This is a genomic window from uncultured Tyzzerella sp. (genome assembly GCF_963558545.1).
GTDB lineage: Bacteria > Bacillota > Clostridia > Lachnospirales > CAG-274 > Tyzzerella.
The window spans coordinates 1-41,233 of sequence record NZ_CAUWHO010000017.1 but is presented as its reverse complement, the minus strand read 5'-3'; the positions used below and the strand labels follow the sequence as shown (position 1 = coordinate 41,233).

Sequence of the window (41,233 nt, the reverse complement as noted above, 5' to 3'; positions counted from 1 at the left end):
TTTTTTTTTTTATTATTTTTTTTAATTAATATTATTATTTCTAAATATATATTTTGATTAATTTCTATAATATTTCTAAGCATTATTTTATTTTCCCTTTCTTATTTAACAATCCTGCTCTTATCAAAACTGCTCTCATTTTAGGGTCTAAATCTTCCCACTTTCTTACATGACCATGATATATACCATTTATAGTTTCATCTAATATAACTATTTCATTATTACTAATTGCTATTCTTCTTTTAGTATTATTACTTATCTCTATAGAATTATCTAAAGCATCTTGACCATCAATAGGAGCTTTACTTTTTCTATTATTATCAATTTTACCATGATAATCTGCTTTCTCATACCTACCATTTTTATATGTATAATTTTTTATATGAAAATTTATTTCAACACCACTATTGTTAGAATTTGAAAAATGTATATTATTATCTATATTACCATTAACTGCAAAACTAAGCTTTTGTTTTCCAAAATTCAATACATCTTCAAAACATTTATTAACAGAATTTGCCGTTTCTTTTAACGTATTTGTTGATACTAAATTTTTAGCTGTTTCTTGTACACCTTTTTTAGTAAATTTCCCTACAAAATTTTTAAAACCATTTTTTGCATTTTCAAAAACATCTGGTATTTTTTTTATACCTTTTACTATACTATCTCCTATTTCTTTAAATGGTATTTTTTTTACTGCCTTTATTCCATCTCCTATTAAAGGGATAAATCCTATATAATCTAATAGTAAATCCCCTGCATTACCCCATTTCCATTCCCAATTTTGTATATCATGTACTATTTTTCTTATATCTGCTGCTTGTCCTAATCCAGGTATACAACCAACAACTATTTATCCAACTATTCCTAATAATGTTGTTTCATCTCCTGCATAACTTCCTTTCCATATCTGCTTTATTGATTTATCTAAATATTTATCTGTAGCATCTAATAATTTACTTCCTTTTTTACCAAATTCCAACCCTTTGTTTAATAAATCATTAAATTTTGTGTTACCATATTTTCCTTTTCCTTATTTGTTTAATCCCTCTATAAAAATCTTTTTTAATTTTTGTATAATAGTTTTTTGTATCTATTATTACTCTTTATTTTACTATACTTTTACCCACATTTCTTTTATTTCTTACTACCCCTCAAAATGTGCTAATTCATACGGATAATAATCACATTCTTTTAATATTTCATCATCTAAATTATACATTTTTACAAGAGCTGCTGCCTCTATGCACCAATATCCTACATAGTAATCTCTTAAATGGGCATTTTTATCTAATATACATTGGTCATCTTGCATATTTAACCATTGTTTCCCTACATATTTTTTAATAGTTTTGTTGCATCTTCTTTTTCATCTATGTAATTTATTAAGGTGTCTATATATCTATCTTTTAATCCTTCTTTTCCTATTAATTTTATAAATTTTTCCACATATTCTGTTTTTATATTTAATATTATTATAAATATCAATCCTAATCTTTTATTTTAAAAGGAAAATCTCTCCCACTTACAATTTTTATATAAACCATATAATAAACTTTGCCCTATTAGCTTTAGCTCTTTTATATCTATTCCTAGAGAATACCCTGAATAAAACAATTTAAATCCTGATAAAAATATTGCATAATAATACCCAGACAATGCATCTTCTATTACATCATAAGGGTACTTATCTTTTAATTCTTCAAGCTCTTTTTCTAATTCTTCAAGTTCTTTTTTATAACTATTTAAATGAAAACTATATTTTTTTCAAAGTATTCTTCATCTTTTATTTTATCTCTCATATCTTTTATCTCCTTTTATTGCATTATTTTTTATTTTAATTTAAGTTTTTAATATCTGTTCTATTTATATTTTACTTAGTTCTCTTAATACTTATCCTCCGTAATCTTTTTCAAATTGTTCTATTGCTAATATTTCATATCAAAAATAAATTCTTTAAATACACTTAATGGTCTTGTTATTATATACAAAAAAAGCTATTAAAAATAATAGTCCTATAACAACTGATATTATCATTATATATATTTTCTTTCGCCTTTCTTCAGCTATTGCCATTTGAATTAGAACCTTTATTAAAATTTCTTTCATTTTATTTGCTAAACCTAATAATTCTTCAAACTACATTATTTTTTATCCTTTTCTATTTTTATTTTTTATTCTTCATAAATTTCTGCAAAATCATCCTAAGCTATTTCTAAAGAATCCGTTTTATTATATATCTACCAAAAAAATCTTGATACTCTTAAGCTGTTAAAATTTTAATACTAAATTTTTTATATATTCTTCATTTACTAAGTATTCTTTCCTACATTCTTTTATAAATTTATACATTTTTTATTGTAACTCAACTTGCTTCAAATTTTCTTATTATATTTCCACTACTGTGATAAGAATAAGAGTTATCTGCTATTCTTTTTCTATTATGTTGTATTTTAAATCCTGTTAAGTTTAAGTCTTCATTATAATCATAACTTTGCTCTAAACTACAATTCTTTAAATATTTAACTAAACCGTTACTATAATAGTCATATTTTTATATACTATCTCCATTATAAACCACATTTTACAACAAATCAATCTCATTGTAAGTAAACTCTACTACCTTTACTGTAACATCTATTTCTTTTGTTTTGTTTCCATTTTTGTCATATTGATAAGCTGTTAATGTTCTTCCACTAGCACTTTTAGTCGCTATTCTTCCCATTACATAATAAGGATATTTTTATTGCATACCATTTGATATAGCATTTTACAAATATACGTCTTTTTCTATTAAACATATTTCCCTATTTAATAAGTTACACTAAATAGTTGTTTTTCTACCTTAATTATCTGTTATTTCAGTAAGATTAATTGCTTTATCATAACTAAATGTAGTTTTGTTGTATACTTCAACTTTTTCAAATTATCTTTCACTTATTAAACTATCTATGCTCTCATATTATCTTATTATTTAATATCCGTTAGGTGTTTTTATTTTTTTATGTTTGCATTTTTATCATATTAATATTTTGTAATAGTATTTATTTAATTTTCAAGTAATTATAACATTTCCTTTATTACCATATTAATAGGATTTTATTTAATAAAATATACACCTATTTCAGAAAATGAAACTTTTGATTATTTAAACCCCTCATAGTTAGGAATATCTATCAACTTAATATCACTTTTAGAAAGAAAAATAGCTTTATTTTTTTCTTTAACTTTATTTTTAAATATTTTTTCTAATAGTATTATTTGATTATTATTCATATTATATTTACTTTTTAATTTACTTATAATATCGTTATAGTTAAGTAAATAATCTTTAATTAAATCTCCTCAATTAAAAAACATATCATATATCACATCATTAGAATATACTTTATTATCATCAAATTTACCCCAAAATGCACTTGTAATACAAGGGGATATCCCATAATTCGTATCATCTAATAAATATTGTAAAGTTTCTTTTTTAGCTAATTCAAATATTTCAACTTCACAATTATAGAAATATTTCTCCAAATATTAACAATTATTTATAACATCTTTCATACGATAACTTTGTTAATTTCTAAATGCCAAAACACAATAATTATTATAAAAAGTAATAGTTCCTCTTTTACCACTAATATCTTGAATATTATAATAAATTATCCCAAGAATGTTCAAAAGATAACATAGGATATTTTGCAACCATAATAGCGTGTGCTATACTAAATAAAAAACATCCTTCCATTAATTTAATTAAATCTATTTCTAATATATTATAATTTTTATTATTCATAAAATCTTCCTTTTTTATTTATTACATTTTTTTGTATTTTAATGAAGTGATAATACTTGTGCATTACTGTAACTATTTGTTCCAACTTAATTAGATATAATAAAATCATTGATTATATCTAATTTTTTCCATTTTTCTTCATTTTTTATTTATACCCAATTACTTCTTTTACAACTTTTTATCTACCTATATTTTAACACAATATTTTAATTTTTAATAAATAAAATATTTATTTTATTCATAATCTAATAAACCTTATCCAAGCTAACCCCCACATAATAATGATTTAATATATCAATATAACTCTTCCCATCTTTCGCCATAAAATTTGCTCCATATTGGCTCATACCTGCTCCGTGCCCGTATCCTTTTGTTGTAAATTCTATACCATCTTTATTTTTTTTAATTATAAAATTAGTTGACCTTAAGCCAAACATTGTCCTTATATCTCTTCCTGTTAGCTTGTTTCCTAAAATATCAACTTCTAGCACATAATCTGCACTTGAGCGTTTTGTTATATTAAAGCTATCTATTATTTTATTTTTATCTATTTTAGGAAACTTTTTTGAAATTTCACTAGCTATTTTATCTTTTGATACTTTTGTTGTATATGTAAAATTAGGGGCATTTTCATCTACCTTACTATCAACACTTTTTATGTATGGTAAATTTCTGCCCCATATATTTTCCGAAACTTCGGTAATTCCTGCGCTAGTAGAATGAAAAACAGCCTCTATTGGCTCATTATTATATGTCATAACTATTCCTTTAGTCTCATATACTGCATTTTTAACTTTATTATAATATTTATCAAAATTATTTCCCCATTTATTTTTCATTTCATCTATACTGTTATAAGCTTGTCCAATAGATTTATGGTCAATAGGTTTATTTATATCATCTATTCTTTTATATGCGTAAGTTCTAGCAGCGATAGCTTGAGCTTTTAGTGCTTCATCTTCAAAACTAATAGGCATTTCTGCTGCTACAACACCAACTATGTAGTCTTCAAATGGAATATTGGTATTTTCTATACTTTTTAATGTTTCTTCATTATCTTGTTTTTCTTCATTTTTTATTACTTCTAAGTTATCTACTAAATCTAAATTTATATTATTGTCGTCTTCTTTAGCATCTAAAATTTTACTATTTCCTTTAAAAAAATAAACAGTAAAACTTGGTATAATCATCACTATAGATAATATGTAAACAAAAAAAATAAAAATACTTTTAAACATAAAAATCACCTCAAAAAATTATATGCTTAAAAAGTATTTTTATTCATTTACTATTTAAATTTTCTAATTCTTAGTGTATTTAAAAGAACTGATATAGAGCTTAAACTCATAGCCATAGCAGCTACCATAGGATTTAATAAAGGCCCTCCGAAAATATATAGTATACCACAAGCAATTGGTATACCTATTATATTATATAGAAATGCCCAAAATAAATTTTGTTTTATATTAGTTATAGTTATTTTACTTAATTTTATTGCATTATATACGCCATTTAAATCATCTTTTATAAGAATAATATCGGCAGATTCTATAGCTATGTCTGTACCAGAACCAATTGCTATACCTAAATCTGCATTAGCTAATGCAGGAGCATCATTAATCCCATCACCTACCATAGCTACCTTTTTACCTTTATTTATAAGCTCTTTTACATAATTAGATTTATCTATTGGTAAAGCTTCAGCAAAAATATTTTTAATATTTACTTGTTTAGCTATTGCTTCTGCAGTTTTTTTATTATCTCCTGTTATCATAAAAATATTAAGACCTATATTATATAATTTTTCTATTGCATCTTTACTAGTTTCTTTTATAGGGTCTGCAACTGCTATTATACCTTTAATTTCATTATTAATAGAAACATACATAGGTGTTTTGCCTTGATTAGCTAAATATATAAATTTATTTTCTGCATCAAATAAATTTATGTTTAAGCTATCTAACAATTTTTTATTTCCTATAACGATATTTTTATTATCTATTTTAGCTTTTATACCAAGCCCTGTTTTAGATTCAAATTTTTCTATATTTTCATATAAATTTATATTTTCTTTTAAAGCTTCTTTTAATATTGCATCTCCTAAAGGATGCTCAGACATATTTTCAGCCGATGCTACTAGCTTTAATAATTCATTTTTTTCTATATTATAGGTAATAATATCTGTAACAACAGGTTTCCCCTCTGTTATAGTTCCTGTTTTATCTAATATTATAGTATCTAGTTTATAAGCCATTTCTAATGCCTCGCCACTTTTTATAAGTATTCCATTTTCTGCACCTTTTCCAGTACCTACCATTATAGCCGTAGGTGTAGCAAGGCCTAATGCACAAGGACAAGCTATAACTAAAACAGATACAAATATTTTTACTGAAAATTTTAAATCTTTATTTACAACAAACCATAAAATACTTACAACAAAAGCAATTATACAAACAACAGGCACAAAATATCCTGATACAATATCGGCTATTTTTGCTATAGGAGCTTTATTAACTTGAGCATCTTCTACAATTTTTATAATATTAGCAAGTACTGTATCTTTAGATGTTTTTGTAGCTCTAAATTTTATATACCCATTTTTATTTATAGTCCCTGCAAAAACTTGACTATCTTTAATCTTTTTAGCTGGTATACTTTCCCCTGTTAAAATAGATTCATCTATATAAGTTTCTCCTTCTATAACAATACCATCAACAGCTACTTTCTCTCCAGGTTTAAGAATAACAATATCATCTATTAAGACTTCATCTATTGGAACTTTTTCTTCTTTATTATTATTTAATATAGTTGCATATTTAGGAGAAAAAGCAATTAATTTTTTAATAGCTTCAGATGTTTTACCTTTTGATATAGCTTCTAAATACTTACCAAGTAATATTAAAACTATAATCATAGCAACTGTTTCGTAATAAAGATAATGTACAGAATTAGTGTTACCATTTATTATATTTATAGTATTATATAAACTGTATAAAAAAGCAGCAGTTGTACTTATAGCTATAAGAGAATCCATATTAGGCCTACCTTTAAAAAATAACTTAAACCCTATTATATAAAATTTATAACCTATTACCATTACTGGTATAGTCAAGATAAGCTGTATTATGGCATAGTTTAAAGGATTATTGTTCATATTTATAAAATTAGGAACTAATCTATTAAAGCCATTTATCATAGGTAACATAGATATAAATAATAAAGGAATACCAAAAATAGCAGATAATATAACCTTTTTAAGCATCATTTTTATTTCTTTTTCTTTAAAATTTTCTTTTTTTTCAATGTTTTCTTCTAGTATTTTAAATCCCATATCTTCTATTTTACTTTTTATAGTAGATAATTTTGTATTGCTATTATATAAAACTTTTGCTTTTTCTGTAGAAAAATTAACTTCTATTTTCTCTACACCCTCGATTTTTACAATCTCTTTTTCTATGCCTTTAGCACACCCAACACACGACATCCCACCTATTCCTATAATTATTTCTTTAACGTCATTTTTTACTAAATATTTAAAGCCTAATTTTTTTATAGTTATATACATATCTTCTAAGTTTAACTTTTCATTATAGCGTATATATAATGTTTCATTAGCAAAATTTACACTAACTTTTTCAATTCCTTTTAGTTTAGATATTTCATATTCCAGTCTTTTGGCACAACTGGCACAAGACATACCTTGTATAGTTATATTCTTATCCATAATACACCTCTTTATTTTATTATTTTAAAATAGTTATAACTAATTTAAAATTTACTTCTTTCAATTTTTAATTTTCTATTGATGTATACATTATCATTTTAAATAAGATATATTTAAAATCATTATTTAGTATAGAGTTTTATTAAATAAACAATAACCATATATCCTATATAAATTATAGTATAGTATATTTATTTTATCAAGTTTAAGTTTTTATTCATAATATAAAAAGATATTTATAAATAAATTAATATATATAAATATCTTTTGTTTTTATAATTATTTATTATTTTAAATTATTCTTAATATTTTTAGCTTGTTCTAACATTTCATTAGCAGATGCCAATGTAAAATCTGTTATAGTAGCACCACCTGTCATTCTAGCTATTTCGTTTACTATTTCATTATCTTTTATTCTTTCTATACTAGTCATAGTATTTTTATCATCTGATAGTTTATTTATTAAAAAGTGTTGGTCACCCATAGCAGCTATTTGTGGTAAGTGTGTAATACAAATAATTTGATTATTTTTAGATAAAAGAGACATTTTTTCTGCTACCATTTGAGCTGTCCTTCCACTAATCCCAGAATCTATTTCATCAAATATAAATGTATCTATTGTATCAACAAAAGATAAAACGGCCTTTAAAGATAGCATTACCCTACTCATCTCACCACCTGATGCTATTTTTGAAAGAGGCTTAACATCTTCTCCTAAATTTGTACATATTAAAAATTCTACCTTATCAAAACCATTTTGATTAAAAGTATCCTTTTGTTTTATATCTATTTTAAATTTAGAATTTTGCATACCTAAGTCAAATAAATGTTTTTCTATATTTTTCTCTAAATAGCTAGCTTGCTGTTTTCTAATACTACTTATATTTATACAAGATTGTTTTATCTGTTTTTCTATGCTTTCTTTTTTTTCATATAATTTTAGTATTTTTTCTTCGCTGTTTATTAAATTATCTAACTTTATTTTAGTTTCTTCTTTAAAATTTAATATTTCTTTAATACTAGAGCCATATTTTCTCTTTAATTTTTGTATTAAGTCTAGTCTATTTTCTATTTCATTAAGTCTGTATTCGTTATATTCTATACTATCATCATATTTTTTTATATCTCTTATAATTTCTTCAAGCTTTGCATATACATCTTGCAACTCATCATATATATATTTTTTTTCAATATCTATATTTATTATAGTTTGTATATTATTTAAAGCAAGGCTTATTTTATCAAGTGCGGACAAATCATCTGAGCTATATAACAAGGATATACTCTCTGTATAAAGAGATTTTAACTTTTCTGATGATGATAAAACCTTTCGTTCCTCCAAAAGTATTTCTTCTTCATTTTCAGATAATTTTGCATTTTCTATTTCTGTAATTTGATAATTAAAAAAGTCTATTAAATCTTCTCTATCTTTACCCATAGATAAATCTGATATTTGCTTTAAAACTTTTCTATATTCTTTAATATAATTGGCAAGATTTTCTTTAGGCTTTAACAAATCATTTTCACAAAATCTATCTAATAATAAAATATGTTTAGCAGGATTTAAAAGAGATTGATGTTCGTGTTGTCCGTGTATATCTATAAGTTTTTCACATATTTCTTTTATCATACCAAGCGTTGCTGGCCTACCATTAACTTTACAAATATTCCTCCCAGATTTATTAAAAGTCCTAGCTATAAGAACACAACTATCCTCATCTATATCAACACCAAGTTCTCTAATTTCATTTTTAATAGTTTCAGATTTTAAAGTTAGTAATGCTTCTACCATAGCATAATCTTCACCTTTTTTTATAAAATCTTTAGTAGCTCTAGCACCTAAAACAAATCCTAAAGAGCCTATAACTATAGATTTACCAGCACCTGTTTCTCCAGATAATATGTTAAGTCCTTTATCAAATTCTATTAATGCCTCATTTATTAAGGCTACATTTTTTATGTAAAGCTGTTGTAACAAATTGACACTTCCTTTTACATTAAGAATTAATTTTAGCTTTTAATTTTTCTACAATTTTAATAGCCTTTTCTTCTGTTTTTACAACACAAAAAATATTATCATCTCCTGCTATAGTTCCTATTATCTCATCATTATCCATAGCATCTAATGATGCCGCAACTCCCATAGCCATACCATTTAATGTTTTTATAACAATAATATTTTGGGCATAATCTATGCTTATAACACCTGTTTTAAAAACTTTTATAAATTTTTCTGTTACTTCTGTATCATCTTGAATAAAAAATTTATATTTTTGTTTTCCATCACTTGAAGATACCTTTGTTAGTTTTAAATCCCTTATATCTCTTGATACGGTTGCTTGTGTAACATCAAATCCAGATTCTTTAAGCTTTTCTGTAAGTTCTTCTTGTGTTTCAATATCAAACTGTTTTATTAATTCTATTATTTTAGAATGCCTTTGAGTTTTCATAAAAATCACTTCCTTATTTCAAACATTTTACTTCTTAGTATATCATAAAAGCTAAGCTCAGTAGTCTTTATAATATTGGTATAAAAAGAAGACTTTTTAATAAACACATCTTCACCATAACTAATAGGTATAGACTCTTGCCCGTCTAAAGATAAATAAGCTATACTATCTTTATTGGTAACATATGCTCTTATTTCGTCATTAGAGGATATTACATAAGGTCTAGAAAATAAAACATGTGGGCAAACATAAGTAATAGCCATAAGCTCTATATCAGGTTTTAATATTGGACCCCCTGCTGAAAGATTGTAGGCAGTAGAACCTGTAGGGGTAGATATAATAAGACCATCAGCACTAAAAGCCTCTGCAAATCTTCCATTTATATCTATTCCTATTTTTATCATTCTAGATACATTACCATTATTAATATTTACCTCATTTAAGCAAATATATTCTTTATTATTAATAGTAGCACTAAGCATCATACGTTTTTCTACGGTATAGTTATTATTTAAAACATTTTTAATAGCTAATGTAGCATCTTGCTTTTCTACATCTGTTAAATAACCTAAATTTCCCATATTTATACCCAAAATATTTTTATCAAATTTAGCTATTTTATTAGACCATCTAAGTATCGTTCCATCTCCACCAAGGATAATTATAAAATCGGACATTTTAAAAAGTTGTTCTTCTTCTAAAAATATAACTTTTTTGTTATTAATCATATTTTTAAAATTTTTAAATATTAATGGAGTTGTATTTTGTCCTATACAAAAATTTATTAGCTTATTTGTATATTCAAAATTTTTATCTTTATCCTCGTTTGTTATAAACCCTATATACATACTATATTCTCCTCTACTTTAATTCTTCAAAGGCTTCCAAAACTACTTTTTTAAAAGGTAAAATTTTATCATTATTTTGCTTAGTTAAACAAATAAGGTATTCTATATTACCCTTGCCACCTTTTATAGGAGAGTAAGTAATATCTTTTGTAAAAAGTCCTTGTTGCTTGCAAAAATTCCATATATCTTCTAAAACTTTTATATGTATATTTTTATTTTTTACAATACCATTTTTATTAATATTCTCTTTACCTGCCTCAAACTGAGGTTTTACTAACATTACTACAACACCTGTATCTTTTATAAGGCTATATATTTTGTAAATTATTTTTTTTAAAGATATAAAGGAAACATCAACAGATATAAAATCAAATTTTATATCTGTTTCAAAATTTCTTATGTCTAAATTTTCAATAGAGATAACTTTATTATTATTTAATACTTTATTATCTAGCTGATTAGTACCTACATCTATTGCATAAACTAAGTTAGCACCATTTTGTAACATACAATCAGAAAAACCACCAGTAGATGAACCTATATCCATACACTCTTTATCTTGTAAATATATCCCAAAACATTGTATAGCCTTTTCTAGTTTAAATCCACCTCTACTAACGTATTTTGGTAAAGCTTTTTTATCTAAAGTTAAAATATCATTTTCTAATACTTTAACTGATGGTTTCTTTACAATTTTATCATTTATAAACACATATCCCTTTAAAATAATATCTTTAGCATATTCTCTAGAGTATCCATATTTTTCTTTAATAGCTATATCAAGCCTATTTTCCATTTTCTATATTTCCTATCTTATTTTTAATAGTTTTATATATGCCTTCTGTATCTAACCCATATTTTTGATGCAATTCTTTTATTGTTGCGTGGTCTATATATTCATCTGGGAAGGATATATTGTATATTTTTTTATCAAATATTTCATTTTTTATAAGTTGAGATATAAGGTTAGAGCCAAATCCACCTTTAAATACATTATCTTCAACAGTAAATATATAATCAAAGTTATCTTTTATATTATTAATAAGCTCTTTATCTATTGGAGATATAAACCTTGCATTTATTAAAGAAATATTATATCCTTCATCTATTAATTTTTCATATGTAGGTTTTATGTTATCTATAATAGTACCAACAGATATAATAGCTATATTACCATTTTGTTTTATAACTTCACATTTATTAAAACTAATTTCTTGCTCATTTTCACTATAAGTATCATTTGCTACACCTTTAGGATATCTTATAGCTATTGGCCCATTATGTTTATTTATAGAATAATCTAGCATTTTTAAAAATTCTGTTTTATTTTTAGGTGCTAAAATAGTTAAATTAGGTATATGAGAAAGATAAGATATATCAAATATACCTTGATGAGTATCTCCATCATCTCCTACTACACCTGCCCTATCTATTGCAAACACAACGTGTAAATTTTGTATACATATATCGTGTATTATTTGGTCATATCCTCTTTGTAAAAATGTAGAGTATACTGCAAATACAGGGACAAATCCACTCATAGCAAGGCCACCAGAAAATATAACAGCGTGCTCTTCTGCTATGCCTACATCAAATAACCTCTCTGGATATAATTTTTTAAAAAATAAAAGTCCTGTACCAGAGGGCATAGCTGCTGTAATGGCTACAAGCTTTTTATTTTTATTAGCTTCTCTAACCATAAATTTACCAAAAACATCAGAATAAGTTTCCACTTTGGTAGTATTAATTGATTTTCCTGTTTCCATATTAAAAGGTGCTACACCGTGATAACTACTTGGTTCATTTTCTGCTGGAGTATATCCATACCCTTTTTTTGTTATAATATGTAGTAGAACAGGTTTATTTATATTTTTAACATTATTTATAGCCTTAATAAGTCCTGCTATATCGTGTCCATCTATTGGACCTATATATTTTATACCTAATTGTTCAAACATTACATTAGGTAAAACGGCATATTTTATACCCTCTTTTGTTTTTTCTAATATTTTATTTATTCTATCTCCAACAATATTAAATCTTTCTAAAAATTGCCTTACATCTAACTTTACCTCTATATATTCTGGTGCGGAACGTAAACTACTTAAATGTTTACTCATAGAACCAACATTTTCTGATATAGACATTTGGTTATCATTTAATATAATTAGAAGTTTTTTATTATTAGCGCCTGCGTTGTTCATAGCTTCGTAAACTAATCCACCTGTCATAGCCCCATCACCTATAACAGAAACAACATTATAATCTTTACCTAGTAAATCTCTAGCAGTAGCAAATCCAAGTATTGCTGATATAGATGTAGAGCTATGCCCTGTATTAAAATGGTCATAAATACTTTCTTTTGTTTTAGGAAAGCCACTAAGTCCATCTTTTTTTCTAAGAGTATTAAAAAGTTCTTTTCTACCTGTTAAAATTTTATGAGTATAGGCCTGATGTCCTACGTCCCATACAATTTTATCTATCGAAAAATCAAAACAGTAGTTAAGAGCAATAGTAAGCTCCACAACTCCTAAATTAGACGACAAGTGTCCACCTGTTTTAGATAAAGACTCTATTAAAAATTCTCTTATTTCCTCTGCCAAATAATCTAGCTTATCTATGCTAAGTTTTTTTAAATCAGACGGACTATTAATATTATCTAAATATGACATTTTAGCCCTCCTTTTCAATATATTTTAATAAGTTATTATAGCAACAACTATACCTAATATAGCTCCTGCAAACACTTCTACAGGGCTATGCCCTAAAAGCTCCTTTAATTTAGAGTCTATTTTTACACCGTGTTTTTCAAAATTTGCTATAAATATATTTAAAACTTCTGCCTGTTTACCAGCTGCACGCCTTACCCCAGATGCATCATACATAACAACCATACTAATAACAAAAGTAATAGCAAATAGAGTTGAACCAAAGCCTTCTGTAAAACCTGTTGCACAAGCAAGAGATGTAACAAAAGAGCTATGGGAGCTTGGCATACCTCCAGAGCTTACAATAAGAGCAGGGTTTATTGTTTTATTTTTTATACAATCTATAATTATTTTTATTATCTGTGCTATCAACCAAGATAAAACAGCAGTTTGTATTATCTTATTGTTAATAATTTGATGAAAAGCTGTCATAATATCACCTTAATTATTTTATTTTATATATTAGTTAGTTCTATTTATTAATTTTTTTATATAATGGTAAATATCTTTATTGTCAAGATGTAAATTTCTTAAATTTTCTAATACTTTAGAGGATAACTCTTTATAATCATTTTTAGACTTTTCCATACCATATATACTAACATATGTAGATTTATTATTTTTTAAATCGCTATTTAATGGTTTGCCTATTTCTTGTTGATTTCCCTCTATATCCAAAATATCATCTTGTATTTGAAAAGCTATACCAAGTTTATATGCTATATCTTCAATTATTTTTAATTGTTCTATACTAGCACCACCTATAATAGCACCACATTTTATACTAGCTAAAATAAGCTTACCTGTTTTATTTTCATATATATCAAAAAGCTCGTCTTCACTAATATTTTTACCTTCTGCATCAATGTCTAATGCTTGTCCTTTTATCATACCATTAGTACCAGATGCAATAGCTATACAATAAATAGCATCTAAATATCTTTTTTCAAAATTATTTTTAAGTTTATCTAACATTATTTCAAAAGCAATGTTTAAAAGTCCATCTCCTGCTAGTACAGCAGTTGCCTCATTAAATTTTATATGGCAAGTTGGCATACCTCTCCTAAGGTCATCATTATCCATACTAGGTAAATCGTCGTGTATTAATGAATATGTATGTATACATTCCATAGCAACAGCAAATGGCATAGCATCTTCATATTTGCCAGATAGTGCCTCACACATTAATAGCATTATCATTGGCCTAAAACGCTTGCCACCTGCTTTTAAGCTATATTCCATAGGTTTATACATTTCTTTACCAGCATATTTTCTTAAATATGTTAATATTTCATCATTTATAATATTAAGCATATCTTTTTGTCTATCTAATGTGTTCATTAATATCCCTCCATATCGTAAAAAGGATTAGTCTTAAATATTCCATTAGCATCTTTTTGTAATATAGATACCTCTTGCTCCATATCTTTTAAAAAGCTTGCACAAAACATAGCTTCTTCAACGCCCTCTTTGTAAAGATTTAAAGATTTTTCAAGGGTTGTTTCATTTTTTTCCATTTGATTTGATATTTCTTCCAATCTTTTTAAAGAGCTTTCAAAATCTTTCTTTTTAGCCATAAAAACCTCATTCTATTACTTTTGCTTTTTTATCACCATCACAAAAACTTAATGTTATCTCGTCATCTTTTTTTAACTGTTTTACAGATTTAATATTATTATCACCTTTAGATACTAGAGCATACCCATTTTTTAATATATTCATTGGAGATAAAGCCTCTATTTTATTTATATTAGATTCTAAAATAAGTTTATTTTCTTTTATTTTTAAATCTATATTTGAATTTATTTTTTCTAGTTTATTTTCTATAAATATTTGATAATCTGTTATTTTATCTAAAAAATTTACAAAGCAAGCTTTATTTATATTTACTTGAAATTTAAGCTTGTTTTCATTTATTCTTTTATTTATATTTTTATTTATACTACAAAACAAATTATAAACTTTTTCTTGTAAATCATCTGCTTTAGGTAAGCATACCTCTATTGCTGCCGATGGTGTAGGTGCTCTAAAATCTGCTACAAAATCTGCTATTGTAAAATCTATTTCGTGTCCAATACCAGTAACTATTGGTATAGATGAATAAAAGATTGCTCTTGCTAAATCTTCATTATTAAATGCCCACAAATCTTCTTTACTTCCACCACCACGAGCTAAAATAATAATATCTAAATTATTGTATTCGTTAGCTAAATTTATAGCATTTATTATACTAGCTGGTGCATCTTTTCCTTGTACCAAAGCAGGTATTAACATTATTTTTATATTAGGATTTCTCCTTTTAGAAACATTTAATATATCTCTTATAGCTGCACCTGTTTGAGATGTAATAACACCTATTGTTTTAGGTAAAGGTGGTATCTCCATTTTGTAAACTTCATCAAATAAGCCTTCCTTTTTTAGCTTTTCTTTTAAATTTTCAAAGTCTAAAAAAACATCTCCTAACCCACTGACTTTTACATTTTTTACATATAACTGATATTGGCCAGTTTTAGTATAAGATGATATATATCCAAAGCAAATTACCTTTATCCCGTTTTCAAATTCATCTTTAAAAGACAACGCATCTTGTCTGTACATAACAGCATTTATAGAGCATTCTTCATCTTTTATTGTAAAATATATATGTCCTGATGTATGCTTTTTTAGGTTAGATATTTCACCTTCTATATAAATACCATTTAATAAAACATCATCTTCTAAAACAAGTTTTATATAATTATTTACTTGTGAAACTGTATAAATATTATCTGACATAAATATTACCTAAACTTTTCCAAGAACAGCGTTTATAAATCTATAAGATTTTTCAGAACTATATTCTTTAGAAAGCTCTATTGCTTCATTTATAGCTACTTTTGTTGGTACATCATCAAACAACATTTCATATATAGCTAATCTTAATATGGCTAAATCTACTTTATCAATACGAGATATTTCCCACCCTTTAGAGCATTCTTTTATTTTTTCATCTATATTTGATAAATTATTTATTAATCCATATAATTGTTTTTCTATAATAGATTTATTTATTTTTAATGGGATAAAATTTTCATTTTCTAATTTTTCTATTTGTTCTTCTGTATCTAATATTTCATAATATTTATCCAAAATATCTTTAATATGGCTAGGTTCAAAAAATTCTAGTTGAAAAACAAGATTAAAAACGTGATTTCTTGTATTGCTTCTTGTTTCTAGCTTTTTTTTTACCGGAATATGTAAATCTTCCATTATATCACCTCTAAATTTAAAAATTCTAGTCTTCTTTTTTATCTGTATTTTTATTTTTATCTGTTTCTATAGATGCAACATTTATATTAATTTTATCTATTTCTAAACCTGTCATATTTTCTATGGCAGTTTTTACTTTATTTTGTATATTTTGTGCAACATCTAAAATTTTATAATTTTGCTTTATAGATAAATTAATATTTATAGTAAGTTTGTTTTCATCACTAAAAATATTAATTCCTTTAGAAGTTGTTTTTTTACCAAACTTTCCTATTATCTCACTAGCCAAGGTAGAATTAATAGAATGCACTCCGTCTATTTCCATAGTAGCTGTTTGAACAATAGCCACTAAAACATCATCTGATATTTGTACTATACCGTTGTTATTTGTAAAAGACATATATACCTCCAAAAATTTATATTTATAAATAATAAACATTAACAATAAATTATAACTATTATATCAAATTTTTTAAGTTTTGAAAAGATAAATATAATATATTTTACCCTAAATATGTTATATATAAAACAAATAATAATTATAAATTATTAAGATATAGTACATATTAAACAAAAAATATAAAATAACAGATTATATTATGATAAAAAGTTCAAACAGATATAAAGTCTGTTACAAATAAATATATAGTAAATATTATAAATATACAGAAATAGACAAATGTATTAAATGTTATGTTAATGACAACAAAACCTCTTAATAGAAATAATTACATCTATTAAGAGGTTTTATTAATTAAATGATATAATCTACAGTTGTTCCTTCAGGTGCTTGAGCAACTGTACCCATAGACATAATTTTCATCATATTAGATTCACTTTGGTCCATTATGTCTTTTAATAACGAAATAGAAACATCTTGCCTTACATTAGCCATACTAATTGTTGTAGAAACTGATGCAATAGTTTCAACCATACCCATTAAAATCGCCTCCTCTTATGAAGTTGGAGCTTCTTGCCCATCTTCTGGATATTTTTCCCCTAAATATGTAACTGAATTTATAATATAATTTTTAGGGTCATAATTAATTGTTGTGTCTTTTAAAATAGCTTCTGCATCACCTTGTAATAATTTTGCTTCTTTTATAGCATTTTTAACATCTTGGTCTGTTGCAAGAGTTTTATTTTTCATAGCTGCATCTGCAGCAACTTGCATACTAGCAATATAAACAGCTCTAGCAGTAGCTTTATTAGATGTTGTCCTTGCAGAATTAATATAGCCAATAGTATTAGGACCTACTATTGCTATAAGTGTAATTATTATAGTCATAACAACTATAACTTCAACTAAGGTAAAGCCTTTTTTCTCCTTAATTTTACTTTTTATTATACCTAACATAATATTCCTCCAAAAAATCCTTTTTCTATACATTATATATTATAAAAAAATTTTTTAATTGTCAAGTATTATCCATTATCTGCAAATGCCCTTTTTTCAAATTCTTCTAATGTTACTGGTTTGCAAAAATAATATCCTTGAACATTGCTACAGCCTATCTCTTTTAAATATTCCACTTCTTCTTCAATTTCTATACCTTCAGCAACAACATCTAGCTCTAGCTCTTTAGCTAACATTACTATAGATTTTATAATAGCTGCACCTTTTTTTGATTTTTCAAAATTTCTAAAGAACCCACAATCTATTTTTAAAACATCAACAGGTAAATCTTGTAACATATTTAAAGAAGAATACCCTGTTCCAAAATCGTCCATAGATATTCGTATATTTTCTTTTTTAAAATCTTGAATAACTTTTATAATTTCATCTGGTTCTTCAGCTATTAAACTTTCTGTTATTTCCAATTCTATAAACTTTGGGTCTACTTTATAACGGTTGATTATTTCCATTATATCATCTTTTAGCTCTTTTCTTCTAAAATTTAATTTGGATATATTAACAGATATAGATATATTTCTTCTACCTTTTTCTTCATTTGATTTTATAAATTTACACACTTGTTCTAATATGTACATATCTAATTTCATAATAAATCCATTTTTTTCAAAAATAGGTATAAAACTGCCTGGAAACATTAACCCTTTTTTTATATGCTCCCATCTAACTAGTGCTTCTGCTCCATTTATTTTATTAGTATATATATTATATTTAGGCTGTAAATATAACTTAAAGTCTTCATTAGCAAGAGCCTCGTCCATATCATTTTCTATTTGTTTTTCAACTAACATATTATTTTTTAATTCTTCATCATAAAAATTTATATTTTTTGTTGTATCCTTTTTAGAAATTTTATGTGCATAGTTAACTCTTTCTATAATTTCCTCTATACCTATATTTTTATCTTGTATTCTATATATACCGTATGATAATGCTATTTTTATGTTTAGTATAGTTTGGCTTATTTCATTGTCTATATCGTATAATATTTTTAATATATCTTCATCGTTTTTAGATTCACAACAAAAATAGTAAACATCAGAATAAGAATGACAACAAATACCTTTTCCAAATATAAATTTATTTATTATATGGTTTATTCTTAAAAGTATTTTATTACCTTCGTCAAATCCATACATTTCATTTACAACCTTAAAGCCATTAATATCTAACATTACCATTACAAATTTTTTATCTGGTTTGTTATTTATCAACTGTTTTACTTTAAATTTAAATATTTCTTGTTTAGATTCAAATGTAAATCTATTAGATTTAAAATCTAGCTCTGTATCATGTCCTAAAATAATTTTTACTTTATCTTCTTCATATTCTGATTCTGTTGCCATTGAAGAATATACTTCTATACCATTATTTTTAAAATAGTCATAATAAGTTTTTTTAGCTTGATACATATATTCATCAGCTTTACGAGTTAAATGCTTAATATCTAAATTTTTATCTCTCCATAAATAACCTATGGAAACACTATACTCCATTAAATCTAAGAAATATCTATTTACAGAATTAACTTTTTGACTAAATGTATCTTTTGTTATATTTTCAGATAATACAACAAATTCATCTCCACCTATCCTATAAATATCTTCTTTTCTAAAGTATTTTTTTAAAGCTTCGCTAACTTCTTTTATAGCCCTATCACCACATTCTTGTCCTTGTGTTTCATTAATTTTATTAATACCATTAATATCTACAAATGCAACACCCATAGATTTTATATTACTATATTTTATATTTTCTATATAATTAGCATACTTATTCCTATTATTAAGGCCTGTAGATGAATCTTGAAAACTCATAAATGTCAATTTTTTAGATATCTGCCTTCTTTTGAATTCATTTAGTATAAAATATAATAAAGATTTTAATAGGAGTATATCATTTTTATGTTCTTCTATATTTTCAATACACATAAAACCAACAGGTTTTTCTAAAAACTTCATAATAGCAATAACTAAATTTTTTATATCTTTTTCTTTTAGTTCTTTATACTTTTCTGGCCATACTTCTTTTAATATAGAAATATCATCTATAAATAGTATTTCTTGATTTTTATATATTTCCCCCCAATTTACTATCTCATTATTGCTAGGAATCTGACTAAATATATTATCATTTTTGGCACTATCCCATTGGTATAAATACACCATTTCTTCACCATTTGTTAGCTCTTCATTAATATAACATCTATCTGCGTTATAGTATAGTCCTATCATTTCTAATATTTCATACATAACTTTAGATAAATCTTCGTCTTTTGCTAATATTGATACACTTTTTATTAGTATATCTTTCATTTCTAAATACTTTTTATCTTTTTCAAAATCAGTATTTTTAACTTCATTGCAAACACACAGTACAACGCTTCTATCGTTATATATTGCTGGAGATTTATTTATAGTATAATTACGCCCTTCAAAATTAATAAACTTTGATTCATTACCTATCTCTTCGTTTAATGCAATTGGATTTGAAAAAAATGTATTTCCTATTATATCATTTTTTAAAGGCATATTGTTAGCTATTTTAAATATATTTTTAGCTTTATTATTCAAAAATAATACATCTAAAGTTTTATAATCATATATATATATAAGTTCATCTAATATATTAAATAAACTTATATGAAATTTATCTATTATCATTATTATCCCTTTCTAAATACTTTATAATTTTATTCAAAATTTAGTATAAATGCTGGTGGATTATCTTCTAGCTTTATCATTTGTGATAACGCTGTTTTAAAATTATCCACTTCATATATATCCATTTTGCCTTCTGCATTTGTATATAATAATACTTTTAAATTAGATTTAAATTCTATATAGGCAAAATTACCAGCTTTACAAGCATATGTTATTTCTTCCTCAGCACCTATTTGTCCACTTTGTTTTAATAAGTCTACAATATAAGATAAATCAGAAGATATATCCGTATATTTAGATATTTCATATGGTGGCAACATACTAAGGTCAAAATCTGTATAAGCATAGTTTACAAATATTTTACTATTTCTACTTTGTAAATCTTCAACTATTACACTGTATTCTCCATTTTCATCTTTTTGTAGGGCATATTGTTTTATATAAGCAGGGTCCATTTTACTAGATATTACTATTATAGCATATTTATCATCACAAGCAATATACTTAACATTTCCATTTTCTAATAACCCATCTTTTTGTACCACTGCTTTTAAAATTTGTTCATACTCTTTATCATCTTTTAAAGGAGTTCTAATTTCTCCATGATTCCAAGCACTATCCATAACAAATTGTTTATATTCTTTTTGAGTTAAAACCCCACCTTCATCAAATTTAGATGACACATACATACCTTCTTTTACAGGCAAGGCAGTATATATAGTTAATATCTCCATATCTTCATCTAATATTTTATCTTGTAAATAAGGTTTTAAATGTTTAGGTTTTGTAAAATGTATAACTATATCTTTTAATTCTTTAGGAACTTTATAATCTAAACTTTCTTCTATATCACTCAACAAAACTTCTGAACCATCATTTTTTACTAAATAACTGTAAGAAGATAAAAACTGGTTATTATCCCAAGTTTGTATATAGTAGTCATCAAGTTTTCTATTAAATTCATCTAAATCTTTTAAAATCTTTTGGTCTAATATTACCCCTTTATTTCTAGTATTATTTTTAGTTATTAAAAAATAACAACCTACAATAGCAATGACCAAAATTGCAATTATTGATACAATAATACCTTTTTTATTTTTCATTTTTATACTCTCCTTCTTTATCTTTTATAGTATTATAAACATCTTCTAACTCTTTATGATGTATATCTAAAATAGTATCTACTATATTAATTAGCTCGTTATTATTTTCTGTATATGGGATAATTATTTCCCAAGTAGGATTATATTCCTCTTCACATTCATTTATATCATATCCTTTTTCTTGAAACATACCTATATCATAATAATCATAAATAGCATTATATTCCCAATCGGATACATCATTTTCTGTTGTTAGTTTTATATTTAAAAAAATTTGACTATTTTCATCTTCTAAGGCATATATATTTAATATATATTGTTCATATTTAGAAATACTAAGGGTTTGTAACTCCTTTTCAAATAATCCTGTTTTTTTATTTTTTTGCATAATAACTATAACTGTATCCATATTTATCTCCTTTATAAATTAAGCAATCTTAACTATAATATTATAATACTAAATTTAAAAAAAGTATATAGTATTTAACCACTTTTAACAAAATATTTATTTTATTTACAATTTATCTTTAATATCATATATTTTTCTGCTATAATATAATCATTATTTTATACTAAATATATTTTATTATGCAAAATAAATAAGAGGTTATTATGAATTATGTTATTTTTAAAGTAAGTTTTTTCAATAATTATAATGGGATAGAAGATACATCATTAAATATCTATGATAGGTTTTATCAAGAAAAAAAATCAAATAATCCAGAGCAATATAATTTCCAAGATTATAATAATTTTTGTTATGGATATGCCTCTTTAAAGCCAGGTGTTGTTAATCTTTCTAATATAAACTTTACTAATGATAATTCTACACTTTTAAGAGATGCATTGGTAATATGGGTTTATGAGGATAACACTAAACATTACATAGTTGGTTGGTATAAAAATGCTAGTGTTTATAATTTTTTACAAAAGGAAATAAGCTATCCTTCGGTTGGTAGAGATTTATACTATAACGTTAAAGCAAAATCTACAAATTGTTATCTATTACCTGTAGAAAAAAGAACATTTAATATTAATATTCCTTTTAAAGATAATAACAATTTTTATATTGGCAATGAAAATGATATATTATACCAAGATATATTAAATTTTATAAATACATATAATGGTAATTTTATAAATAATATATTGTCCAGAAATATAGATGAAGTTTTAAAAGATGCTCCCAAAAATCCTACTTTACTTTATAAAAGAGGCTCTATTTATTTATATAATGAGTCTAACTTTTTAGAGGCTCTTAAATACTTTAATACAACTTTATTATTTAAAGATATGCTATCTAAAAATGAAATTACAGACGTGTATTATTCAAAGGCTATGTGTTTGCAATTTTTAAATTGCTTTGATTGTGCTTTATTTTATTTTGAAAAGGTTATAAGCAACATAGAATATGATATTAATATCTTAAAAAATATGATATATTTATGTATTTATACAAAAAAATATCATAAAGCTATAAATTATTGCGACACAATAATAACTAGTGAACAAAAGAATGAACAAAATATTATTTTTTTAGATGAAATTTCTTGTTTAAAAGTAGATTGTTATTTATCTTTAAAACAATATGACTTAGCTAAAGATTTATTAATTTCTATAAAAAACAATACCCTATCAAAAGAGCTTAGTAATTATTGCGAAAATAAATTAAAACAAATAAATCCTAGATACTAATATCTAGGATTTATTTGTTTTAATACTATTGAAATTTTACAGAAACAATTTCTGAGCCTAAACCATCTGGTTTTTCTGCAGCTTTTTCATTTTTTAATTCAATTTCGCCATTAGAAATTTTATTGTATATATCATCATATTTTTCTTGATTAAATACTTCAAATTTAGATGTTTCCATAGGTAATAAAACATCACCTGTAGTAGAATTTAATGTAACTGTACGTCCACCTACAAAAGTACCATCATAAATTTGTGCTAAAGTTTTATAAACTGCACTTTGTAAATTTTTCATAGCAGATGTAATAACTGTTTCTGATTCTACAGATTGGTCAACATCTACACCAATAACTTTTTTACCAGCAGTTTCAGCTGCTTTCATAACAGAGTTACCAACTCCACCACCACAGCCAAATATAATTTCTACGCCTTCATTGTACCAAGCAGATGCTTTAGCAGTATGTTCTGGAGAAGCATCAAAGTCACCAACATATGTATAGTTCATAGTAATTTCTCCAGGTTTAAGTCCTAATTCTTTACCAGCATATTCAGCACCTTGGATAAATCCATATCCATAACGGATAACAGCAGGTACTGCAATACCACCCATAAATCCTAAGTTTCTGTTACCATCAATAACAGCAGAATAACCAGCTAAGAAACCAGCTTGTTCTTCTGCAAAGTAGATAGATTCTGTATTTGCCCCTACTTCGTATTTTGGTTCTTTTTGATTACCATCTTGTGGTGTACCATCTATAATGATAAACTTAACATCTGGATATTTTGCTTGCATATCATATACTGGAACTTCAAATAAGTAACCAGGACAAACAACTGTTTTAGCTCCACCTTTAATAGCTAATTCTATTGCTGTAGTAATAGCTTCGTTAGATTTTTCTGCTGGTTTATAATATTTGTGAGAAATACCTTTTTCTTCAGCATATTTTACAACACCTTCCCAAGAACCTTGGTTAAAAGATTTATCATCAATAGTACCAACATCTGTAACAAGTGCAATTTCTGCACCAGAGCTACTACTTTCTTCTTTTTTTTCTTCAGCATTATTGCTTTCTACAGCTGTATTATCTGTATTTTCGTTTGATTTGCTTCCACAGGCAACCATACTAAAGGCCATAGTTGTTGCTAATATTAAACTAACTATTTTTTTCATTCTTTTTCCTCCCAAAAATTAGAATATATTATTCAATTCATATTTTACACTTAAATATTAATTTAGTCAAATATTTTTTATATATTAAAATTTTTGTAATTTATCTTTTTCAACTCTTGCAAAGACTAAAGGTATCTCTTTAGGTTTATTTTCTCTAACAATTATAGAATTTTTAACTTTATTTCTAGCATTTTCTATCCTGTTGTAATCATTAGTATATAATGTACATAAAATATCACCTTTTTTTACTTTATCCCCCACTTTTTTATTTAAAACAATTCCAGCAGAAAAGTCTATACTATCTTCTTTTGTTTCTCTCCCAGCTCCTAACATAGTAGATGCTATACCAAGTCCTTCTGTGTCCATATAATTAATATAACCTTGTACGTCTTCTTCTAATACTATATCTAAAGAATATTTAGACTTGGTAAATTTATTAGGATTTTTAATATATTGTATATCTCCACCTTGAGCCTCTACCATTTCTATAAGCTTTTTAATAGCATATCCATTTTCTATCGCTTGTTTTGCCATATTTTCACATTCTTCTATGGTTCCTTTATTAGCAAGATATAGCATATTACCTGCAAGTTTTATACATAAATCAGTTAAATCTTTAGGTCCTTTACCATTAAGAGTGTCTATAACTTCAACTATTTCTAATGAATTTCCTATATTATTACCAAGAGGAATATCCATATCTGTTATAAGAGCTACCATTTTTCTACCACAGTTTTCTCCTATAGTAACCATTTTTTGTGCAAGGCTTATAGAATCATCTAAATTTTTCATAAATGCACCGTTACCAGTCTTTACATCTAATAAAATGCAATCACTCCCAGCTGCTAATTTTTTACTCATAATAGATGAAGCTATAAGGGGTATACTTTCTACGGTTGCCGTTACATCTCTTAATGCGTAAAGTTTTTTATCTGCTGGTGCAAGATTACCAGATTGTCCTATGACACTAATGCCTGTTTTATTTACTATATCAAAAAATTCTTCCTGTGAAAAGTTTGTTCTAAGCCCTGGAATAGCTTCCATTTTATCAACAGTACCACCAGTATGGCCTAACCCTCTACCAGACATTTTAGCAACTTTAACTCCGTAGTATGCAACAATAGGTGCTATTATTAATGTTGTTTTATCTCCTACACCACCCGTAGAATGTTTGTCTACCTTTATACCCTCTATAGAAGATAAATCTACCATATCTCCAGATTTTGCCATAGCATTTGTCATAGTAGATATTTCTCTATCATTCATACCATTAAAAAATATTGCCATAAGCATTGCCGACATCTGATAATCTGGTATTTCTCCACTTACATAATGATTTATCATATATTCTATTTCTTCATTTGAAAGCTCTTCTTTATTTCTTTTTTTTTGTATAAGGTCATACATTCTCATATTATTACCTCCTTATCTAGAACCTTTGTCATAAGGTATGCCTATTGCCTTAGGCGCTTGAGAGTTTTTAGATAAAAATGTTAAAGCAATTAATGTTATAAGATATGGTAACATTTTATAAATCTCATTTGTTATAGGAAGCTCTTTAATAAATGGTATAGTAGAATGTGCACTAGATAATGTTTTCATAATACCAAAGAAAAATGCTGCAACAAATACTCTATGTGCACGCCATTGCCCAAATATTAAAACTGCTAATGCCAAAAATCCATATCCTGCAACCGTTGCATTAAAATTTGTAGATGTAGGTACAACAAATACTATTCCACCAATACCTGCTAAAACACCAGATATAAAAACACCTGCATATCTTATTTTATAAACATTAATCCCAACAGAATCTGCTGCTTGTGGATGCTCTCCACAGGCTCTTAGCCTAAGCCCAAATCTTGTTTTATTAATTACAATATAAGAAATAATAAATATTAAAATACCTATATAAGTTGTAATATATACGTTTTTAAAAAATAAATCACCTATTACTGGTATAGAAGATAAAACAGGTACTTCTTTAATAAAAAATGTATTTGTAAAAGGTATTTGTTGTGTTTGTTGTATCATTCTTGCAACAAATATTGCAAAAGCTGGTGCAAAAAGGTTAAGTGCTGTACCACTTATTGTTTGGTCTGCCTTTAGATTTATTGATGCAAAAGCGTGTAATAAAGAAAATAATCCTCCTGTAACACCAGCTATTAATAATGCTAAAAGTAATAATCCTTGCCCAGACATTGTATCTTCAAACTGATTTATAAATAGTATTCCTGAAAAAGCACCTATTATCATTATACCTTCTAAGGCGATATTTATAGTACCACTTCTCTCAGAAAACATACCGCCTATAGCTACTATTAAAAGAGGAATAGCAAAAGACATTGTTTGCTGTGTTATAAAATAAATAGTATCCATTATTTTTTATCCCCTTTCTTAAAATTTTTAATAAGTTTAGATATAATATTTTTAAATAATAAAGCAAAAGCACCAAAATATATAATAGATGCTACAATCATATCTATAATCTCTGGAGCATATCCATTTAATTGTAGGTTGATACCTCCAACGCGTATATGTGCAATAAATAAACCTGCCAAAAATACACCCATTGGATTTGACTGCCCAAATAATGCAACAGATATACCACTAAACCCTTCTGGTGCTATAATATCTAACACTTGGATATATTTACCAGAACCATAAAGGTACATTAACCCTCCACCTATGCCAGATAATAAACCTGCTATAAGCATAGCAAGTATTATATTTTTCTTTTCATTAATACCTGCATATTTACTAGCAAATTTATTTTGCCCACAGGCTTTTAGCTCGTATCCTATTGTTGTTTTTTCTAACAATATGTATATTATTACTACAAATACTAATGCTATAATTATAGAATAATTTATATTGCTATCACCAATGCCAAGTCTTGGTATAATAGCACTTGGCTCTACCTCTAAAGATTGGTTCTTTAATTGGTCAAAAACATTTTTTACAACTAGCATATTTACTAAATACATACCTATATAGTTTGTCATAATAGATGATATAACTTCATTAACATTTGCAAAAGCCTTTAAAATCCCTGGTATAGCTCCCCATAAAGCACCTGCTATACCTGCACCTATCAACGCTACAACCCAGTGTATACTAGGTGGTAAAAATGTCCATTTAACACCTATATGTACTGCAACATAAGCACCTATAATAAATTGTCCTGATGCCCCTATATTAAAAAGTCCTGTTTTAAAAGCAAATGCCACAGAAAGCCCTGTCATAATAATAGGTGTTGCAAAATATATAAGCCTAGAGAAACCTGTTAACCCATCTGTAAATCCACCTTGTAGTATAGTTAAAAATCCATTTACTGCTTCTTTAGGGTTACTTACAAAAAGAACTATAAATGCAAATATAAAACCTGCTAATATAGCAAATAAAGATGATAAAAAACTTAAAAATGCTTTATAATCTCTTTGTTTTCTTATATTATTATCCATTTTTCACACTCCTTTTTGTACCAGCCATATATAACCCTAACTCTTGTATGCTAACCTCTTTAGGATTTACATCTGCTACTATTTCTCCCTCGTACATAACTAATATTCTATCACTTAAATTCATAACCTCATCAAGCTCTAAAGAAACTAATAAAACTGCCTTACCTTTATCTCGTTGTTCAACTATTTGGTTATGTATATATTCTATTGCTCCAACATCAAGCCCCCTAACTGGCTGTACTGCTATTACAAGCTCTGGATTTCTATCTAGCTCCCTTGCTATAATAGCTTTTTGTTGGTTACCACCAGACATACCTCTAGCTATTGACGTTTCTCCTTGTCCACTTCTTATATCAAATTTTTCTATTAAATATTTAGCATAAGATTTTATTTTATTAAATTTTAAAAAACCAAATTTTTGAAAATTTTTAGTAAAATAACTTTGTAACACAAGGTTTTCTTGTAAAGTATAGTCTAACACAAGTCCGTATTTATGCCTATCTTCTGGTATATGTGCAAATCCATCTATACATTTTTTCCTAATACTTTCTTTAGTAACATCTTTGTCTTTTAGTTTAATATTACCACTTTCTATCTGCATAAGGCCTGTTATTCCATATACAAGTTCAGATTGTCCGTTTCCATCAATACCTGCTATACAAACAATCTCACCACTTCTAACCTGGAATGATACGTTTTTTACCACATGTTTATCTGTATCTTTAGATTTTATACATAAGTTTTCTACCTTTAAAATAGTTTCGCCTAATTTAGCAGGTTGTTTTTCAATATTAAGGTTAATTTTTCTACCAACCATCATTTCAGACATTTCTTCTTTAGATGTGCTAGCTACATCTACCGTACCTATATATTTTCCTTTTCTAATAACGCTACATCTATTAGCAACAGCTTTTATTTCATTTAGTTTATGTGTAATAAATATAATAGATTTTCCTTCTTCCACAAGCTTTTTCATAGTAGACATAAGTTCATCTATCTCTTGTGGAGTTAAAACAGCTGTCGGCTCATCAAATATCAATATATCATTATCACAATATAACATTTTTAAAATTTCTACTCTTTGTTGCATACCAACTGTTATATCTGATATATAAGAATCTAAGTTTATCTGAAATTTATATTTTTCTATAAGGTCTTCTACTTTTTTTCTGGCATCTTTCATTTTTAAAAAACCACTAGATGTTGTTTCTCTACCTAAAACAATACTTTCTAATACAGTAAAATTATGGACAAGTTTAAAATGTTGATGTACCATACCTATACCTAGGTTATTAGCATCGTTAGGATTATTTATTTTTACTTCTTTTCCATTTATTTTTATAGTACCTTTTTCTGGCTGATAAAGCCCAAATAAAACACTCATCAAAGTAGATTTACCTGCTCCATTTTCTCCTAAAAGAGCGTGTATTTCTCCTTTTTCTACCTTTAATGTAATGTCATCGTTTGCTTTAAAGCTACCAAATTCTTTTGTAATGTTGTCCATTTCTATTACATAAGACAAATAGAACACCTCCTAAATGATTTTATAAAACGTCTTTTGTAAAAGCAAGTGGTAATATTTCTTCTAAAGTATAAACTTTATAGTCATCTTCGCTTTTTCCTAAAATAACCTTAAACCCTTTTAATTTACAAAATTCTGCCATAACCTGTCTACAAACACCACAAGGTGCACAATATTCTCTCTCATTCTCTTTTGAATCTTTAGGGTTTCCTACAATGGCAATAGCCTCAAAATCTTTTTCTCCTTCTGATATAGCCTTAAAAAAAGCTGTTCTTTCTGCACAGTTTGTTGGAGTATATGCTGCATTTTCTATATTACACCCTGTATATATTTTACCTGTTTTGGTAAGAAGTGCTGCACCTACTTGAAAATTAGAATAAGGAGAATAAGAAAACTTTTGTGCTTCTAATGCCTTTTTTACTAATTCTTTCAAAGCTTATCTCCTTCCTACTTTAATATATCACTTAAAAAGCTTGTACCGTCTATATTACCATCTACATCAAATATGTCCAATATAGTTTTAGCTATATCGGCAAAGGAATTTCTTGTACCTAAAGATACATTTTCTTTTATATTTTTACCATAAACTAGAATTGGCACATTTTCTCTAGAGTGGTCTGTACCTTTAAACCCTGGGTCACAGCCGTGGTCTGCTGTTATCATAAGCACGTCATCATCTTTCATATTTTTCATAAAACTAGAAAGTTGATTATCAAATGTAGTAGCTGCTTTTGCATACCCCTCTATATCGTTTCTATGACCATACACCATATCAAAATCTACTAAGTTGATAAATGCAAGTCCTGTAAAATCTTTATCTTGTAAAGCAATAGTTTTTTCCATACCATCAACATTGTCTACTATACTCATAGTTTCTTTAATACCTTTACCTGCAAATATATCATATATTTTACCTATACCAATAGCATCTAAATTAGATTTTTCTAAATAATCAAGCATTGTATCTTTAGGTGGTAATAATGAATAATCGTGTCTTTTAGGTGTTCTCTTAAAAGGGTATTCTCCTTCAAAAGGACGTGCTATAACTCTACCCACACCATCTTTTCCTTTTAAAATATCTCTAGCTATATGACAATATTCGTATAATGTTTCAATAGGTACAACTTTTTCGTGTGCTGCTATTTGAAAAACACTATCTGCTGATGTATAAACTATTAAAGCACCTGTTTTTATATGCTCATCTCCATAATCTTTTATAACCTCTGTTCCAGAATATGGCTTATTACATATAACTTCTCTACCTGTTTTTTCTTTAAATTCATTAATTATATAGTCTGGAAAACCATTTGGGTATGTAGGAAGTGGACTATCTGATATAATACCTGCTATTTCCCAATGTCCTATAGTTGTATCTTTTCCCATAGATGCCTCTTCAAGCCTACCATAAGCACCTATAGGCTTTTCTACCCCCTCTTTAAAATCTATTTTATCAATATTAAAAAGGCCCATATTAGCCATATTAGGCGTGTTATATTCTTTTGAAGATGTAATTGTCTTTAAAGTATTGCTACCTTCATCACCAAAAGCTTTTGCATCTTTTGCATCTCCTATGCCGTAGCTATCTAAAACTATTAAAAATACTCTTTTTGCTTTCATTTTATTTCCTCCTTTTGTATGTTTATTTTATTATATAGTTATATTAAATATTAAATTTAATATTCTGTAACTTGTTGATTTTTTAAAATTTTACAAATAGAGCTTGTACCTAATCTTGTTGCTCCTTCTTTTATAAAACTTTCTGCATCGTCTATAGTTTTTACGCCACCTGCTGCTTTTATACCAACATCTTTAGACACATTTTCTCTCATAAGCTTAATGTCTTCTAGTGTTGCACCATTTGTACCAAAACCTGTTGACGTTTTTATAAAATCTGCTTTTGCATTACTAACTGATTTGCAAAGTGCTATTTTTTCATCATCTGTTAAATAACACGTTTCTATTATAACTTTTAAAATATTATCCCCAACTGCATTTTTTATTTCTCTTATTTCATCTTCTATTTTATCAAATAATCCTGCCTTTGCATCTCCTATGTTTATAACCATATCAATTTCTTTAGCACCATTTTGTATAGCATCTTTAGCCTCTTCTATTTTTACTTTAGTAGTATTATACCCTAAAGGAAACCCTATAACTGTACATACTGGTATTTCATTTTTTAAATAATCACTTGCTTGTTTTACATAAGCTGGTGGTATACATATAGAGGCTACCTGTAATTCTTTAGCTTCATCACATATTTTTTTAATATCTTCCCAAGTTGCTACTGCTTTTAATAATGTGTGGTCTACCTTTTCTGTTATATATTTCATATCTATTTTCTCCTTATAATTATATAATTTATATTATAACTCTTTTGCTATGTTATAAATCCAAGTGCAAAAATTTTATGTTGTTTTTTTATCTGTTTCTACCACTCTAGTGTGATAATGTTTAAATTTTTGTATACCTGTATTAGTTATACAAAATATATTATGATTAAATTTAGTATTATTTTTTATATCTTCTGCTATCTTTAATATATTATTAAATATTTTACCACTCCTTAATATACAAATAACACTAGTATTAACTTATTATTAAGCATATCATACATATAAAATTATGTAAAGTAACTTTTATATGTTATTATTACTAAAAATAATATTTATAAATTATTTCTAGCAAAATTTATATTTTTGTAGTATACTATTTATAATATTTTGAAAGAAGGTGATATTATATCTGGTTCTACATTTGGTAATATTTTTAAAATTTCTACTTGGGGAGAATCTCACGGAAAAGCAATGGGTGTTGTAATAGACGGTTGTCCAGCAGGTGTTTATATATGTGAAGATGATATACAAAAAGAACTTGATAAAAGAAAACCTAATAATAGCAAATATGCTACAAAACGTGCTGAAGAAGATAAAGTTATTATAATGTCTGGTATTTTTGAAGGTAAAACAACGGGTACACCTATATCTTTGATTGTACATAATAAAGACTATATCTCTAAAGATTATACCAATATAAAAGATATATATAGGCCTTCCCACGCAGATTTTACATATGATAGAAAATATGGATTTAGAGATTATCGTGGTGGTGGTAGAGCCTCTGCAAGAGAAACTGTTGCTCGTGTTTGTGCTGGAGCTATTGCTAAAAAGATATTAACTGACTTAGGTATAAATATTTTAGCTTACACATCTTCTGTTGGAAATATAAAATTAAAAAATATAGATTTATCATATATTAACGAAAATCCACTAAAAATGCCTTGTAAAGAAGCAGTAAAAGAAGCTACTACCTTTTTAGACAACCTTATAAAAGAACATAACTCTATTGGAGGTACAGCACACTGTGAAATAGATGGATTAAAGGCAGGAATAGGAGAACCTGTTTTTGAAAAACTAGACGCTATGTTATCTATGGCTATTATGTCTATTGGTGCTACAAAAGGTATAGAGTTTGGGTTAGGCTTTTTAGCTAGTGAAAAAAAGGCTAGCGAATATAATGATATTTTCTATAACCATAAAAATAAAATAGACAAAAAAACAAACAATTCTGGTGGTATATTAGGTGGTATATCTGATAGCTCTAAAATAACTATTAATATAGCCTTTAAGCCTACTCCATCTATATCCATACCACAAAATACTATAAATACTAATTTAGAAAATGAAAATATTGTAATAAAAGGTAGACACGACCCATTTATTGTTCCTAGAGCCATACCTATAATAGAGTCTATGGTGGCCATAACATTGTTAGATTATATATTAATAAATACAACTAAAAAAATAGAATGTATCAAATACGCCTATTTAAACTTTTAATAAAAGGAGAATTATTATGCAAAAACTAGTATCTAAAGTAACAGACAACACAAATTTTTATATGAATCACTCACCTATTGAATTAATAGAAAAGTATGGTAGTCCTTTATATGTATATAACGAAAAAATACTTCGTGAAAAAATGAGAGATATGAAAAACCTTGTTTCTTATGAAAACTTTGCTGTAAATTATTCGGCAAAAGCAAACAGTAGCTTAGCAATACTAGAAATAGCTAATGAAGAAGACTTAAATATTGATGCTATGTCCCCTGGAGAAATATATGCTGAGCTTAAAGCAGGTTTTTCTCCAGAAAAAATCTTTTATATAAGCAATAATGTTTCTAAAGAAGAAATGCAATTTGCAATAGATAATAATGTTCTATTAAGTGTAGATTCTATATCTCAATTAGACCAATTTGGACAAATAAATCCTGGTGGTAAAGTAGCTGCTCGTTTTAATGGAGGGATAGGTGCTGGACACCACGAAAAAGTTATAACTGCTGGCAAAAATACAAAATTTGGTATAGACCCAGACGAAATAGAATTATTTAACCAAACTTTAAATAAGTATAACTTAAAGCTAGTAGGTATAAATCAACATATCGGCTCTTTATTTATGGAGCCAGATAAATATATTGATGGTGTATATTCTGTTTTATCTATTGCTAAACAATTTAAAGACTTAGAGTTTATAGACTTAGGTGGAGGTTTTGGGATACCATATAACAAACTAGATGAAGACTACAAATGTTTAGATTTAAAGGCTCTTGGTAAAAAGCTAGATGAAATATTTGAAGATTTTACTAAAGAATATGGCAAAAAACTTAAATTTAAAATAGAACCAGGTAGATACATTTCTGCAGAATGTGGAGTTTTACTTGGAACAGTACACGCTATTAAAAACAACTGTGGTAATAAGTATGCTGGTACAGATATAGGCTTTAATGTTTTAGCTAGACCTGTTATGTATGACTCTCACCACGATATAGAAGTATATAGAAAATCTAATGAAAAATCAGAAAAAACAGAACCTATTACAGTTGTTGGCAATATATGTGAAACAGGAGATATTATAGCCAAAAATAGAATTTTACCTACCCTTAAAGAAGGAGATATTTTAGGTATATTAGATGCTGGTGCATACGGAAATGTTATGAGCTCAAACTACAATAACAGGTTACGTCCTGCCGAAGTTTTAATTAGAGAAAATGGAGAAGTTGTTCTTATTAGAAAAAGAGATACTTTAGATGATATTATTAAAAATTTTGTTTCTTTAAAATAGTATGTTAGTTATTAGGAGGCTTTTATATGATGCCAAAAGAAATATATAATAATATTAATGCTAAAAAAGTAATAGAAAATTTAGAAAAAAGAAATATGCAAGGTTTTTTTATAAAAACAAAAGAAGAAGCATTACAAAAAGCTTTAGAGCTTATCCCTAGCAAATCTACTATATGTTGGGGTGGTTCTCAAAGTATATTACAAATAGGGCTAATAGATGCTCTATATAAAGGAGATTACACTCTTTTTGACAGGGCTAAAGCTACTTGTCAAGATGAAATAGATGATATATATAGAAAAGCCTTTACAAGTGACTTTTATCTTGCAAGTGCTAATGCCATTACATTAGATGGAAAAATAGTAAATATTGATGGAACAGGTAACAGAGTTGCTGCTATGATATATGGACCTAAAAATGTACTTTTAATTATAGGTGTTAATAAAATATGTACAGATGAAACAACTGCTATTGATAGAGTTAAAAACTATGCTTCACCTATAAATGCTATTCGTTTAGATAGAAAAACACCTTGTTCAATAAATGGTAAATGTTATGATTGCCTATCTAATGATACTATTTGTTGTGTTACTACTGTAAATAGATATAGTAAAGTAAAAGATAGAATAAAAGTTATTTTAGTTGGAGAAGACTTAGGATTTTAATTTTGTATACTTTGTATATTTTAATTTAAGTTTTTATTTTTTATTTATATTATTTGTCAATTTAAATTTTTTTAGATTAAATATATAATTAATTAGATTAAATTTATTTTTTGGAGGAAATTTTATGAATATTTGGCACGATATTAATGCAGACAGAATTAAATCTGATGATTTTGTATGTGTTATAGAAATATCTAAAGGTAGCAAAAAGAAATATGAACTAGATAAAGAAACTGGTCTTATTATGTTAGATAGAATTTTACATTCTGCTGTACATTACCCAGCTAACTATGGTTTTATCCCTAGAACTTATGGCGATGATAAAGACCCTTTAGATGTTCTTTTATTATGTTCTGAAATTATAGAACCTTTAACTCTTGTTGAGGCATACCCTATTGGAGTTATGTATATGGTTGATGGTGGAGAAAATGACGAAAAAATTATAGCAATACCTAAAAATGACCCTGTTTATAATTCTTATAAAGATATGTCTGAGCTTCCAAAACATATATTCGATGAAATTAAGCACTTCTTTGTTACTTACAAAGACTTAGAAAACAAAAAAACTATTGTCGAAAAATTTGGCGATTCTAAAGAGGCTAAAAAAGTTATTGAAGACTGTATTAAAAATTATAACGAAACATTTAATAAATAATATAAAAAGAAGGGAAAATCCCTTCTTTTTATATTATTTATATTCTTCAATAGATATACTCTCTATTATTACATCTTCTACTGGTTTATCGTTTTCTCCTACTTCAACATCTGCTATTTTATTTACTATATCCATACCTTCATAAACTTGTCCAAATACAGTATGTCTACCATCAAGCCAAGGAGTACCTCCTACTTCAATGTACTTTTCACATACACTTAAAGGAAATACATCTTTAATTTTTATACCATTTTGCTCTTCATCTTGGTGTTTAGCAAAATATTCTAATTCTTCTTTGTTAGACTTATCTATAGCACTATTTTGAACAATAAAAAATTGACTTCCATTTGTATTAGGTCCACTATTAGCCATACTTAAAGCACCATTAAAATGTCTTAAATCTGATAAACTAATTTCATCTTCAAAAGGCTCTCCATATATACTTTCTCCACCAGTACCAGTACCATTAGGGTCTCCACCTTGTATCATAAAGTCCTTAATAACTCTATGAAATGTAAGCCCATTGTAGTACCCATCTTTAGAATGCTTTATAAAGTTTTCTACTGCTTTAGGTGCTTTATCTTTAAAAAATCTTATTTTTATATCTCCATAATTAGTTTTTAAAATAGCTATTTCTTCACCTTGTTTTATCTCAGAAAACTGTAATAATTCACTACTTTTACTATCATCTTTTTCTTGACTATTAGTTGTATCACTAGAAGTATCTTCTTTATTATTTTCCTCTATAGATTCTTTTGCTGTAGTATTAGTGTTATCTTCATTATTTTTTGTTTTCCCACAGGCTACACTGAAAGTCATACTAACTAATACCAATCCTAAGATTAATCTTTTTTTCATAAAATTATGCCTCCAATTTATATTAATTCTTTCTATTATATTTTATACCAAATTATTAATTTGTCAATAATCTTACCCTATTGTTAACAAATTATTCAAGTATACAATATTTAATATTTTAAAAGTATAATAAATGAATTGTAGTTAGTAACTTTTTATTATATTAAAGATATAATTGGCAATAAATATGTTCCCCTTTCTATTAGGGTGTATCCCATCAAAAAACCATTTAGGTTTATCTTTTGTTAAAGTATATAAATCTATTATATTTACTCCTGTTTCTACAGATATTTCCCTTATTATTGGACATATTTCATCTTTTATAACACTATTTTGTATGCTTTTATTATTTTTTACCTTTTCAAAGGCTCTTGGAGGCGTCATAATATATATTTTGGCTTTTTTATTTACTTTTTGATATATTTTTATAAGTTTTAAATACTCTTCTTTATACTTTTTCTTATTCCAATTTATTTCTTTAGAATCGTTAGAGCCTAACATTATTATTATTATATCTGCATTTTGCTTTAAAGATTTTTCTATAAAAGTTGTTTTAAAATAAGGATAGTTTCCACTACTTAAAAGTGTCCTACTGCTAGCACCATAGTTTAAAACTCTATAATTTTTACCTAATAATTTTGCAAGTATAACAGGATATGTGCTAAACCTTCTTCTAAATTCTACACCTAATCCATATGTTATACTATCTCCTATGCAAACAACCTTTACATTACCCTTACCTATTTTTTGGATAGTAGGATAAAATATTTTATAAACCTTTATACATATAATTATAAATATCAAAAAAATCTCTAATAATCTTTTATAAACTGACTTTACTTCATTTTTCATATATCATATACCTCTATATAAAATTTAATTATATTCATTTTATATTAAATAATTTTATAAAATTTGTCAATAATAATTATTACAAAATATAATAATTATATTACTTTAAAATAAAAATATACATAATAAAAAGCTTGTAATAATAATATTATTATGATATTATATCTATATAACAATATATAGTTTTAAAAACTAGATTGGAAGGTGCTTATGAATATTTTTAAATCTTGGCGAGAACCTATGAGTGCTCTTACTCATCTTATAGCATTATTATTTATATTCCCTTTTACTATATTCTTAATGTTTCTTGGATATAAACAAGGTGGCGTATATTACTTATTTTCATTCTTTATATTTGGACTTTCTATATGCTTACTATATTTATCTAGTACAATATATCATATGCTACCTGTAAAAGAACATATAATAAAAGTTTTAAAAAAAATTGACCATATGATGATATTTATTTTAATAGCAGGTACATATACTCCTGTTTGTTTAATAAAATTAAATAATAAATTTGGATATGGTATGCTTTCTTTAGTATGGTTAATAGCAGTATTAGGTATTATTTTAAAATTTTTTTGGATAAATGCACCTAGGTGGTTTTCCACATCTATTTATGTTATTATGGGTTGGATATCTGTATTTGCATTTATACCCCTTGTAAAAGCTATAGAATTAAAAGGTATTTTACTGTTATTAGCAGGAGGTATAGTATACACTATTGGTGCTATTATATACGCTACAAAATACCCTAAAATATCTTTTAAGTTTTTTGGCTTTCACGAGATATTTCATCTTTTTGTTATAGGTGGAAGTATTTGTCACATTGTATTTATGTTTAAATATGTTTTATAAATTATTAGATTATATTTTATATCTTCTCTGCATATAAATAAAACCACCTGTTAAAACAGGTGGTTTTATTTAACCCTATATATGATATTTAATTTACCTAAAGGTATTCTAATAAAATTACTATTATCAATAGCCTTTGTTATGTGGACAACCAATATTTACATATACATTCTAATAACCTTTCCCTGAAATAGACTTATTAGATAAATGATGTATTACTCTTTCAAATACATTATGTATTGTAGTTTTTCAGCAATATTAATATCATTAGTGTATGTTGTATTAGTCCTATTTAGAATTTGTTGTACCTACTATTAAAAATGGTAATATCATTTTATTAAATTTTTTCATAATAATAAATTACTTTTCTTGTTTTCTAAAAATTTTATAATAAGTATATTTTTCTCCCAATTTTAAGAAATTAAAAATATTAAACAACAGATAAAAATTAGTTATTATCTAGATATTGTGTATTTGTAAATTCAAAACGATTATCAGTATTTTTTTTACCCCATTCACACATAAGTTCTAAAATAGTCTTTAGTGAATAACCTTTATCTGTAATAGAGTATTCAACTCTAGGTGGAACTTCGGCATAAACTATTCTTTCTATTAGAGAATCTTGCTCTAGCTCTCTAAGTTGATTAGTTAATGTTCTTTGAGATATATTATTAAATTCACTCATTAATTGGCTAAATCTTTTAGTCCTATTTTTAATCAAGCTTTCCAAAATTAATAGTTTATATTTCCCACTAATCATTTTTAATGTAACTTCCATCTCACACGTAACCTTAACTTTCCCCATAAATTCCTCCAATAGTGAAATATTTTTCACTTTATAAAAAAAATGTGCCTACTTGCTAAAATAAATAAAAAAATATATATTTAATTATATTATATTTTTATAACTTTGTAAATATTTTTAGATAGGTCGGGATAAAATGATAAAATGTGTTAAGCCTCTAACAAGTGGCTCTATTTTAAAAGGAATGTTTTTTTTTACATTACCAATTTTGTTAGGTAATTTATTTCAACAATTGTACAATACGGTAGATTCTTTAATTGTTGGAAATTTTTTAGGAAGTAGTGCATTAGCTGCCGTTAGTTCATCAGGTAGTTTAATTTTTATGCTCATAGGATTTTTAAGTGGTATTTCTGCTGGTGCAGGTGTAATTGTATCTAGATTTTTTGGTGCTAATGACATTAAAAATTTACAAAACACAGTCCACACAACAGTAGCATTTGGACTAGTAGCAGGTATAATAATGACTATAATTGGTGTTTTATTTTCTCCACAAATTTTAGTTTTGATGGGTACACCTGAAAGTGTTATGTCAGATTCTGTAACTTACTTACAAATTTATTTCTCAGGTTCTATTGCCTTTGTAATGTATAATATATTTGTTGGAATTTTGCAAGCTATTGGGGACAGCCGTAATCCATTGTTCTATCTTATTATATCATCTATTGTAAATCTAGTACTAGATATTGTATTTATTGCAATATTTAAAACAGGTGTAGGTGGTGCTGCTTTAGCCACTGTAATTTCCCAAATAATAAGTGCCATATTGTGCTTCATACAATTGATAAAAACAAATGAAATATACAAATTACAAATTAAAAAAATTAGATTTAATAAAATTATATTAAAACAAATTATTAAAATTGGTCTTCCTTCTGGAGTTCAAAATTCTATTATTGCATTTGCTAATGTAATTGTTCAATCAAATGTTAATTCCTTTGGGGAAATGGCTATGGCAGGTTATGGAGCTTATACAAAAATAGAAGGATTTGGATTTTTACCAATTAATAGCTTTACAATGGCTATAACAACTTTTGTAGGGCAAAATCTTGGTGCTAGAGAATATGACAGGGCAAAAAAAGGTGCAAGATTTGGTATTTTAATTACTGTTATTTTGTCAGAATTAATTGGTATTGCAGTTTTTATTTTTGCACCGCAAATGATAGCTGCATTTGATTCTACACCAGAAGTTGTTAAATTTGGAATTGAAAAATCTCGTACAGCTGCCCTATTTTACTTTTTACTAGCATATTCTCACGCTGTTTCATCTGTTTTTCGTGGTGCTGGCAAAACTATTATTCCAATGATTATTATGGTTGTATTTTGGTGTATAGTTCGTGTTACATTTCTTACAATTACAATACCTCTTACTAATAGCATTCAAATGGTTTATTGGGTTTATCCTTTAACTTGGAGCCTTAGCTCTATTTTATTTTTATTTTATTATAAAAAAACAAATTGGATTAACACTAAAAAATTTTAAAATTAAAAATATAAACCATATAAAAATAAAAAAAATAAAGATAAGGTATAATTTACGATATCTTATCTTTATTTTTTATTTTTAATGTAATATACCCTACTTTTAAACTCCATTAGAATAATCATATTCACAAATGCT

At 26.2% G+C, this 41,233-nt stretch carries 44 protein-coding genes; 7 read left to right on the top strand and 37 right to left on the bottom strand.

The window, feature by feature from the left end; all coding sequences use genetic code 11:
- Positions 1-82 precede the first annotated feature (82 nt).
- The 26 genes from R5Z65_RS04250 to R5Z65_RS04125 form a co-directional block, all read right to left on the bottom strand.
- Positions 83-487 (bottom strand): hypothetical protein, encoded by a 405-nt coding sequence (locus tag R5Z65_RS04250; RefSeq protein ID WP_317367270.1) that lies wholly within the window; start codon positions 485-487, stop codon positions 83-85.
- A 366-nt stretch (positions 488-853) separates the two neighbouring features.
- Positions 854-982, bottom strand: coding sequence for a hypothetical protein (locus R5Z65_RS04245; RefSeq protein ID WP_317367269.1), 129 nt, complete (start codon positions 980-982; stop codon positions 854-856).
- A gap of 165 nt (positions 983-1,147) precedes the next feature.
- On the bottom strand, positions 1,148-1,315 hold the full coding sequence (locus R5Z65_RS04240; protein ID WP_317367268.1) for a PoNe immunity protein domain-containing protein: 168 nt from the start codon (positions 1,313-1,315) through the stop codon (positions 1,148-1,150).
- Between the two features lie 17 nt (positions 1,316-1,332).
- The gene (locus R5Z65_RS04235) at positions 1,333-1,488 is read right to left on the bottom strand and encodes a hypothetical protein (RefSeq protein ID WP_317367267.1); all 156 of its coding nucleotides are present in this window, start codon (positions 1,486-1,488) and stop codon (positions 1,333-1,335) included.
- Between the two features lie 1,096 nt (positions 1,489-2,584).
- Positions 2,585-2,725, bottom strand: coding sequence for a hypothetical protein (locus R5Z65_RS04230; RefSeq protein WP_317367266.1), 141 nt, complete (start codon positions 2,723-2,725; stop codon positions 2,585-2,587).
- A gap of 419 nt (positions 2,726-3,144) precedes the next feature.
- Positions 3,145-3,276, bottom strand: coding sequence for a hypothetical protein (locus tag R5Z65_RS04225; protein ID WP_317367265.1), 132 nt, complete (start codon positions 3,274-3,276; stop codon positions 3,145-3,147).
- A gap of 69 nt (positions 3,277-3,345) precedes the next feature.
- Positions 3,346-3,531, bottom strand: coding sequence for a hypothetical protein (locus R5Z65_RS04220; RefSeq protein ID WP_317367263.1), 186 nt, complete (start codon positions 3,529-3,531; stop codon positions 3,346-3,348).
- A gap of 118 nt (positions 3,532-3,649) precedes the next feature.
- Positions 3,650-3,793, bottom strand: a complete 144-nt coding sequence (locus tag R5Z65_RS04215; RefSeq protein WP_317367261.1) for a hypothetical protein — start codon at positions 3,791-3,793, stop codon at positions 3,650-3,652.
- A 245-nt stretch (positions 3,794-4,038) separates the two neighbouring features.
- Positions 4,039-5,031 carry a stage II sporulation protein D gene (spoIID, locus tag R5Z65_RS04210; RefSeq protein ID WP_317367260.1) on the bottom strand — a complete coding sequence of 331 codons (993 nt, stop codon included), beginning with the start codon at positions 5,029-5,031 and terminating at the stop codon, positions 4,039-4,041.
- A 50-nt stretch (positions 5,032-5,081) separates the two neighbouring features.
- Entirely contained in the window at positions 5,082-7,517 is a 2,436-nt protein-coding gene (locus tag R5Z65_RS04205) for a heavy metal translocating P-type ATPase (RefSeq protein WP_317367259.1), read from the bottom strand.
- Positions 7,518-7,803: 286 nt separating this feature from the next.
- Positions 7,804-9,495 (bottom strand): DNA repair protein RecN, encoded by a 1,692-nt coding sequence (recN, locus tag R5Z65_RS04200; RefSeq protein WP_317367258.1) that lies wholly within the window; start codon positions 9,493-9,495, stop codon positions 7,804-7,806.
- A 19-nt stretch (positions 9,496-9,514) separates the two neighbouring features.
- Positions 9,515-9,967 (bottom strand): arginine repressor, encoded by a 453-nt coding sequence (argR, locus tag R5Z65_RS04195; protein ID WP_317367257.1) that lies wholly within the window; start codon positions 9,965-9,967, stop codon positions 9,515-9,517.
- 5 nt (positions 9,968-9,972) lie between these two features.
- Positions 9,973-10,815, bottom strand: a complete 843-nt coding sequence (locus tag R5Z65_RS04190) for an NAD(+)/NADH kinase (RefSeq protein WP_317367256.1) — start codon at positions 10,813-10,815, stop codon at positions 9,973-9,975.
- A 13-nt stretch (positions 10,816-10,828) separates the two neighbouring features.
- A complete protein-coding gene (locus tag R5Z65_RS04185; protein ID WP_317367255.1) occupies positions 10,829-11,611 on the bottom strand; it encodes a TlyA family RNA methyltransferase in 783 nt (260 codons plus the stop codon).
- Positions 11,601-13,487 (bottom strand): 1-deoxy-D-xylulose-5-phosphate synthase, encoded by a 1,887-nt coding sequence (gene dxs / locus R5Z65_RS04180; protein WP_317367254.1) that lies wholly within the window; start codon positions 13,485-13,487, stop codon positions 11,601-11,603. Before dxs ends, R5Z65_RS04185 begins: the two co-directional genes overlap by 11 nt.
- A 24-nt stretch (positions 13,488-13,511) precedes the next feature.
- Positions 13,512-13,955 (bottom strand): divergent PAP2 family protein, encoded by a 444-nt coding sequence (locus tag R5Z65_RS04175; protein ID WP_317367253.1) that lies wholly within the window; start codon positions 13,953-13,955, stop codon positions 13,512-13,514.
- Positions 13,956-13,985: 30 nt separating this feature from the next.
- Complete coding sequence (locus R5Z65_RS04170) at positions 13,986-14,864, bottom strand: farnesyl diphosphate synthase (RefSeq protein WP_317367251.1); 879 nt, start codon at positions 14,862-14,864, stop codon at positions 13,986-13,988.
- The gene (gene xseB, locus R5Z65_RS04165; RefSeq protein WP_317367250.1) at positions 14,864-15,100 is read right to left on the bottom strand and encodes an exodeoxyribonuclease VII small subunit; all 237 of its coding nucleotides are present in this window, start codon (positions 15,098-15,100) and stop codon (positions 14,864-14,866) included. The genes R5Z65_RS04170 and xseB overlap by 1 nt, the downstream gene beginning before the upstream one ends.
- A 7-nt stretch (positions 15,101-15,107) precedes the next feature.
- The gene (gene xseA, locus R5Z65_RS04160) at positions 15,108-16,298 is read right to left on the bottom strand and encodes an exodeoxyribonuclease VII large subunit (protein ID WP_317367248.1); all 1,191 of its coding nucleotides are present in this window, start codon (positions 16,296-16,298) and stop codon (positions 15,108-15,110) included.
- Between the two features lie 9 nt (positions 16,299-16,307).
- Positions 16,308-16,772: a transcription antitermination factor NusB gene (gene nusB, locus R5Z65_RS04155; RefSeq protein WP_317367247.1), complete on the bottom strand. Its 465-nt coding sequence runs from the start codon at positions 16,770-16,772 to the stop codon at positions 16,308-16,310.
- A gap of 25 nt (positions 16,773-16,797) precedes the next feature.
- Entirely contained in the window at positions 16,798-17,172 is a 375-nt protein-coding gene (locus R5Z65_RS04150) for an Asp23/Gls24 family envelope stress response protein (protein ID WP_317367246.1), read from the bottom strand.
- 354 nt (positions 17,173-17,526) lie between these two features.
- On the bottom strand, positions 17,527-17,712 hold the full coding sequence (locus R5Z65_RS04145; RefSeq protein ID WP_317367245.1) for a YjfB family protein: 186 nt from the start codon (positions 17,710-17,712) through the stop codon (positions 17,527-17,529).
- A gap of 15 nt (positions 17,713-17,727) precedes the next feature.
- Positions 17,728-18,129 carry a type II secretion system protein gene (locus R5Z65_RS04140; RefSeq protein ID WP_317367244.1) on the bottom strand — a complete coding sequence of 134 codons (402 nt, stop codon included), beginning with the start codon at positions 18,127-18,129 and terminating at the stop codon, positions 17,728-17,730.
- 68 nt (positions 18,130-18,197) lie between these two features.
- The gene (locus tag R5Z65_RS04135; RefSeq protein WP_317367243.1) at positions 18,198-20,849 is read right to left on the bottom strand and encodes an EAL domain-containing protein; all 2,652 of its coding nucleotides are present in this window, start codon (positions 20,847-20,849) and stop codon (positions 18,198-18,200) included.
- Positions 20,850-20,878: 29 nt separating this feature from the next.
- Positions 20,879-21,952 carry a hypothetical protein gene (locus tag R5Z65_RS04130; protein ID WP_317367242.1) on the bottom strand — a complete coding sequence of 358 codons (1,074 nt, stop codon included), beginning with the start codon at positions 21,950-21,952 and terminating at the stop codon, positions 20,879-20,881.
- Positions 21,942-22,361 (bottom strand): DUF6762 family protein, encoded by a 420-nt coding sequence (locus tag R5Z65_RS04125; protein ID WP_317367241.1) that lies wholly within the window; start codon positions 22,359-22,361, stop codon positions 21,942-21,944. The genes R5Z65_RS04130 and R5Z65_RS04125 overlap by 11 nt, the downstream gene beginning before the upstream one ends.
- A 203-nt stretch (positions 22,362-22,564) precedes the next feature.
- Between R5Z65_RS04125 and R5Z65_RS04120 the strand changes: the two genes are divergently transcribed.
- Positions 22,565-23,647 carry a hypothetical protein gene (locus R5Z65_RS04120; protein ID WP_317367240.1) on the top strand — a complete coding sequence of 361 codons (1,083 nt, stop codon included), beginning with the start codon at positions 22,565-22,567 and terminating at the stop codon, positions 23,645-23,647.
- A 25-nt stretch (positions 23,648-23,672) separates the two neighbouring features.
- On the opposite strand, the gene R5Z65_RS04115 is transcribed toward R5Z65_RS04120, so the two are convergent.
- From R5Z65_RS04115 to deoC, 8 genes are all read right to left on the bottom strand, one after another.
- A complete protein-coding gene (locus tag R5Z65_RS04115; RefSeq protein WP_317367239.1) occupies positions 23,673-24,815 on the bottom strand; it encodes a BMP family ABC transporter substrate-binding protein in 1,143 nt (380 codons plus the stop codon).
- Between the two features lie 84 nt (positions 24,816-24,899).
- The gene (locus R5Z65_RS04110; protein WP_317367238.1) at positions 24,900-26,228 is read right to left on the bottom strand and encodes a pyrimidine-nucleoside phosphorylase; all 1,329 of its coding nucleotides are present in this window, start codon (positions 26,226-26,228) and stop codon (positions 24,900-24,902) included.
- A gap of 12 nt (positions 26,229-26,240) precedes the next feature.
- Positions 26,241-27,194: an ABC transporter permease gene (locus R5Z65_RS04105; RefSeq protein ID WP_317367237.1), complete on the bottom strand. Its 954-nt coding sequence runs from the start codon at positions 27,192-27,194 to the stop codon at positions 26,241-26,243.
- Positions 27,194-28,279: an ABC transporter permease gene (locus R5Z65_RS04100; protein WP_317367236.1), complete on the bottom strand. Its 1,086-nt coding sequence runs from the start codon at positions 28,277-28,279 to the stop codon at positions 27,194-27,196. Before R5Z65_RS04100 ends, R5Z65_RS04105 begins: the two co-directional genes overlap by 1 nt.
- A complete protein-coding gene (locus tag R5Z65_RS04095) occupies positions 28,272-29,801 on the bottom strand; it encodes an ABC transporter ATP-binding protein (protein ID WP_317367235.1) in 1,530 nt (509 codons plus the stop codon). The genes R5Z65_RS04100 and R5Z65_RS04095 overlap by 8 nt, the downstream gene beginning before the upstream one ends.
- A 22-nt stretch (positions 29,802-29,823) precedes the next feature.
- Complete coding sequence (gene cdd / locus R5Z65_RS04090; RefSeq protein ID WP_317367233.1) at positions 29,824-30,234, bottom strand: cytidine deaminase; 411 nt, start codon at positions 30,232-30,234, stop codon at positions 29,824-29,826.
- 14 nt (positions 30,235-30,248) lie between these two features.
- Complete coding sequence (locus R5Z65_RS04085; RefSeq protein WP_317367232.1) at positions 30,249-31,418, bottom strand: phosphopentomutase; 1,170 nt, start codon at positions 31,416-31,418, stop codon at positions 30,249-30,251.
- A gap of 56 nt (positions 31,419-31,474) precedes the next feature.
- Positions 31,475-32,134, bottom strand: a complete 660-nt coding sequence (deoC, locus tag R5Z65_RS04080) for a deoxyribose-phosphate aldolase (RefSeq protein WP_317367231.1) — start codon at positions 32,132-32,134, stop codon at positions 31,475-31,477.
- A gap of 408 nt (positions 32,135-32,542) precedes the next feature.
- Here deoC and aroC point away from each other — a divergent pair, with 408 nt between their 5' ends.
- From aroC to R5Z65_RS04060, 4 genes are all read left to right on the top strand, one after another.
- Positions 32,543-33,640 carry a chorismate synthase gene (aroC, locus tag R5Z65_RS04075; RefSeq protein ID WP_334309016.1) on the top strand — a complete coding sequence of 366 codons (1,098 nt, stop codon included), beginning with the start codon at positions 32,543-32,545 and terminating at the stop codon, positions 33,638-33,640.
- 16 nt (positions 33,641-33,656) lie between these two features.
- On the top strand, positions 33,657-34,922 hold the full coding sequence (gene lysA, locus R5Z65_RS04070) for a diaminopimelate decarboxylase (protein ID WP_317367228.1): 1,266 nt from the start codon (positions 33,657-33,659) through the stop codon (positions 34,920-34,922).
- 26 nt (positions 34,923-34,948) lie between these two features.
- On the top strand, positions 34,949-35,584 hold the full coding sequence (locus tag R5Z65_RS04065) for a lactate utilization protein (RefSeq protein WP_317367227.1): 636 nt from the start codon (positions 34,949-34,951) through the stop codon (positions 35,582-35,584).
- 124 nt (positions 35,585-35,708) lie between these two features.
- Positions 35,709-36,239: an inorganic diphosphatase gene (locus R5Z65_RS04060; RefSeq protein WP_317367226.1), complete on the top strand. Its 531-nt coding sequence runs from the start codon at positions 35,709-35,711 to the stop codon at positions 36,237-36,239.
- 33 nt (positions 36,240-36,272) lie between these two features.
- On the opposite strand, the gene R5Z65_RS04055 is transcribed toward R5Z65_RS04060, so the two are convergent.
- Positions 36,273-37,097 (bottom strand): peptidylprolyl isomerase, encoded by an 825-nt coding sequence (locus R5Z65_RS04055; protein WP_317367224.1) that lies wholly within the window; start codon positions 37,095-37,097, stop codon positions 36,273-36,275.
- Between the two features lie 144 nt (positions 37,098-37,241).
- Positions 37,242-37,949, bottom strand: a complete 708-nt coding sequence (locus R5Z65_RS04050; protein WP_317367223.1) for a GDSL-type esterase/lipase family protein — start codon at positions 37,947-37,949, stop codon at positions 37,242-37,244.
- Between the two features lie 210 nt (positions 37,950-38,159).
- Here R5Z65_RS04050 and R5Z65_RS04045 point away from each other — a divergent pair, with 210 nt between their 5' ends.
- Positions 38,160-38,810: a hemolysin III family protein gene (locus R5Z65_RS04045; RefSeq protein WP_317367222.1), complete on the top strand. Its 651-nt coding sequence runs from the start codon at positions 38,160-38,162 to the stop codon at positions 38,808-38,810.
- 448 nt (positions 38,811-39,258) lie between these two features.
- On the opposite strand, the gene R5Z65_RS04040 is transcribed toward R5Z65_RS04045, so the two are convergent.
- Positions 39,259-39,615: a helix-turn-helix domain-containing protein gene (locus R5Z65_RS04040; RefSeq protein WP_317367221.1), complete on the bottom strand. Its 357-nt coding sequence runs from the start codon at positions 39,613-39,615 to the stop codon at positions 39,259-39,261.
- Between the two features lie 136 nt (positions 39,616-39,751).
- Between R5Z65_RS04040 and R5Z65_RS04035 the strand changes: the two genes are divergently transcribed.
- Positions 39,752-41,095 (top strand): MATE family efflux transporter, encoded by a 1,344-nt coding sequence (locus R5Z65_RS04035; protein ID WP_317367220.1) that lies wholly within the window; start codon positions 39,752-39,754, stop codon positions 41,093-41,095.
- Positions 41,096-41,233 lie beyond the last annotated feature (138 nt).

What these genes read in the sequence shown, in the direction of transcription:
- R5Z65_RS04240 (WP_317367268.1), bottom strand. Translation starts at nt 1,315, where the DNA reads ATGCAAGATGACCAATGTATATTAGATAAAAATGCCCATTTAAGAGAT.
- R5Z65_RS04230 (WP_317367266.1), bottom strand. Translation starts at nt 2,725, where the DNA reads ATGGGAAGAATAGCGACTAAAAGTGCTAGTGGAAGAACATTAACAGCT.
- R5Z65_RS04225 (WP_317367265.1), bottom strand. Translation starts at nt 3,276, where the DNA reads ATGAATAATAATCAAATAATACTATTAGAAAAAATATTTAAAAATAAA.
- R5Z65_RS04215 (WP_317367261.1), bottom strand. Translation starts at nt 3,793, where the DNA reads ATGAATAATAAAAATTATAATATATTAGAAATAGATTTAATTAAATTA.
- spoIID (WP_317367260.1), bottom strand. Translation starts at nt 5,031, where the DNA reads ATGTTTAAAAGTATTTTTATTTTTTTTGTTTACATATTATCTATAGTG.
- R5Z65_RS04205 (WP_317367259.1), bottom strand. Translation starts at nt 7,517, where the DNA reads ATGGATAAGAATATAACTATACAAGGTATGTCTTGTGCCAGTTGTGCC.
- argR (WP_317367257.1), bottom strand. Translation starts at nt 9,967, where the DNA reads ATGAAAACTCAAAGGCATTCTAAAATAATAGAATTAATAAAACAGTTT.
- R5Z65_RS04190 (WP_317367256.1), bottom strand. Translation starts at nt 10,815, where the DNA reads ATGTATATAGGGTTTATAACAAACGAGGATAAAGATAAAAATTTTGAA.
- R5Z65_RS04185 (WP_317367255.1), bottom strand. Translation starts at nt 11,611, where the DNA reads ATGGAAAATAGGCTTGATATAGCTATTAAAGAAAAATATGGATACTCT.
- dxs (WP_317367254.1), bottom strand. Translation starts at nt 13,487, where the DNA reads ATGTCATATTTAGATAATATTAATAGTCCGTCTGATTTAAAAAAACTT.
- R5Z65_RS04175 (WP_317367253.1), bottom strand. Translation starts at nt 13,955, where the DNA reads ATGACAGCTTTTCATCAAATTATTAACAATAAGATAATACAAACTGCT.
- R5Z65_RS04170 (WP_317367251.1), bottom strand. Translation starts at nt 14,864, where the DNA reads ATGAACACATTAGATAGACAAAAAGATATGCTTAATATTATAAATGAT.
- xseB (WP_317367250.1), bottom strand. Translation starts at nt 15,100, where the DNA reads ATGGCTAAAAAGAAAGATTTTGAAAGCTCTTTAAAAAGATTGGAAGAA.
- xseA (WP_317367248.1), bottom strand. Translation starts at nt 16,298, where the DNA reads ATGTCAGATAATATTTATACAGTTTCACAAGTAAATAATTATATAAAA.
- nusB (WP_317367247.1), bottom strand. Translation starts at nt 16,772, where the DNA reads ATGGAAGATTTACATATTCCGGTAAAAAAAAAGCTAGAAACAAGAAGC.
- R5Z65_RS04150 (WP_317367246.1), bottom strand. Translation starts at nt 17,172, where the DNA reads ATGTCTTTTACAAATAACAACGGTATAGTACAAATATCAGATGATGTT.
- R5Z65_RS04145 (WP_317367245.1), bottom strand. Translation starts at nt 17,712, where the DNA reads ATGGGTATGGTTGAAACTATTGCATCAGTTTCTACAACAATTAGTATG.
- R5Z65_RS04140 (WP_317367244.1), bottom strand. Translation starts at nt 18,129, where the DNA reads ATGTTAGGTATAATAAAAAGTAAAATTAAGGAGAAAAAAGGCTTTACC.
- R5Z65_RS04135 (WP_317367243.1), bottom strand. Translation starts at nt 20,849, where the DNA reads ATGATAATAGATAAATTTCATATAAGTTTATTTAATATATTAGATGAA.
- R5Z65_RS04130 (WP_317367242.1), bottom strand. Translation starts at nt 21,952, where the DNA reads ATGAAAAATAAAAAAGGTATTATTGTATCAATAATTGCAATTTTGGTC.
- R5Z65_RS04125 (WP_317367241.1), bottom strand. Translation starts at nt 22,361, where the DNA reads ATGGATACAGTTATAGTTATTATGCAAAAAAATAAAAAAACAGGATTA.
- R5Z65_RS04120 (WP_317367240.1), top strand. Translation starts at nt 22,565, where the DNA reads ATGAATTATGTTATTTTTAAAGTAAGTTTTTTCAATAATTATAATGGG.
- R5Z65_RS04115 (WP_317367239.1), bottom strand. Translation starts at nt 24,815, where the DNA reads ATGAAAAAAATAGTTAGTTTAATATTAGCAACAACTATGGCCTTTAGT.
- R5Z65_RS04110 (WP_317367238.1), bottom strand. Translation starts at nt 26,228, where the DNA reads ATGAGAATGTATGACCTTATACAAAAAAAAAGAAATAAAGAAGAGCTT.
- R5Z65_RS04105 (WP_317367237.1), bottom strand. Translation starts at nt 27,194, where the DNA reads ATGGATACTATTTATTTTATAACACAGCAAACAATGTCTTTTGCTATT.
- R5Z65_RS04100 (WP_317367236.1), bottom strand. Translation starts at nt 28,279, where the DNA reads ATGGATAATAATATAAGAAAACAAAGAGATTATAAAGCATTTTTAAGT.
- R5Z65_RS04085 (WP_317367232.1), bottom strand. Translation starts at nt 31,418, where the DNA reads ATGAAAGCAAAAAGAGTATTTTTAATAGTTTTAGATAGCTACGGCATA.
- deoC (WP_317367231.1), bottom strand. Translation starts at nt 32,134, where the DNA reads ATGAAATATATAACAGAAAAGGTAGACCACACATTATTAAAAGCAGTA.
- lysA (WP_317367228.1), top strand. Translation starts at nt 33,657, where the DNA reads ATGCAAAAACTAGTATCTAAAGTAACAGACAACACAAATTTTTATATG.
- R5Z65_RS04065 (WP_317367227.1), top strand. Translation starts at nt 34,949, where the DNA reads ATGATGCCAAAAGAAATATATAATAATATTAATGCTAAAAAAGTAATA.
- R5Z65_RS04060 (WP_317367226.1), top strand. Translation starts at nt 35,709, where the DNA reads ATGAATATTTGGCACGATATTAATGCAGACAGAATTAAATCTGATGAT.
- R5Z65_RS04055 (WP_317367224.1), bottom strand. Translation starts at nt 37,097, where the DNA reads ATGAAAAAAAGATTAATCTTAGGATTGGTATTAGTTAGTATGACTTTC.
- R5Z65_RS04050 (WP_317367223.1), bottom strand. Translation starts at nt 37,949, where the DNA reads ATGAAAAATGAAGTAAAGTCAGTTTATAAAAGATTATTAGAGATTTTT.
- R5Z65_RS04045 (WP_317367222.1), top strand. Translation starts at nt 38,160, where the DNA reads ATGAATATTTTTAAATCTTGGCGAGAACCTATGAGTGCTCTTACTCAT.
- R5Z65_RS04040 (WP_317367221.1), bottom strand. Translation starts at nt 39,615, where the DNA reads ATGGGGAAAGTTAAGGTTACGTGTGAGATGGAAGTTACATTAAAAATG.
- R5Z65_RS04035 (WP_317367220.1), top strand. Translation starts at nt 39,752, where the DNA reads ATGATAAAATGTGTTAAGCCTCTAACAAGTGGCTCTATTTTAAAAGGA.